At 47.7% G+C, this 54951-nt stretch carries 73 protein-coding genes (1 of these 73 only partly in view); 9 read left to right on the top strand and 64 right to left on the bottom strand.

Annotated elements, in window-relative coordinates; translation table 11 throughout:
• The 6 genes in view from G598_RS0105785 to G598_RS18520 are tightly spaced (at most 14 nt apart) and all read right to left on the bottom strand, a layout consistent with a single transcriptional unit that may run on beyond the window.
• Positions 1-138, bottom strand: partial view of a phage tail protein gene (locus G598_RS0105785; protein WP_080656957.1) — the 5' end (the start) only. The gene continues 354 nt to the left of window position 1, outside the view; only the first 138 of its 492 coding nucleotides appear in the window; its start codon is at positions 136-138; its stop codon lies beyond the left edge, outside the window.
• 6 nt (positions 139-144) lie between these two features.
• Positions 145-435 (bottom strand): PAAR domain-containing protein, encoded by a 291-nt coding sequence (locus tag G598_RS0105780; RefSeq protein ID WP_026766135.1) that lies wholly within the window; start codon positions 433-435, stop codon positions 145-147.
• Between the two features lie 14 nt (positions 436-449).
• Positions 450-851 (bottom strand): phage baseplate assembly protein V, encoded by a 402-nt coding sequence (locus G598_RS0105775; protein ID WP_037363344.1) that lies wholly within the window; start codon positions 849-851, stop codon positions 450-452.
• Positions 841-1851 carry a phage late control D family protein gene (locus G598_RS0105770; RefSeq protein WP_026766133.1) on the bottom strand — a complete coding sequence of 337 codons (1011 nt, stop codon included), beginning with the start codon at positions 1849-1851 and terminating at the stop codon, positions 841-843. Before G598_RS0105770 ends, G598_RS0105775 begins: the two co-directional genes overlap by 11 nt.
• A gap of 6 nt (positions 1852-1857) precedes the next feature.
• A complete protein-coding gene (locus G598_RS0105765; RefSeq protein WP_026766132.1) occupies positions 1858-2061 on the bottom strand; it encodes a tail protein X in 204 nt (67 codons plus the stop codon).
• Positions 2054-4246 (bottom strand): phage tail tape measure protein, encoded by a 2193-nt coding sequence (locus G598_RS18520; protein ID WP_051180002.1) that lies wholly within the window; start codon positions 4244-4246, stop codon positions 2054-2056. Before G598_RS18520 ends, G598_RS0105765 begins: the two co-directional genes overlap by 8 nt.
• 69 nt (positions 4247-4315) lie before the next feature.
• On the opposite strand from G598_RS18520, the gene G598_RS0105755 reads away from it, so the two are divergent.
• The gene (locus G598_RS0105755; RefSeq protein ID WP_026766131.1) at positions 4316-4591 is read left to right on the top strand and encodes a hypothetical protein; all 276 of its coding nucleotides are present in this window, start codon (positions 4316-4318) and stop codon (positions 4589-4591) included.
• 174 nt (positions 4592-4765) lie between these two features.
• On the opposite strand, the gene G598_RS0105750 is transcribed toward G598_RS0105755, so the two are convergent.
• From G598_RS0105750 to G598_RS0105535, 41 genes are all read right to left on the bottom strand, one after another.
• The gene (locus G598_RS0105750; protein ID WP_026766130.1) at positions 4766-5053 is read right to left on the bottom strand and encodes a phage tail assembly protein; all 288 of its coding nucleotides are present in this window, start codon (positions 5051-5053) and stop codon (positions 4766-4768) included.
• 11 nt (positions 5054-5064) lie between these two features.
• Positions 5065-5589 (bottom strand): phage major tail tube protein, encoded by a 525-nt coding sequence (locus G598_RS0105745; protein WP_026766129.1) that lies wholly within the window; start codon positions 5587-5589, stop codon positions 5065-5067.
• Between the two features lie 15 nt (positions 5590-5604).
• Positions 5605-7050 (bottom strand): phage tail sheath family protein, encoded by a 1446-nt coding sequence (locus tag G598_RS0105740; protein ID WP_026766128.1) that lies wholly within the window; start codon positions 7048-7050, stop codon positions 5605-5607.
• Complete coding sequence (locus tag G598_RS0105735; protein ID WP_157833282.1) at positions 7050-7301, bottom strand: hypothetical protein; 252 nt, start codon at positions 7299-7301, stop codon at positions 7050-7052. Before G598_RS0105735 ends, G598_RS0105740 begins: the two co-directional genes overlap by 1 nt.
• Positions 7302-7307: 6 nt before the next feature.
• The gene (locus G598_RS0105730; RefSeq protein ID WP_026766126.1) at positions 7308-7802 is read right to left on the bottom strand and encodes a hypothetical protein; all 495 of its coding nucleotides are present in this window, start codon (positions 7800-7802) and stop codon (positions 7308-7310) included.
• On the bottom strand, positions 7799-8335 hold the full coding sequence (locus G598_RS0105725) for a phage tail protein (protein WP_026766125.1): 537 nt from the start codon (positions 8333-8335) through the stop codon (positions 7799-7801). The genes G598_RS0105730 and G598_RS0105725 overlap by 4 nt, the downstream gene beginning before the upstream one ends.
• Positions 8332-8664 carry a hypothetical protein gene (locus tag G598_RS0105720; protein WP_026766124.1) on the bottom strand — a complete coding sequence of 111 codons (333 nt, stop codon included), beginning with the start codon at positions 8662-8664 and terminating at the stop codon, positions 8332-8334. The genes G598_RS0105725 and G598_RS0105720 overlap by 4 nt, the downstream gene beginning before the upstream one ends.
• On the bottom strand, positions 8661-8906 hold the full coding sequence (locus G598_RS0105715) for a hypothetical protein (protein WP_026766123.1): 246 nt from the start codon (positions 8904-8906) through the stop codon (positions 8661-8663). Before G598_RS0105715 ends, G598_RS0105720 begins: the two co-directional genes overlap by 4 nt.
• A gap of 5 nt (positions 8907-8911) precedes the next feature.
• The gene (locus G598_RS0105710) at positions 8912-9967 is read right to left on the bottom strand and encodes a major capsid protein (protein WP_026766122.1); all 1056 of its coding nucleotides are present in this window, start codon (positions 9965-9967) and stop codon (positions 8912-8914) included.
• Positions 9968-9985: 18 nt separating this feature from the next.
• Entirely contained in the window at positions 9986-10351 is a 366-nt protein-coding gene (locus G598_RS0105705; RefSeq protein WP_051180000.1) for a head decoration protein, read from the bottom strand.
• Positions 10352-10356: 5 nt separating this feature from the next.
• Positions 10357-10794 (bottom strand): hypothetical protein, encoded by a 438-nt coding sequence (locus G598_RS0105700; RefSeq protein ID WP_026766120.1) that lies wholly within the window; start codon positions 10792-10794, stop codon positions 10357-10359.
• A 129-nt stretch (positions 10795-10923) separates the two neighbouring features.
• Positions 10924-11715: a head maturation protease, ClpP-related gene (locus G598_RS17205; RefSeq protein ID WP_157833280.1), complete on the bottom strand. Its 792-nt coding sequence runs from the start codon at positions 11713-11715 to the stop codon at positions 10924-10926.
• Complete coding sequence (locus tag G598_RS17200) at positions 11669-13246, bottom strand: phage portal protein (protein WP_245582768.1); 1578 nt, start codon at positions 13244-13246, stop codon at positions 11669-11671. The genes G598_RS17205 and G598_RS17200 overlap by 47 nt, the downstream gene beginning before the upstream one ends.
• A 44-nt stretch (positions 13247-13290) precedes the next feature.
• Positions 13291-13518 carry a DUF6148 family protein gene (locus G598_RS0105685; protein ID WP_026766119.1) on the bottom strand — a complete coding sequence of 76 codons (228 nt, stop codon included), beginning with the start codon at positions 13516-13518 and terminating at the stop codon, positions 13291-13293.
• Positions 13519-13528: 10 nt separating this feature from the next.
• Complete coding sequence (locus G598_RS17195) at positions 13529-15445, bottom strand: phage terminase large subunit family protein (protein WP_037363341.1); 1917 nt, start codon at positions 15443-15445, stop codon at positions 13529-13531.
• Positions 15429-15971, bottom strand: a complete 543-nt coding sequence (locus tag G598_RS0105675; protein ID WP_026766118.1) for a hypothetical protein — start codon at positions 15969-15971, stop codon at positions 15429-15431. The genes G598_RS17195 and G598_RS0105675 overlap by 17 nt, the downstream gene beginning before the upstream one ends.
• Positions 15972-16171: 200 nt before the next feature.
• Complete coding sequence (locus tag G598_RS19715; protein WP_157833279.1) at positions 16172-16321, bottom strand: hypothetical protein; 150 nt, start codon at positions 16319-16321, stop codon at positions 16172-16174.
• 196 nt (positions 16322-16517) lie between these two features.
• A complete protein-coding gene (locus G598_RS0105670) occupies positions 16518-17039 on the bottom strand; it encodes a hypothetical protein (RefSeq protein WP_026766117.1) in 522 nt (173 codons plus the stop codon).
• A 141-nt stretch (positions 17040-17180) separates the two neighbouring features.
• Entirely contained in the window at positions 17181-17372 is a 192-nt protein-coding gene (locus G598_RS0105665) for a hypothetical protein (protein ID WP_026766116.1), read from the bottom strand.
• Complete coding sequence (locus G598_RS19710; RefSeq protein ID WP_157833278.1) at positions 17369-17533, bottom strand: hypothetical protein; 165 nt, start codon at positions 17531-17533, stop codon at positions 17369-17371. Before G598_RS19710 ends, G598_RS0105665 begins: the two co-directional genes overlap by 4 nt.
• Positions 17534-18062: 529 nt before the next feature.
• Positions 18063-18386, bottom strand: a complete 324-nt coding sequence (locus G598_RS0105645) for a hypothetical protein (RefSeq protein ID WP_026766115.1) — start codon at positions 18384-18386, stop codon at positions 18063-18065.
• A 134-nt stretch (positions 18387-18520) separates the two neighbouring features.
• Positions 18521-18736 carry a hypothetical protein gene (locus tag G598_RS0105635; RefSeq protein WP_026766114.1) on the bottom strand — a complete coding sequence of 72 codons (216 nt, stop codon included), beginning with the start codon at positions 18734-18736 and terminating at the stop codon, positions 18521-18523.
• Positions 18737-18900: 164 nt separating this feature from the next.
• Complete coding sequence (locus G598_RS19705; RefSeq protein ID WP_157833277.1) at positions 18901-19107, bottom strand: hypothetical protein; 207 nt, start codon at positions 19105-19107, stop codon at positions 18901-18903.
• A gap of 30 nt (positions 19108-19137) precedes the next feature.
• Positions 19138-20133, bottom strand: a complete 996-nt coding sequence (locus tag G598_RS0105630; RefSeq protein ID WP_051179994.1) for a tyrosine-type recombinase/integrase — start codon at positions 20131-20133, stop codon at positions 19138-19140.
• Positions 20123-20821, bottom strand: coding sequence for a DNA methyltransferase family protein (locus G598_RS17190; RefSeq protein ID WP_051179991.1), 699 nt, complete (start codon positions 20819-20821; stop codon positions 20123-20125). The genes G598_RS0105630 and G598_RS17190 overlap by 11 nt, the downstream gene beginning before the upstream one ends.
• Complete coding sequence (locus G598_RS0105620; RefSeq protein ID WP_026766112.1) at positions 20818-21012, bottom strand: hypothetical protein; 195 nt, start codon at positions 21010-21012, stop codon at positions 20818-20820. Before G598_RS0105620 ends, G598_RS17190 begins: the two co-directional genes overlap by 4 nt.
• A complete protein-coding gene (locus G598_RS17185) occupies positions 20996-21286 on the bottom strand; it encodes a dATP/dGTP diphosphohydrolase domain-containing protein (protein ID WP_051179989.1) in 291 nt (96 codons plus the stop codon). The genes G598_RS0105620 and G598_RS17185 overlap by 17 nt, the downstream gene beginning before the upstream one ends.
• A gap of 242 nt (positions 21287-21528) precedes the next feature.
• The gene (locus G598_RS0105610) at positions 21529-21873 is read right to left on the bottom strand and encodes a hypothetical protein (RefSeq protein WP_026766111.1); all 345 of its coding nucleotides are present in this window, start codon (positions 21871-21873) and stop codon (positions 21529-21531) included.
• 14 nt (positions 21874-21887) lie between these two features.
• The gene (locus tag G598_RS0105605) at positions 21888-22286 is read right to left on the bottom strand and encodes a single-stranded DNA-binding protein (RefSeq protein WP_026766110.1); all 399 of its coding nucleotides are present in this window, start codon (positions 22284-22286) and stop codon (positions 21888-21890) included.
• Positions 22287-22544: 258 nt separating this feature from the next.
• Positions 22545-22745, bottom strand: a complete 201-nt coding sequence (locus G598_RS0105595; RefSeq protein WP_026766108.1) for a hypothetical protein — start codon at positions 22743-22745, stop codon at positions 22545-22547.
• Between the two features lie 148 nt (positions 22746-22893).
• Positions 22894-23106 (bottom strand): hypothetical protein, encoded by a 213-nt coding sequence (locus G598_RS0105590; RefSeq protein ID WP_026766107.1) that lies wholly within the window; start codon positions 23104-23106, stop codon positions 22894-22896.
• Positions 23106-23597 (bottom strand): hypothetical protein, encoded by a 492-nt coding sequence (locus G598_RS0105585; protein WP_026766106.1) that lies wholly within the window; start codon positions 23595-23597, stop codon positions 23106-23108. Before G598_RS0105585 ends, G598_RS0105590 begins: the two co-directional genes overlap by 1 nt.
• The gene (locus G598_RS17180; RefSeq protein ID WP_157833276.1) at positions 23594-24436 is read right to left on the bottom strand and encodes an SANT/Myb-like DNA-binding domain-containing protein; all 843 of its coding nucleotides are present in this window, start codon (positions 24434-24436) and stop codon (positions 23594-23596) included. The genes G598_RS0105585 and G598_RS17180 overlap by 4 nt, the downstream gene beginning before the upstream one ends.
• A 456-nt stretch (positions 24437-24892) precedes the next feature.
• Positions 24893-25507 carry a DUF5651 domain-containing protein gene (locus tag G598_RS0105570; RefSeq protein WP_026766104.1) on the bottom strand — a complete coding sequence of 205 codons (615 nt, stop codon included), beginning with the start codon at positions 25505-25507 and terminating at the stop codon, positions 24893-24895.
• Between the two features lie 56 nt (positions 25508-25563).
• Positions 25564-27060 (bottom strand): ParB/RepB/Spo0J family partition protein, encoded by a 1497-nt coding sequence (locus G598_RS18515; RefSeq protein WP_051179985.1) that lies wholly within the window; start codon positions 27058-27060, stop codon positions 25564-25566.
• A gap of 3 nt (positions 27061-27063) precedes the next feature.
• The gene (locus G598_RS0105560; protein ID WP_026766103.1) at positions 27064-27831 is read right to left on the bottom strand and encodes a ParA family protein; all 768 of its coding nucleotides are present in this window, start codon (positions 27829-27831) and stop codon (positions 27064-27066) included.
• Positions 27832-27875: 44 nt separating this feature from the next.
• Positions 27876-28412, bottom strand: a complete 537-nt coding sequence (locus tag G598_RS0105555) for a Holliday junction resolvase RecU (RefSeq protein WP_026766102.1) — start codon at positions 28410-28412, stop codon at positions 27876-27878.
• A 132-nt stretch (positions 28413-28544) separates the two neighbouring features.
• Positions 28545-29351, bottom strand: a complete 807-nt coding sequence (locus G598_RS0105550) for a rolling circle replication-associated protein (protein WP_026766101.1) — start codon at positions 29349-29351, stop codon at positions 28545-28547.
• 300 nt (positions 29352-29651) lie between these two features.
• Positions 29652-29969 (bottom strand): MerR family transcriptional regulator, encoded by a 318-nt coding sequence (locus G598_RS0105545; protein WP_026766100.1) that lies wholly within the window; start codon positions 29967-29969, stop codon positions 29652-29654.
• A 183-nt stretch (positions 29970-30152) separates the two neighbouring features.
• On the bottom strand, positions 30153-30320 hold the full coding sequence (locus G598_RS18940) for a BRO-N domain-containing protein (RefSeq protein WP_080656953.1): 168 nt from the start codon (positions 30318-30320) through the stop codon (positions 30153-30155).
• Positions 30321-30411: 91 nt separating this feature from the next.
• On the bottom strand, positions 30412-30612 hold the full coding sequence (locus G598_RS0105535) for a helix-turn-helix transcriptional regulator (RefSeq protein WP_026766099.1): 201 nt from the start codon (positions 30610-30612) through the stop codon (positions 30412-30414).
• Positions 30613-30744: 132 nt separating this feature from the next.
• On the opposite strand from G598_RS0105535, the gene G598_RS0105530 reads away from it, so the two are divergent.
• The 7 genes from G598_RS0105530 (at position 30745) to G598_RS0105500 (ending at position 35852) form a co-directional block, all read left to right on the top strand.
• Complete coding sequence (locus G598_RS0105530) at positions 30745-31131, top strand: helix-turn-helix domain-containing protein (protein ID WP_026766098.1); 387 nt, start codon at positions 30745-30747, stop codon at positions 31129-31131.
• Positions 31128-31745 carry an ImmA/IrrE family metallo-endopeptidase gene (locus G598_RS18510; RefSeq protein WP_026766097.1) on the top strand — a complete coding sequence of 206 codons (618 nt, stop codon included), beginning with the start codon at positions 31128-31130 and terminating at the stop codon, positions 31743-31745. The genes G598_RS0105530 and G598_RS18510 overlap by 4 nt, the downstream gene beginning before the upstream one ends.
• Positions 31746-32152: 407 nt before the next feature.
• A complete protein-coding gene (locus tag G598_RS20240) occupies positions 32153-32641 on the top strand; it encodes a type II toxin-antitoxin system PemK/MazF family toxin (RefSeq protein ID WP_245582766.1) in 489 nt (162 codons plus the stop codon).
• The gene (locus G598_RS20235; RefSeq protein ID WP_245582765.1) at positions 32625-32933 is read left to right on the top strand and encodes a hypothetical protein; all 309 of its coding nucleotides are present in this window, start codon (positions 32625-32627) and stop codon (positions 32931-32933) included. The genes G598_RS20240 and G598_RS20235 overlap by 17 nt, the downstream gene beginning before the upstream one ends.
• Positions 32934-33279: 346 nt before the next feature.
• Positions 33280-33495: an Ada metal-binding domain-containing protein gene (locus tag G598_RS0105510; RefSeq protein WP_026766096.1), complete on the top strand. Its 216-nt coding sequence runs from the start codon at positions 33280-33282 to the stop codon at positions 33493-33495.
• A 20-nt stretch (positions 33496-33515) separates the two neighbouring features.
• Positions 33516-34436, top strand: coding sequence for an Abi family protein (locus tag G598_RS0105505; RefSeq protein ID WP_026766095.1), 921 nt, complete (start codon positions 33516-33518; stop codon positions 34434-34436).
• Between the two features lie 219 nt (positions 34437-34655).
• A complete protein-coding gene (locus G598_RS0105500; protein WP_026766094.1) occupies positions 34656-35852 on the top strand; it encodes a site-specific integrase in 1197 nt (398 codons plus the stop codon).
• 135 nt (positions 35853-35987) lie between these two features.
• Here the strand turns inward: G598_RS0105500 and htpG are convergent, their stop codons facing one another.
• The 6 genes from htpG to G598_RS0105470 form a co-directional block, all read right to left on the bottom strand.
• Positions 35988-37952, bottom strand: coding sequence for a molecular chaperone HtpG (gene htpG / locus G598_RS0105495; protein WP_026766093.1), 1965 nt, complete (start codon positions 37950-37952; stop codon positions 35988-35990).
• A 154-nt stretch (positions 37953-38106) separates the two neighbouring features.
• The gene (locus tag G598_RS18505; RefSeq protein ID WP_051179978.1) at positions 38107-38895 is read right to left on the bottom strand and encodes a response regulator; all 789 of its coding nucleotides are present in this window, start codon (positions 38893-38895) and stop codon (positions 38107-38109) included.
• A 43-nt stretch (positions 38896-38938) separates the two neighbouring features.
• Complete coding sequence (locus tag G598_RS17155) at positions 38939-41674, bottom strand: response regulator (protein ID WP_051179976.1); 2736 nt, start codon at positions 41672-41674, stop codon at positions 38939-38941.
• Complete coding sequence (locus G598_RS17150) at positions 41667-42770, bottom strand: BMP family ABC transporter substrate-binding protein (protein ID WP_051179974.1); 1104 nt, start codon at positions 42768-42770, stop codon at positions 41667-41669. The genes G598_RS17155 and G598_RS17150 overlap by 8 nt, the downstream gene beginning before the upstream one ends.
• A complete protein-coding gene (locus tag G598_RS17145; protein WP_051179972.1) occupies positions 42760-43851 on the bottom strand; it encodes a BMP family ABC transporter substrate-binding protein in 1092 nt (363 codons plus the stop codon). The genes G598_RS17150 and G598_RS17145 overlap by 11 nt, the downstream gene beginning before the upstream one ends.
• Before the next feature lie 181 nt (positions 43852-44032).
• The gene (locus G598_RS0105470) at positions 44033-44992 is read right to left on the bottom strand and encodes an L-lactate dehydrogenase (RefSeq protein ID WP_026766092.1); all 960 of its coding nucleotides are present in this window, start codon (positions 44990-44992) and stop codon (positions 44033-44035) included.
• A 241-nt stretch (positions 44993-45233) separates the two neighbouring features.
• Here G598_RS0105470 and G598_RS19700 point away from each other — a divergent pair, with 241 nt between their 5' ends.
• A complete protein-coding gene (locus G598_RS19700; RefSeq protein WP_157833274.1) occupies positions 45234-45398 on the top strand; it encodes a hypothetical protein in 165 nt (54 codons plus the stop codon).
• Positions 45399-45616: 218 nt separating this feature from the next.
• Here G598_RS19700 and G598_RS17140 read toward each other — a convergent pair whose 3' ends face one another.
• From G598_RS17140 to G598_RS0105405, 11 genes are all read right to left on the bottom strand, one after another.
• A complete protein-coding gene (locus tag G598_RS17140) occupies positions 45617-47035 on the bottom strand; it encodes an FAD-dependent oxidoreductase (RefSeq protein WP_051179970.1) in 1419 nt (472 codons plus the stop codon).
• Between the two features lie 283 nt (positions 47036-47318).
• Complete coding sequence (locus G598_RS0105450) at positions 47319-48419, bottom strand: alpha/beta hydrolase (protein WP_037363339.1); 1101 nt, start codon at positions 48417-48419, stop codon at positions 47319-47321.
• Positions 48420-48437: 18 nt separating this feature from the next.
• Entirely contained in the window at positions 48438-48968 is a 531-nt protein-coding gene (locus G598_RS0105445; protein WP_026766090.1) for a phenolic acid decarboxylase, read from the bottom strand.
• Positions 48969-49541: 573 nt separating this feature from the next.
• A complete protein-coding gene (locus G598_RS18935; RefSeq protein WP_080656950.1) occupies positions 49542-49694 on the bottom strand; it encodes a flavodoxin family protein in 153 nt (50 codons plus the stop codon).
• 119 nt (positions 49695-49813) lie between these two features.
• Positions 49814-50155: a hypothetical protein gene (locus tag G598_RS0105435; RefSeq protein ID WP_026766089.1), complete on the bottom strand. Its 342-nt coding sequence runs from the start codon at positions 50153-50155 to the stop codon at positions 49814-49816.
• Positions 50156-50169: 14 nt separating this feature from the next.
• Positions 50170-50715, bottom strand: coding sequence for a ferritin family protein (locus tag G598_RS0105430; protein ID WP_026766088.1), 546 nt, complete (start codon positions 50713-50715; stop codon positions 50170-50172).
• Between the two features lie 78 nt (positions 50716-50793).
• Positions 50794-51339: a glutathione peroxidase gene (locus tag G598_RS0105425; RefSeq protein ID WP_026766087.1), complete on the bottom strand. Its 546-nt coding sequence runs from the start codon at positions 51337-51339 to the stop codon at positions 50794-50796.
• Complete coding sequence (locus G598_RS17135) at positions 51326-51604, bottom strand: glutaredoxin family protein (RefSeq protein ID WP_051179969.1); 279 nt, start codon at positions 51602-51604, stop codon at positions 51326-51328. The genes G598_RS0105425 and G598_RS17135 overlap by 14 nt, the downstream gene beginning before the upstream one ends.
• A gap of 3 nt (positions 51605-51607) precedes the next feature.
• A complete protein-coding gene (locus G598_RS0105415; RefSeq protein WP_419185349.1) occupies positions 51608-52555 on the bottom strand; it encodes an NAD(P)/FAD-dependent oxidoreductase in 948 nt (315 codons plus the stop codon).
• A 106-nt stretch (positions 52556-52661) separates the two neighbouring features.
• Positions 52662-53735: a HAMP domain-containing sensor histidine kinase gene (locus G598_RS17130; protein ID WP_037363336.1), complete on the bottom strand. Its 1074-nt coding sequence runs from the start codon at positions 53733-53735 to the stop codon at positions 52662-52664.
• Positions 53732-54415, bottom strand: coding sequence for a response regulator transcription factor (locus G598_RS0105405; protein ID WP_026766085.1), 684 nt, complete (start codon positions 54413-54415; stop codon positions 53732-53734). Before G598_RS0105405 ends, G598_RS17130 begins: the two co-directional genes overlap by 4 nt.
• Positions 54416-54951: the final 536 nt, after the last annotated feature.

Here is a 54951-nt window from a genome sequence, read left to right as displayed (position 1 = left end):
GGCATTTCGTTGCAGGTCCTCGATGGTATGAATGTCATTCCAGGCAGAAACATGAAATGAGATATCTCCAAGAGCACCCAAACTGCCCATGCTGTTATATACGGCTAATGCCGACATCAATGAACTCCATATGCTCATGGCGTATCATCCTCCTACAAATACATTCTCGCTGCCAACAGCAACCGAACCGCCACAAGAAACTGCATCACCAATTCGTCCTGCAGCTCTTCCATTGATAAACACTGAAGAACTTCCTGAAGCAATCACACCGCTATGAGATGGATGCTCCGGGCAGGAATGAACGACATAGCTGTCCCCCACACGTCCTGCTCCTTTTCCATTGATAAAGACATTTTCGCTGGCGCTATTCAGAGTCGTTGGCGGACAGGCATCATGACCAGTATCTGCATCTCCCAAACGAGTCAATGCCGGCATCTTCATTCCTCCCCTCAGTTGATATTTACCGTAGAACCATTGATGACCACAGGGCCTTTGCATTGAATGGTCAGACCTCCTGTCCCACGATTAAATTCGATATATGAGCCATCACCAAAATCCAAACGGCGAAGCTCTGAATTCGATACAGCAGGCGGATTCTGATTGGAGTAATAAGAGCCAAGGCAAATGCCTGCATTGTGTCCGTTCGGGAGCATCAAGCAGACAACAGGTTCTCCGACATCCGGCAGCCAGAAGTGCTTGTTCTTACTGCTGCCTTGAACAAGAACCGGCAGCTTATCCGATACCAGGTCATCCTTATCTTCAAAAACGACCTTCACCGCCATCTCATTAGGAAATACTACGGACACGCGACCAACACGGATGAAATTCTTGATATGTGAATCAATAGCCATCCAGGCACCTCCTAAAATCTACGTTCATCGTATAGCCATTACCAATGCTGTGAGAGCATTTTGTGATGATGTACTTTCCATCGAAAGCATGGAATCCATGAAACATGACGGTGTTTCCCGCCAGCATCATGGATGAACCTACACATGACAATCCTATCGTCACTTCTTCGCAATTCTTTTCTCGGAGTTTCTTTTTAGCCAGCTTTTCCGCTGCCGCGATATTTTCCACCTGCTCATTTACTTCCAGGACTTTTCCTTTTTTCTTATCATCCGGAGTAAAGGTGTATTCGATGGTCTCACCGCTCTTTGTATTGGCATACTTCACGTGGCAGGACTTATACACATCTCTTGTCTTGGAACGGATATTATAGGACAGCAGGTCTGCTTCCTCTCGTTCCACTGTCCCCACTGGCTCACGGGCCTCATAAGTCACGACATCGAAGATAACCAATTTGTTATCTGTAACCTTCAAGGAAAAACCTGCATCTTTACAGATGCGCTGAAGGAAGGACAAGTCCGATTCTTCAGTCTGCTCAGCACGTTCCAACTCCGGATCATCCGATACATCGTAGAAAAGTTCCATGCCTGCATTGTCCGCGATATCTTTGGCAATAACCGACAGCTTGGTTTTCTCCCAGCTCCGATTCCGCTCAATGCCTCGAAGCGTATTGTTGTCGGGGACAGATACCGCTTTGATTTTGACCTCATGCGGAAGTCCGGTCAGCTCAATTTCATCCACTTCGAAAAGCCCGATATCCAGTTTTTCCCTGCCGTTTTTCTTCCAGTTATTCGTGATGATTCCCACGGTCAGGAGTGCTCCCTTTTCCGGCAGCCAATCTCCTTCCCAAAGTTCTGCCATATCTTCCAGCGTCAGACTGATGTCATCCGCTTCGCCATCCATCACATCATTGTAGTCGAAAGATTTCAGATACACTGCCAAATCTTCAGAGATATCCTTGTTGTCGTACTGGATACTGATTGATGCACTACGTGCCTGCATCTGACATCACCTCTTCCATGGCGGCAGATTTTCGGGTATTGGTGTCTTGATGGACGGCAGGGTAAGCTCAACACCCGCAGGGAAAATAACGATGCCCAGATACGCCGGATTAGCCTCCATCAGAAGGGCCGTATACCATTCTCCGCCCAGCTTTCGGTAAGCGATATCATCCCACTCATCTCCTGACACCGTGATATAGGTATTAGGCATAGCTTACACGTCCTCTCTGATGCTGAATACGGGACAAGGCCCGTTCAACCACCGCATCAATATTCTGCTGAATCTCCACCGCAGTAGAATGGTCAGCATTCCCCTGTATGGTAACAGGGATGGAAAGGGATACATTCAAGGATTCACCACCACCAGTCAACCCCATCATTTCACCTGTGCGCCGCCACAAGGACTCTGCACGACGTGACCCGTCAATCGGGATAGCCGCTTCAGGAGATGTCTCCGCAAATGTCGTGAGGAAAGCGCCTTGGCCATAGATACCACCAGTAGCGTTCGAATCAATGCCGGCATTGTCGTAGTCATCGCCACCGGCAGAAACACCTTGATTGATATGACGAACAATGACGTCTATCGGATGAGCAAGGAATTCCCGAAGGTTTTCCCATGCGGATTTGATGGTCTCAATCTTATCTGCTACATATTGCTCTGCCGCATTCATTGCACTGCTGATGGTATCATAAGCGGAATTGAATGCCCATACTGCAGTATTGTATACGGCTTCCCATGCAGCTATTACTGCGGCACGAAACCCTTCATTTGTATTCCAAAGATAGAAAAGCCCTGCTGCCAACGCAGCTACTGCCGCAATGACAAGACCAAGTGGATTGAGCATCATGACCGTATTCAGAAGTGCTTGCGCCGCAGCGGCAGAACGCAGGACAACGCTCAGCATACTGAACGCCTGGATAGCGGATTGCAGGATAATAAAGCCCTTATAGGCAACTACTGCCGCACCGACAATCCCTGCCACCGCCGCGATATTCTGAAGAAGTTCCTGATGAGTCTGAACAAACTGTGTTGCCTGGTCAATAGCATTAGCCATACCTTCTACCACGTTTTTCACAGCAGGAAGGAACAAACTGCCAAGATTGATGGCTGTCCTGCTGACTGCATTTTTTAGAAGATTCATGGAGTTCTCTGTCGTCTCGCATCGTGCATCAAATTCCGATTGCATGGAACCTGCATATTTGCTGGCGTCTGCTACCTTGTTGAAGTTATCCTGCAATGCATCTAAATTACTTAGTAATGGAGAAATAGCTCCAATAGACTCCTTGCCGAACAAATCCGCTAATACAGTAGCCTGCTGATATTTATCAAGCTTTTGGATTGCTTTGAACACATCTATAATGGCGCCCCTTGCATCTTTCTGCATTCTCTGGGCCATCGTTACAGCATTCAACCCCAATGACTTAAATGCTGCCGCCTGTGATTTTGTAGCACCTTCGCCAGCAACCATACCGAGTATTAAGTTTTTGATGCCTGTTGCTGCTACATCAGACTGAACACCAGTACCAACCATTGAAGCACCTAATGCTGCAATTTCGCCAGATGCTACACCACCAATTTCTCCTAACGGGCCAATACGGGTAACAACATCAGAAATCAAAGGTGCAGCTGCGGCGGTCGTGTTGCCAAGATAGTTAATCTTATCGGCCAAACTGATCACATCAGTCTGATTAAGCTTGAATGCGGTACGCCATTTTGCCATCATATCGCCAGCCTGCTCTGCCGTGATATCAAAGGCTACCCCCATCTTAGCGGCGGCTTCTGCAAAAGAAAGCAAATCTTTACGAGCAATGCCAGACTGACCACCTGCAGCCACAATCTTGGCAATATCTTCTGCTGTCATCGGCAGTGTCTTGGTCAGATTAAGGATATCATTCTGCATATCCTTGAACTGCTGAGGACTATCAAAGTCCACCACCTTCCGCACATCCGCCATGACGGATTCGAAGTGCATCGCCTGTTCTGTGGATTGCTTTAAGATATCATAGACAGGAGCCGCTACTGCAATCAGGCCTTTATACTTGCTGATGGCTCCTGCGATTCCGTCAAACATGCCACCGCCACCATCGTCAAGCTTTCCTTTTGCCTGTTTTGCCTGCTGCATGGATGCATCCCCCAGAGCTTTGTTGTACTCTTTAAGGTTTGCCTTCATTTCAGCCATTCGTTTCTTGTAAGTAGCTTCACTCATACCACCAGCTTTGAATGCCTGGTCCAACATCTTCTGCGCCCGTTCTGTTTCCTGAATGGCCGTCTTCAGCTTGGCTGCCTCCGACTTTATCTTGCCGAAACTCTGAGCCGCCGTCTTTGCCGAACTACCGAAACTGCTGTCCAGCACGCCTTTCAGCGCAAAGACCATGGCCATTTCTTTTGTTGCCATATTTCCTCCTCCTTTCTTCACAAATATTCAAACCATTATGCTATAATAAGAACAGGGAGGTGTTCTTATATGCTAGAAGGATTTCTCATTGCATTGGTACTCTGTGTGCTTTGGTCCATCCCATTCTTCAAATTCATCATCAAGTTTCTGCTGACCATTATGGTCGGCTTGGTTGCTTACTATATCATCGGAGATACATGGTCTTCCATGGGAACAGGTCTCTTTTTGTTCCTGCTTGCCCTCTGTATCCTCATCGCATCTACACTCGGTTATCTATATGCCCGCCTACAGCGCTGGTATTTTACCAAATACCCGGAACGCAAGCCATCAGGGCTTAATTGGTAAAAATACAAGACTCCAGTCAGAATTTCTGGCTGGAGTTTTGTATTTCAAGGACAGTCTCTACCCATGGGAATAGTTCCCGTACAGGCATGGCCATCCAATATGATATCGGCGTATAGGTCGCCCGCGATAATCCGATAGCCGTCTGCCGCAGAGTCCTGCTGATATCCTCCACATTCAGCCCTTGTCGGATAAAAAATCCTGCGCCGCCTTCGTGATTTTCATGAAGTCTTTCGCAGGCAAGGCCTTGATGACATTGATGCTCACCTTAGCAGCCTCCGCCGAGACATTCGCCTGGAAGTCCATAGAAAGCGCCGGCAGGAGGTTATCCATATAAGCAGCATTATCAGACAGGCCAGCTCTGGCCTTCAGTAGGTCAGCACCAGTAAGCCCATCGAAATCAAAATCCAGTTCCTGATATTCCTGCCCATCTACCGTGATGGGCTTTTTCAGCTTCAGTTTCATTACATCCTCCATTACAAGCCAAGAGCCTGACGAATCTCAGCCATGTAATCCGTGCCATTGACATAGAATACACGGGCAAGCTTGTCAATCTCAATCTTGGTCTTTCCGTCATACGATACCTTGATGTATACACATTCCATCGAGTTCTTGGACTCGGTGGTGGAACTGGTCTCGAATTTACCAAGTTCCATGGTCTTCGGAAGTGCGCGAACCTTGATAATGACAGGAATCTGATGAATGCGGCCCGTAGCACTGTCATAATGTGCCTGAGCGCCGCGCATCTCAAGGTCATGCGCCTTTGGCGCAGAAAGCTCCGTCAGGTCAGCGTTGATGGTTCTCCAGTTGATTTCCAGTCCCATGGAACTTGTCATACCCATGGTCGGCATATCTACCTCACCGGCAATTCCTGGTCCTTTGATGGTATCCGACAGATACTCAATATTCGGCAGTGTAATATCTGCTGTACCAAGAAGCTGGTCGCCGTCCTTGAACACGGTATAGTCGGTCAGTTTATCTCGTACTGCATTATATGGCATAGCTTATCCCTCCCTTCATTCCTCAAACAGTGTCTTCACATAGTTCGTATCGTATTCCTGTACAAATTCGATATCGCGTGCAGGAGACGGCGGCGTATAGTAAACATGAAAACGGATGATGCCATCCATCAGCTCCGTGACGGTATTCTCATCCTCACGGAATTCCACACGCCCACCAAGCAGGTAACCTCGTGCCACCAAGCCGTTCAGCCAGATATTGGCCGAATCCACGATAGTAGCAATCAGGCGCTTGTTCGTCGGCTCATCGATTTTCGACCAAAAGGTCGTAATCAGCGTATTGTTTACCCAGCAGAACATACGACGAAGAGCGATAAATGCATCTTTCACATCCGTATTGCCCGGGTAACAGCTCGTGCGATTGCCCCATGCTACCCATCCACCTTCATTGATGGCCGTGACAATCCCCTGACCATTGAGATACGCTCCCGTCTCGACATCCAGCACAATTTCCGTGCCGTCATCCAACACCGTAGAATCACATTTCAGCGACTCATTGGACGGGGACTTGAATGGAATGTCGTTGTTATTTCCATCCGTTACACCGATGACACCTGCCAGCTGAGTGGACAGATGGTATTTCCTGCCACTGAGGGACACCTTGGGCCAGCAGGCAACCAGCTGCAGATCTACGAAATTATTCTGATTCTTCCATGCAGGGGCGTCGGTATATTTCGTAACTTCCGTAGCAGAAATATCCGCGAGTGCCACTGCTTCAAAACGGGCATTGATTTTCGTGGACTTCGCCACCATGACCGCGGCGACTTCACTGTTATGGGACCAGCCGGGTGCAAGGATAAGCCCCGGAATAAGGCCGAACTTCGGATAGACCTGAGCTACACACTCAAGCCCCATGTAAGCTCCCGTAGAGGTATCAACACCACCTACAATATCGGAGGACTCTACCTTTGATGCATCTACGGCATCATACGTGACATGGATGCTCGTTGCACTTTCCAGGCTGCCGCCATCCAGTGCCGTGATGACAAGCTCACCATCTGAATCATAGCCTGCTGTATAATCTACGTTCAGCGTCTTCGCATCACCGTCTGCCGTTGCCTTGACCTGTAATGTGCTCAGAATAACGGGTGCATTTACCTTACCGATCTTATCCGTCATCGTAACCGTAGCATCCGTTACCGTCTCTTTATGGATTGACGGGTCGAGAACGTTGATGAATACGACCGGAGCCACATTGAAGAGCGAGAAATGGGACTTCATAAATTCACAGAGCGTGTACTTTCCCCATTCCTCCGAATAGCCAAAGGCTTCTACAGCCTCATCGTACTTATAGCAAAGTACCGGAGTATTCGGTTTGGCAGCAGATTCAGCCAAATGAACCGGTGCCGTACCTACAACTACAGGAAGTCCTGCATTGACCTGTGTCATCGGAATGAGCGATGTTGGAACCTCACTGCCGTAAATACCATGTTTATATGCCATTATGCTTCACCTCCTAAAATCTGCTGACACGCCAGATACTGCGGCGTGCCCGGCGTTTCCATCTTCGCCTTTGCCGTGGCAATATCCGACAACGGGACAACCAGCTGACGGATTAAGGGATACGTCTTGGAAAGCTCTCCGAAAACAGAGCTGATATCCCCACGATAGACACGATACTGAACCAATCCATGCTTGCGGACATTCGGCCCGATATACATCGACTGGGTCACAGTATTCGTTCGTTTCGCCATTTTCATTCACCTCGTTTTGTAATATACATCGTTAATCAGCGCACGGTTGATGCTCATTCCAGGCAGTCCGACCGTATAGGTAAGCTCCATATAAGCCCACCATTCCGGCCAAGGCTGGTCTTCGGGAATAATGGTCTTGACCGGCATCTGCAGCATAAATAATTCGGCAATGATTGGATTCTGCTCCAACACTTGCCGAACATATTCCATAATGTGATAAAGCTCCAAATGACCATTTTCCATGTCGCTGTTATAAGTGACTGCCAAAAGCTGCAACTTTACCTGTGAATCCTCATGCGTGTCGGTAATCTCCACAGGACGGATGACGATACATGGGTCTTGTTTGGCTTTTTCCTGAGCGGTTAATTTCTTCGGCAGGAATCCATCACGGATGGTAATACCATTGCCAGCAGTCTTTTCATCCGTTGGCGTGAAATCACTGGAATCAAACTTCTCCTGAAGAAATTCAGACAATGCCTTTGCACAAGCAATTGGTGTCATATCAATCGCTCCAATCTTACAGAAATCTCATGAGAAAGCCTTGTCTCCATGACCTCCTTCATACGGTCGGATACGGATTCGGACACATGCCTCTCTCCTGCCATCTGCGGGACAGATGGACCAAATTCCCTCTGAATCGGCAGCCTTGATTCTGACGCTCGATGATAGATGCCTGCACGACCTGTTCCAACAAAGAAGGAATGTGGCAGGCTCCCGCCGCCTCCCCGTTTTACCTGGGCAAAGACACCATGTTTGGAAATTCTTGTTCGGAATTTCATCAGGTCAATCGGTGAACCTTTCACAGTAAGAGATGCTTGAAGCAATCCACCTCTCGCCTTCTTCATCGTCATCTTCCCCTTAACCGTTGAGGCAGGGATGATATACTGCTCACGGATTCCTTTGGACAGTGCGGTCCTTCCTCCGAGGATTGCTCGATTCATTGCGGCAGCCTGCGCCAGTTCTAACTGCAAAGGACAAAGTCCCAGCAATCGTTTTGCCTTTTCGATATCCTTCAAATCCACCTCAAGACTCATAGTGCATCCACCTCCAGCGTGAGTGTTGTAATGCCCATGTCCTCCACCACATCAGCCACGCGGTACATCTCTCCGTCCACCTGAATGACATTGCCATGCACGACCTGTACAGGCATATCCTTTGTTTTGATATGCAGGATAACTGTGTGGCCATGCATGCTGTCAAACTCCGGCGTATTTCTGGGATTTAGCAGAAGCTCCTTAGTGGTCAGTCCTTGAAATACAGCATTTACCATAATGCCATTGATTTCATGTGCGGAAGAAAACTCCTCTGCATTGATGAAAATATCCAGGTCATCCCCTTCCGCAAGCTCCTTGAATGTGCTCATTTTTTCTTGCCTTTCTTAACGCTGGCAACAGGGTCAGCAACAGGAAGAACAGCATCTTCTATTGCCGTATTGACCTGCTCCTGTTTTGGAGCAGCAGCTTCGACAACTTTTTCTTCCACTGCTTCAACGACACCTTCAACAATGAGACGCTTTGCATCCTGCTCCTGAAGGTCGATTACATCACCTACAGAGTAAAGATTCGTCTTATGCGATACATAGCCGCGAATAATCCTTACATTCATACGGGTCACGCTTTCGCTTTGATGTATACCCAGTCATCCATGAACTCAGGAGCCAGCAGAAAACGGCTGTATACCGTGAGGCTCATCGTGTTAGAGTTTTTGGATGCGGCGTATTTCGGAACATACAAACCGGAGTAGGTTTCAAAGCCGGTTTCCTCATCGTTGATAAGGTTTACGGCACCATGGAGCTGACGGCCACGACCCGGTACACCGACGATAACATCATTATCGCCCAGGAACGGAACCACGTTGCCGCTGTCATCCAGATAAGTTTCCATATAGGCGAACACTTCCAGATTGAGGCTTGCGATGAAACCGATACGCATAACCTGGGGAGAAGTGATGCGCGGCTGAATGCTCATCAGAGCCAGATTGTTATTGTTCGGAACAGACAACCACTTCATGATTTCCGTGTTACCAAGCAAATACGCGCCGATGTTCTTACCAACCAAGGCAACTGTCGGAACCATGCCCGCATTTTCCTGCACCATTTCGGATGCATTCTTAATATCGGCATAGATGGTAGCACCTGCCTGATCCCATTCGGTCGTCGGGGTAATGATCTGAACAGTACCGAATGAGATGGTAGCTACCTTAGCGGTTACCCCGTCATCAGCATAGCCGTTAATGGTGTAAGCGCCGGTTTTCAGCACTTCTGCAGCCATCTGATTTTTACGATTCAGAATCATGGCCTGCAGTTCTGCAAGGTCACGAGCCTGAATTTCAGTAGCACGCTGGGCGGCAGTCTTTGCGGAATAGATGCTTTCACCAAAGCCACGCTGTTCGATGTCTTCCGGGGATACCGTGCGACGGGGAGCAACCATGGGCGGCTCGTAAATGTTCACGTTGGAACCTTCGCGGGAAACGTTAAGGCCCTTAGCGCCTTCAACAACAAACGGGGCCAGACGGCGATTACCTTTGCGGTATTCGACCATAATCTTACTGGTCACAGCCGGAGTCGGGATATTCGGGAAAAACGTATCAACAAGCGTCGTAGCAGGAGCTTTGATTCGCTCCATTGCCTGCATCAAGGATACAGTATCTTTAAGTTCAATAGCCATTAGTGTAGCCTCCTTTGCTTACTTTTCGGAAGAAAGATAAATGCCAACGGAACGCAGTTCTTCTTCATGCGCACCAACCGTATCGCCAGTAACAGCGATAAGGGCCTCACGGTTAAAGTAACCAGAAGTAAATACGGTACCAACCTTATCGGCCGTAGCTGCGTTAATATCTTCGGCAGCTACAAATACTGCAACGCCAGCCGGGTCATCACCGGAAGCAGCCGGAGTAGCAATAACTTTGCCATTAGCGTCAAAGCTCAACAGAGCGCCGCGCTTTACGTTCTCGCCGGATTTAACGGTTACATTCTTCGTGAATACTTCTTTTTCGGGGCCCGCGAAAAGACCATCAAAGGTTACGCCGGCCATTGTTTCCATACCTGCCATATTTCTCAACCTCTTTTCTGATTCGCCAGATTAACAACTTCATCGATGGCGGCCTGCTTTTTATCGGCGGACGTAGCCTTTGGGGCGGACGGGCTGACCTGCTGCGCACCGGATTCCATTTCATCTTTAATCAGATTTTTAATAGCATCCAGAACTTTGGTCTGTTCATCCTGCTGTGCTCCATCCTCGCGAAGAGCATCGATAAACGGCTTAACCTGTTCAACAGTAGAGCCATTTGTTTTTGCGGCGTTTACCATCTTCGTGACAACGCCATTTTTGTGGTCATCGAGAGCGTCAAGCGCCAGCAGGCGTTCACGTTCTGCCACAACAGGGTCCTTGGCTTCATCCTGCACACCACCGAGAGCCTGCGGCTCTGCCGGTGCCTGTTCAGATTCCATGCCAAGGAGGTTCTTGATTTTTTCAAGCAAATCCTTATTTTCCATAGGATTTTCCTCACTTTCTTTACCACCTAAAATCCCGCTCAAAATTTAACCTACAATTCTTAAACCTAGTATTTATAAGGGGTTACAGTATTTCAAGTACGATTTTAGGGCTTTGTAGGTTAAGTTTTATTACCCTACAGAAAAACGCCGTGAAGCCTTGGTATTATTGAGTTCTTGGCGTAGGGTAAAAAATCTCCGGGATTTTAGGTTACCATTTTCGGCACTTTGAGGGCTTTTTTTGCCCTTATGACCAGAAATTCTGTTCATAATTGCCGCTACTTCTTTCCCCCGTTTGAATCGGGACAAATCGCAGGATACTGAGTTCATAATCAGCATGCCATCTTTCAGGCTGTTTACGATTTCGGTATCCGAATCAAGCTGGTCAACAAAACCATAATCGAGGGCTTCCTGAGCCGTCATCCACGTTTCATCGTCCATCTTATGCTTGATTTGCGTGTCGGACAGATTCGCGCAACGCTTTTTATAGACGTTGACGATAGTCTGTCGTACCGTGTCGAGCTGTTTCGCATAATCGCTTAGGTCTTTGGCACCGTAGTAACCACACATCGCCCCTTTTGGATTGTGAATCATAAAAAGGGCATTGTCAGGCATTATGACCGTATCACCTGCACAAGTGATAATGGTGGCAGCACTGGCCGCCAGGCCATCAATACGCATCGTGACATGTCCAGCGTAAGACTTTAACTGATTATAGATAGCTTGCGCGGCGAATACATCCCCGCCCGGGCTATTAACTCGTACAGTAAGGTCCTTACCATTCAAGGCTTTCAGGTCATCGGCGAACTGCTTGGGAGTGACTTCATCGCCCCACCAAGTCGTATCCGCGATTTCCCCATAGATAAACATTTCTGCATTATCCGCTTCGGCCTCGTTCTTTATTTGCCAGAACTTCTTCATCATTATCACCTCCTTCCGTAGGTATCGCTGACGCGGCGCCATTATCAGTTATCCCCGCGGCAGACATAAGCGACTGCTCGTAAGCTAACTGTTCTATGTTCTCCTCATAATCGGAGCCGGTCATTTCGGCCGCCTCACGTTCACGAGTAGACAACCCATACTGTACTCTCAAATGGGAACCTTTTACATCCTTCACCGGGTCAAGGATACTCATGGTCGGGCCGAACCATTCCGCATTGCACCATGCTTTTCGGATAACAGGGTCATCAAAGAATCCGGGAGCGTCAATTCGCCCCAGCGCTACTGCTTCCGCGAGCCATACTTCGTATACCGGCTGGCAGAAATCTCGGGCGAACCATATCCGCCGTTGCTTGTACTCATCCCAAGCCTGCAGCAGGGCCGCCCGCGATGCACTGTAGGAACTGGTGAACGATTTCATCAACACTTCATAGGGCTGACCTAATGCCGCGCCCACCTGTTTCAGCAGGGCCTCCATGAAAATCCCAAAGGTTGACTGCGCGTTGCTGGCATCCACACTTTTCACGTCCACACCACTAGGCAAGGCATTCAATGTGCCGGGACCCAGCGCATAATCGCCAACATCCACCACAGGAGCGCCGGGGGCATTCTCAAACGAATTTCCCAGCACATCATTCAACGTACTGCCAGAGGGCGTCTCGGTAAAGAACAACGAAAAGAATGACTTCACGATAGCGCTAGCCAGTTCTGCCGTTGTATAGCGTGAAGTTTGTTTCAGTGTCTCAATTACCGGCGCAAGGTAAGGTACGCCGCGATATTGATCGGCGCGGGTGTCATGGCAAATCTGCAGAATGTTAGGCATCCCTGTAATCTCACCGGACGCTTTGACCTTAATCCACTGCGTTACACCGTCGATATCGTTGTAATCATACGGCACCTTATTTGACACCCAGTAGCCGTCTATGGTACCATCTGCGTCAACTTCAACGCCGGATATAATTCGATGGCCCGGCGTTGGCGCATTCATTTCGACGCTGGTGTAATTCGTCAGCCCCGAGTCAAGCGGGTTACTCACCCGATTCGCCTCTAATAACTGCAGCCGCAAAGAATACGGTGCCATCTGCGTAGGCATCTTACGGCGAAATAACGCGAAGGCATCGCCATCTGTCAGATAGGACAGATACGCGATATGCTGAAGGTCGTAAAAGTTGTTGCGGCGATATATGTCGCAATCCTTCGACCCCGCCCATAATTGGAATTCCGCCCGCGCTTTGCGGGTCCACTCCTTCGCCTTCTCGGGAGACAGCCCCAGCAGTTTAGCATTCGGCCGTGGGAACAACGTCAACCCTGTTCCCACGGCATGCGTAGCACTTGAATAGATGGCCGCTGCGCCTATTGGCGTATTGATGGCCTCATCGGCCGCCCGGTTCCGCAAAGTTTTCAGGTTCCAATCAATATCACTTTTACTGGATAACTTCATGGGATTCCAGGCTTTCAATATATTGCTTGTCTGGGACGCACCGCCTTCGGAATATCCGCTATTACGGATGCGCATTTTCTGTTTTGCGGTTATTTTTTTTCGTCGTCGTGCCAACCATCTCACTTCCCATCTATAAACAACACTCGCTTACTTCTGCCGGTATTACTTACTTCCACACCATCAATAGTAGCGCCGCCATCAATCAACGCATCTATCGCTTTACGGATTTCAGCGAGACTGGCACGGGTCAGCGTGCGATTGCCAATCGTATAGGACTGACCGGATAGAACAGCTCTCTCAGCTTCCAGATACATCTCTAGCCGTCGATTCTGTATTACATTTGCCATTTATCTCACCTCACCATATATTTGTTCGCTTTGTCGTCCGTCTTGGTCGCTGATTCCTTGCAGGCTCACTTGTCGATTGTCGGGCGGTTTTTTTCTCCGTCACTTTTCCTTTAACTGCCATCTGCAGTCGCTCCCAGTCAGGACGACAGGATTGCATGGCTGCTAGATTATACACGCGAAGGTCAAGCGGCTCATTACGGACACCCGCCGTTGTCTCCCAAACGGTATGCAGTACGCCGTTTTTCTTGACTTGTCGTTTATGCTCTGAAATAATGCCCTTGAAATACAGCTGGTCGTACCCTCTGTATTCAAGCCCGGCATCACCATCAAGCGGAAAATGGAAGTACGACGGCCCTGGAGCTTCGATGGCCAGCCGATTCATGACCTGCTGTTTGCCATCGTCAACGCCAAGAATCATAAGCGCCACGGGGGAATTGTTCGCCTTGGTCACTTTATAGACAAGCGGAAGCCCCGGGCCACCCTGACCTTTGATAGGTACGCGCTGCTTGCTCCAATTCTTCTGACAGTATCGATAGACATTGCCCGTATAGTGACCGCCGGAATCAATGAATGTACGCGTGATATTCAATCCCATGCCGTTCTTGAAGTAATAGGTACGATCAAGGACTTCATCAAGTGCATCCCAAGTTTCCTGTTTATCCGGAGTGCCAAGAATAATGCCGCGGGCAATTCCCCATGATTCCTCTCCTGCCCCCCATCCGCAGATTTCATACTCAAGGCGATTGTCCTGCGTATCCACGGAGGCGGTCAGCATCAGAACACCATCGGGAAGTTCTGCACCATATTGTTCGCGTCTGCGAACAAATACCTCCTCATCCGCAAAAGCACCAGCTTGCCGATAAGGTTCACCAAAACGGGTATTTACCACTACCTGCTCTCTTGTTGGGTCTCCTTTGGCCTCCAGCCATTCCCGCATGATTTCTGCCCAGGGAATCCATGGAGAAGAAAACGCATTGACGAAAAAAGAGCGAATTCCGTTCTTTATTGCCACAGGATTCTGTGCAACATACTTCTGCGAAGACGACTTCAGCTCGTTCTCGTCAAATAAAAAACCGCAATCCGGGCAACTCCATTTCACGGAATCGATGGTTACGGTTGTTCTTCCCTGTGCATCCTTATGCTCAGAGTATTCGGTTTTGATATCGATATAGCGTATGGTATGCCATTCGCCACAGTTGGGACACTGATACTGCCATTCCTCCTGTGTACCAGCAAGATATTCGGAGGCGATGCGACTGCTGTCCTCATTCGTTGGAGTCGAGAACAGGCCCATGACTCTGTTCCAAAACGTAGTCATACGCTTGGATGCAAGGTCTACCGGGTCACCTTCAGTACCAGCAGAATCAGGGAAACGGTCAACCTCATCACAAAGCAGGATTCGTACTGGCCGGGATGCAAGCCCTGCCGGAGAATTGGCCCCGCACATGATAAGACGGCCGCCGGGGAACAGCTTTGACAGGATGGTATTGTTACCGTCCCTTGTCTTGGCACCCTGTTTCACAGCATCCTCTTTCACATTGTAAAAGAGATGGGACAAAACCTTTGTATCCCTCAGCATAGGAGAGATACGAGTTTTCGAATAATCCTGCGCCATATCAATCGTCGGCTGCACCATCATAATGGCACACGGGTCAAGATGAGCAAATCTGCCGATAACATTGTTCATAATATCCGACTTGCCTATCTGTGACGATGACATGACCACTACTCGGTGAATGCCGGGCTGAGTAAAGGCATCCATGATGTCCTTTTGGTACGGAGCCCGACTGGTTTTCCATCGTCCCGGTTCTGCAGCCCCCTGTGACAAAATTCGATAACTATCCGCCCATGTACTGACTTCCGTCTTAGGCAGAGGTTTCAGGCCCTTCTGACTTACATACCGCCATAACTCATTCGCGGTCTTCATCGGAATCACCCTCCTCGACCTCAGATACAAACAGCTCCGGGGAATACTCAGCGAGCTCTGCCAACTGGGCCTCTATTTCTTTTGTCATGAGCGTATATATGTCTTCCTTCGTTCGTCCTTCCAGCTGTGGGGCCAGCTTAGCAGGCAACCCCAATAGCTGCGTGCGAAGGTTGGAATACATTTCAGTCATTACCAGTTCTACAGTCTTGGCGTCATAGACGGAGCGTTCCATCTTCTGAAGTTTGATTTCAGCGATTTCGCGCTTTGTACGTTCATGCAATGCCTTTTCTGCCATATAGTCAGGCCCGTCTTCCCCATCAGAACTGCCAGACGAAGAACCATTCTTCATACGAACATAATTCTTCACACTCTGAACGAGGAAAACACCGCCCCGCGTATCGTCATCATCACGAATCACAACGCCTTCCTTAATGAGTCCATAGATACGGCCTGCAGTCACGCCGATAGCCTTGGCCATATTCGCCTGACTGACTGTAATTTTCCGTGGGTCTTCCGAGACTTTCATGGGATTTTCCTCCTTTCACAAGTGATTTCACTTATATATTTGATTTTCCGCGTTAAATGATATGTTTCCATACATTTAAGCTATAAATACATCGCTAGCTATAAAAAAAATACATATCTAAACAATTATCGGGCCGCGAGCGAGCGCCCGACCGCCCCCAGGCTGAAAGAACCTAAAAATTTCACTGGTCTGTCATGTCTTTACTCTGCAGAACGCATGAGCGCCGCCGCCCGCTTGACTGACAACTTACGGAATGACCGACACTGTCGCCGCACATAGTATAATTCGTGCTTCACACACAGCTGACTCTCGTTGTACTCACAGTCCTCATTGCCACAGTAGACCTTCAACCACCACTCACCACCTTGCTTTTACGCATACGAAAAGAGAGAACCAGCCTCAGCTAATGCTCTCTTGCCGAACTTCTATTTCTTTCAGGGATGAAATCCATGCCGCCAAATGGCTACACTTTTTCCATGTGACTATTATATCACAGTTTTTTTGCAGTAATGTTGCATCTTTATTTCACAGATATATCGCACCGCTTTAGATTGCATCTGCTCCATAAAGCACTATGCTCATCTTCGCAATCAATGCCTTGCGGTTTCTCCAGATGGTTGTCCTATCACAATGCATCTGCTGTTCTATCTCCCGCTGACTCTTGCCCTCGAAATAAATCATGGGGATTATTTTATAATATTCCTGGTCTTTGACATAATCCAAGGCTACCTCGATTTCCTGTACTTCCTTGGTGTCTCGATACAGGCACTCGGTCAGCCTAAATATTTTTTCCTGTCGCAATTCTTCCAAATCCCTCTCTGGAGCTTTCCCACTATGACTCTGAAATATCACGATGTCGGCTGACCTTCCTAAATCCTCATGGGCAATATCTTTGATGTCCGCCTCATACCGCTTGATATTCGCTTTTAATTCCGGGTAAGCACGCAAGCGCCGTTCTGTCGCCTGATAAAAACTCTTAGTCTGTTTCTTCCCCTCGTTGATGACTTCTCTCGAAGCCGTTTTGATAAGCTGTAAAATCTGCTGTAAGTCTTCTTTCGATAATGCCATTTTGTTTTCTCCTCCGATGTCCCTGAAATATTGGCTTTTTCTCCATGGCTACATCATTTATATAATATTTTATCATTTATAGCGAATACTGTCCTACATTCAAGCATAAAAAGGCGGCATTTTCAGCCGCCCACTCGTGTTTTATTCTGTTTTCAGCATGCGGTCCGCCCGTGCTGGGTCAGATTTCAAAATCTTGGCGAATAGTCGGATTTTCTCCCACTCGCTGTCCGATGCTCGCAGCTGGTGCTGTTTGCGAGGAATGCCCTCCGGCGCTGTAGCCTTACGACCTGCTCCTTCACGGACGCCGCCCCAGCTATTTTTATTTTCGCTCATGCCTTATTCCTCCATTTCGCATACGCCAACACCGCCCACATGAATGAGCATGCCCCCAGTACGCCCCAATCCAACAGGTCAAAATCTACAATAGATTTCCCTGCCAATGTTGCTACGCTGGCAATCGTACAAAAAGCTACTCCAATATCTGCTTTTCTCATAGCTCCCCGATGTGATATAATAGATTTGACCGACAGAGGGCTTTCGCCCCCTGCCTGTACTCTAGGTTGTGTTACTTATCCCATTTGTGTATTACGTTTGCGACCGTTGCTACACTTGCGATAATCAGCACAACCTTTTGTATTAGGTCTAGGTAATCTATTATCTCCATCGGCTTCACCTCCTCTCTTTCTATGATTTAATTATATCACCTTAACTTGTTTTTGTCAACACTTTTTCAAATGAATTTATAAATACTTTCGCCCGCAGGCCCTTATTTTTCAAGACTTGCGGGCTTTTTCATTTTCCCTTCTGTTTTTGAATTTTCTTCCGTCTTCTCCGTTTGAAGATATGTTTCCATGGCTGGATGCGGAACAATACACGTTTCAGCATCTAATCGCCACCTTTTCCGACTGCCACAATGCTTTAGCATATTGTTTGCGGCGCCTACCCCTGGCATCGCCTTGGTATTCTCTGAAATAGTCGCAATGCATTCTATTCCAAAAAACAGCCGCTTTGTTGTGGTATCTCCTAATCATTTATAGCCATCGCCTCGCCCGTCAACAAATCTTCCAAAAACATTCGCCCCAGTTCATCTGCAAAAAAATCGTCATAATCTAAAACATCTAAACCTCCAGGCGTAAACATGACTTCGCGGTTTCTATCCGAGCATTGAAGCATGAATCGCTCATTCAGTTTCTTGCCGAACAGCGCCGCGATTACTTCCATCTTGTTCGACTTATCCTTATAGTGCCACCGAATGATTTCAAGCGCACCATCCAGCACCTGTTTTTGCCGTTCCTGCAAAAGTTCGCCATTTTTGCCAAGCAGCTTATCAAAATTATTCTCTGACATCTTTCGCCCTCTCTACTATATCTCATCATATATTAGTACAAGCAAAGCCGCTATAAATCCCCGGCAGAATTGCTCACTGTCGCCTGCGAGTGTTCCTACTACTGCCGCTATCGCCAGCACTATTATTGGCCTTTTCATTCATCATCAACTTCTTTCCGTCCTGTTATTAAATCAGCCAACACACTATCCATAATTATTAGGCTGTTACCATTCTTGCCTGATTGCCACCATACTACACCGCACGATTCAAATGAGTAGATATTGTTATTCACATCATCTTTGATTTTGAAATATTCGCCCAGTTTTTTGCCAAACCTTTGGGCGATTTCTCCCATTTTATTTTCCTTCATTGTCAGCTCTCCAATGCTCACACCCAAAAGCTACGGGTGATAAATGTTTTCGTAGCCCCATTCCAATTAAAATGCCATGAAATCTGCAAGCACCTGCAGACTTCTTATCAGCTATCTGTCCTTCAGTCTCTACACAGCGAAAATTTCTGCAATAATAACAGCATTTATTCATTACTCTTCCGCTCCTCATGCTCCATTCTCAGCCACCCCAACCGCCCACGCAGGCAATCATAGCCATTACCTGGGATATCACAGCATTTACCATTGAAGTGGCTACATGCTGCGCATGATTCTATGTGTCTATCCAGCCAGCAGGCCAGTTCTTCATCGGTCATACTTTCCAGCCATTGACAATTATTTCTTATGTCCATTTTTTCTCCTGTGCAAAATCTCTTATCCCTCTACCCGCAATATTTTTCATGAGCCGCCTTTACGTCTTCCTGGGCAACAGCTGTGTAAATCATCGTCGTGTTTATGCTTGTATGCCCCAGCATTTTTTGAATGAGTTCTACCTTCATCCCTTTGCGTGATGCCCAAGATGCGGTTGTTCTCCTAAATCTATGCGGATGGACATTCATTACTCCAGCCTCCCGGCCTAATTCCCTGATTTTCACTTCAATGCGGCTTATCCCTAGCCGGTTATGCGGTTTTTGGGAATCCACGAACAATGCAGGATTGTCATCGTCGCGCGTTTCAAGATATTTTTTCATATACAGGCGTGCTACTTCGTTAAGATAACATACTCTTTCTTTGCTACCTTTACCGAATACAATAACCTCACCTTTGTCAAAATCAATCTGACTGCGGTTTAGCTGACTCATTTCTGTGACTCGACAACCTGTGCTTAATAAAAACTCCAGCATCGCCCTTGTTCTTATGTCGCTTGCTTTATATCGTAACTGCTCTATTTCGCCAGTACTGAACGGTAATTTTATCTTTTTGTCGCTCTTTATTTTCTTGCAACGTCTCGTTGGATTTTTGATGATAATTTCGTTATCCGTCATCCAACCAAAAAAGCTGCTCATCACCCTGCGACAATTATCTGCATTCCCTTTGCTTGAAGTCTGTATCAACATAGCCAAAAAGCACTGAATATCAACCGTCGTTATTTGTGTAACCGGCTTTTTGATGAATTTATCCATGCGGAGTAGTACCGATTTGTAAAATTTCAGGCTCCTAACCGCCAGCCCTTCGACGCTTTTTGCTACGATGAAATTTTTTATAAGGTTTACGTTCGTCTGCTCAACCGGCACGATATTGGCTTCTGCCAATTTTATTTCTAACGGCATGACGCGGGTATACAATACTTGTTTTAACAGCCCCATCTGCTCATCAGACAGTTCCCCATGCATATCGTTCACGATATCGACTACCAACCTCTCCTTCTCAGACAGCAATGTTGTCCCTCCTATCTCTAAAACACCATAAATCCAGTACATACACCGGCGTATACCATTGTTCCCATGCTTTCATTGCCAAAGCATCACCCAGCTTTACTACCGCCGGAAGACCATACAGTGAAAAGTGCAGGTAGCTCATGCAGGCACATCGCCTATCAATATCCCCAGCATGAATCAGCAACTGCCTTGACGGGTCAAATCCTGCCGCCCGCATCGCTTCCGCAAAGCCCAACACCATAACACCACCACCCACGGCAGGCTCATTTAGCGTAATATGTCCGTCGCGTTCTATGATTTTCTTAGCCTCAGCCTCGTCAAATGCCATTTTCGCGCTAAGTGCCGCTACACTTCCAGGTGTAAAGAACTGCCCCGTCTGTTTGCTATGTATTTCCAATTCCATGAACACTCTTGCCAGAATATCCACATACCTACCCTGCTTATGATATTTTTCCATTACTACAATCAGCATTCCTAACATACGCCCTAGCCGTTCAATTTCCTTCGGCTTATATTTCTTTTGGACGGTATTGATTTTTTCAGCCAATTCTTTTTGCCTGGTTATCTCAAAAGCATGCATGGTAGATAATGCTGCCAGCTCTACAAAATCAGAAAACACCTCATAGCTGTTCAAGCCCACAAAAGACTGTATAGCCTTAATGAATTCGGCTATATCCTTGGCTATCATCCAACCACCTTCTCATCATTTTTCCTGTACAGACAATGCCAAAATATCGGCTCAAAATATTTGCATTCCGGACAATGGGTCATGTGAACCGCGCCGCCCGTCCAGAGACAGGCAACTGCGGTAAATACCAACTGGCCACAAAAGCCGCAACGCTCAATTTCCGGCGTTGTATTTTTAATCTCCCTCTCCATATTCGTTCCTGCTTGTACAGAACGCCATCATCAGCCGCATACTGGCGTTGATTAAGTGTGGCTCGCTCCTATCGCCTTTACGATAAAGATTGATGTGCCGCATTGCCCTGGCCAGATGTTCGTCCGTGGGGATTGTTCGCCATGTCTCCCCTGGATGCTTCACTGCGCCAGCTGTCAGTCCCACGGCGATTTCATCCAGCCACATTGCAGAAATATAGCGGTATTCATTGTTTTCGCTATCCTGTGGGAACTCCTGATTTTTCTTTTCGTCCATTATTTACGTCCGCCCTTCTCTTTCCACACTCGGTAAAAGCATATAATCGTTGCCGGCAGGCAAAACAAAAAGCCTGCCAGCGCCGCCCACAAATTACTCTCCGTCATACAATTCCCCTGTCAACCTCGCAGAATCGTCCGAATACCTCTCAAACGATTTCACCCGCATAAATACTGGCTTCGCGGCGTTTCTCTAACGATTTCGAACGATTCTCGAACGATTGACCTCTCAAAAAACACCGATTACTTCACGATCCCTGCCCTGGCCATTTCGTCTGCACTACTAAATCCATGACTATGAGCATGCTCCTGTGTTATCATTTCGCACCACTCGCCACAGATGGAGCAAATGCCCGGCGTCCATCTTGTATAATTCTTGGTTTTCCTTGTGATGGATGCCAAAGCTTCAGGCTCTTTAGGTCTGCCCTCTATCTTGTTGCAGCTCACTTCATGGCATCGGCGTATGCCTTTTGCCAGCGTATACGGAATGCTCATGTGTCTCGGCTGTTTATACCCCATCTGACACCCAGCCTTTCTGACAGTCATTCGCTCAATCGCTTCCAGCAGGTCTTTTTCCGTTTTCCCCATGGTTATGCCCTCCGTCAGAATGGTATTTCTTCATCATCAGCCAGCTGACCGAATCCGCTCGCTGCTGTGCCAGCTTTTGCCGGTGCTGGCGCGTCTGATTTCTTTCCGCAGAATTCGAAATAAGTCACTACGACTTCTGTCACATAACGCTTACTGCCGTCCTGTGCATCATAGCTTCTTGTCTGCAAATGCCCTCTGACCAAAATTTCTCTGCCCTTGGTCAGATTGTTGCCGATTGTCTCTGCCAGCGTTTCCCAGGCTATGCAGTTGTGAAAATCCGCCTTGGGGCCTTGGCTGTTCTGTGCCACACGCTTATCCGTGGCGATACTGAACGATGCCACCGCTTTTCCTGACTGCGTATATCGGATTTCCGGGTCTTTGGTTAATCTGCCCTTCAAAATTACTAAATTCATTGATATCCTCCTAAACTTGTGCGAACTTCTCGATGCACCGAATTGCGCATCTGACACTTACATTCATGTTTTCCATCATCATCTGCTGCAGATACATCAGCCCGCCCCGCACTTTTCTCCAGAACGTGACTATACAGGTTCCGCCATCCCGCTTTTGGCTCATGTCCATGTAATAGATACTGTCACCGTGCTGGAAAGCAACACGTAATGAACGTCTCCCACTCCGGTTTTGAGCGTTGAATACTCTTAACAACTCCATCAATAACGGCTCCTCTCTGTCATGGCACGCCGTTCCGGTGTGTTCTTCCAGTTTTCAATCCGCAGGCGGTCTTCATTCTGTTCCTCCAGTCGAGAACACCGCGCCGACATATTGCACAGGCTCATCATTACCAAGGTGATTAGCAGGCTCCCTGCGCCGATGCAGAACCACACAAATGCTTTCAGGTCAAATTCAAACATTTTGTTCCTCCCTTGTCCCTTCCAGTACGCCGTCCAACCGTAAGGGCTTTCGCCCTTTTCAGCTGGATACTGCGGTCAAAATAACTATATTCCTCGTCCCATTCCTGGGACGTTCTGTTGTGCTTATGGATGTTGTTATGGTTTTCAGTCATTTGTGCTCCTTTATTTTGAATGTCTCATAGAACTTCTGAATCGTAAGGCTTATAGATTCCCTGCAATCCCGACAAGCTATCAAGCGGTCTTTATGGTCTTCATCCTGTTGGAATGTCCATTCTTCCCCTGGCTTGAAACGGATTGCAATGGCTCCATAGTCCCCAGTCACGAATATTCCTTCGGTTATCGGTTCACAAATTCCGCTCATTATTCTTCATCCTCCGTTTCTTGTTTGGTAAATGCTAGTTTGGTCTGTGCCCTTTCTCCATCTATGTATTTCCAGCACTCCTGCATGAGTTTCTGCATAGCGCCCTTGATAGTGTTGTTAAAGTCTCCCTTGGTATTTGAATACCATACCCGCCAGTTCGGTGTCTCGTATTTGAAAGTATAACCCCACGGGATTTGTACGCTTGCTTTTATCTGCAGCTTGTAATAATCCGCATCAACAGGATATTCCATTTTCAGCCCGTAAAAGCAGCCGCCGTCCATAACGTCTTTTTCCGTCAAGGACAGGCTAACCATTTTCGCAGAAATCAGGGCGATGTTATCTGCCGCTGTTAAAAGCTCTGGCCTTGGTGGTTCAATGCCTTTGTATGTGTAGCTTTCCATAGCCCCGGCATCGTTCTTGTTGACCCATTCAAAAATATAGCTGTCTACGGCTCCGCTGCGATTAATGCGGAATCCTGTCAACTGTCTCATACCATGTCCCTTTCCTTTCTGACGATAGCCCTGATTTTGTCTTGGTTCTCGGTCTTGTATAACCGATACATCAGCCCTCTGATGGCTTTCTCCGATATATTCAACTCTTTGGATATCAGTGGATAGGGAACAGCCTGCAGGACCCCCTGCACGGCTATTTCCATCTCCTCCACATTCCAATTATGACTATGCGGCCCATTCCGTTTCGGATTGGCCAGCCCTAAATCTTTGCATCGTCTAGCTACAGCACCCTCTGTACGCCCCAGGAGCGACGCAATCTCTTTTCCGGTCTTTTGCCCTTCTTTGATGTAGGCCGTGAGCCTTGCATCCTCCATTTTTGTCCATGGAGTCATTCGTTTAATCGTATTTGTTTTTGCATCCGCCCGCCTCGCCGTCTTCACCCAGTCCGGTTCAATCCCTAAGATGTTTTCTTCCATCTTCGAGAAATCCAAGAACGCCCTGTTTGCTTCCGCCCACTTCCAAAAATCGGTCAGCCGTACTACTCTGAATGAACACTTCCCCACTTTTTTCTCCATGACAGGCAGTCCACGATTTCTCACCCAGCTTGTCATGATGTAACCGCCCCCTCCGTTACTGCCAGTCACCGCTTTATGGAGCTGATTAAGAGTTATATAGTCCCCGTTTTCCAGGAACGCGCCTAACTTCAATCTTTCCCGCTTATTTAGTATCGCCCACACTGTCCTACCCAGCTTTTTAGCGATGAAGTCCAGCGGTCTTGAGCCGTAGAGCCTTGCCAGCAATTCTTCTTCCTCTTTTGTCCAGCTTCTATTACTCCCCATGGTTTTCTGCCCTCGCCCTACACGCTGCCACTGTGGCATACATTTTTTCTTTCCACTCCTGCCACGCAGGATTAATGCCCTCAGTTCGATTTCGCGGCGTTATCTTGTACCCTGCAGCTTTCATTGAAACATACTGTCCATAAGATAATCCGTACTCTTTTGCTTCTCTGACCAATGTGTCCAAATTGGACACGCGCCTTTTTCGCGGTTCAAATAATTGCTGATGGCGAAAGCCTTCCTGCTTATTCCCTTTCCGTATGACAACGGCACATTCCGGGCACCGTTTGGTGCGACTCAGATTATTGCGGACTACGAATCCACGTCCGCACAACTCGCAGGTTATTACACGTTCAGATACTAACTCCGATATTTTCATGATCCAATCTCCTTATTTTCGCTCTGATTGCCTTTAGCTGGCGTTTGAGGTATCGTGGGCGGTGCTGGCTATCGATGCCGTCCATCATCGCCAGCAGTTCTCTTTCTCTTGCCAGCAGGTCAGCTGACGTTTTCCTTTTCCGGCTCTTCGACATTCTCATGCACCTCCCCGTCCGATTTCCAAAGATTCTCCTTGTCGAACTTCAGGCCGTTTTCTTCCGCCCACGCTTTTGCCCAAGCTTCAAGGTCTATGCCTGCTTCCAGGTAGCTATATGGGCAGTTCTTAGCGTTGACGTTCACCGGCTCAACGCCGTACTTGCGGAAAATCTCGCGGATAAGGCACTCTTTCCATGCTTTCTTGTGACATTTGCCGCATGTTTTCGGAATAAAGCCGCTGTATAGCTTTTCGAAATCCTCCATAGGAAGAACCAGGCTCCCTGACATGTCTTTTACTAGGTTGTGGTACTTCACAGCTTTATCACTCGGTACAAATACGACATCCATGTGTTTTACATGCCGCGTAAAATCAATAGTCGCGTCCTTTTCCAAAAAATCATACCTGCGCTTGATTGCTTTGTAGCCCCAGGTCTTGCATGAGCGAAGGTCTTTCATAAACTCTGGGTCTACGTCCTTCATTTTTTCTTCGTAGTCTTTTATTGCGTACTCAAGTTCATTAAACACCAGCATAAGCCGTGTCAAATTCGCCTTTTCGGCTCTGGATAAGTATCTATTCATTTGGCTGTTTCTCCCCTCAGCCGCCCGCCCGGACGGCTTATACATTCTGATTCGGATTAGTTGAACTTTCTGCCCTTTCGCCAGTCGATTTCATCGTCATAGCGTTTGATTTCTTTCTGCAGGCGCTCACGCGTGGTCATGTCGTCCGATTTGATGACGCCCAGATGTTCTTCGAGCACATTCCGGATATAGCGAGCCGCAATTATCTGCCGTTCGTTTTCTTCCTGGCAGGCGGCTCTGTCTATGGCTTCCTGCTCCTCTGCCTTGGCTCTTGCTGCCTTATCGGCTTCAATGGCTTCCAGCGGGATTTCGTCAATGTAACCGTTGTCCTTCAATACGGACGCCTTGGCCGTGCCAGTTTTGGCCACTTCCATAGCCGCCGCCCGCAGGGCATCTTCTTTTGTGTCATAGGTATCTTTGAGGAATACCCAATCTGCTTCATCGCCATGCTCTACTACTGTGTAGGTCAGGCAATAGCGGCCGCTTTCGGTCTTGTCTGCCACAGCCTTGATGGTGAAGTTTATCCAGCTTTTGTAACCGCCTTTGCCAGTCTGATACGTTTCCTGCCCGTATTCATCGACCTCTGCGACTTCCCATTTCCCTGCATTGAGCTTTATTTTGCGGCCGCATATCTGGGCCATTCCGCATGCTTCATTGACTTCTCTGCACGATTCACAGCATTTCATGCACTGCGTTGACAGGTGGCAGGCTTCGCAGGGTTCTAAACTGTCATGGCCATACTTTTCGGCCTTTGCCTTGATGGCGTTCAGTTGGTCTTGCTTGCGGTGTTCTTCAATCTTGGCCATGCGTTCCGACCAGCCAGGCTCATCCTCTCTTTCCTCATGTTTGACGATGGTCACATGGTTAAGAGAGACAGTGCCTTCCTCCTGAAGCTTATTCGCCACTTTCTGCTGGCCTTCCTCAGATAGCTGACTTGCTTCATAGGCGGCGCTGACTTTCAGCCGCCCGTCCTGAAACGCCTGCTTCAAATCCTCATTCTGCAAATTCTTGGCTATAGCGTGATATCTTGCAAGCTGACCGGATGACATCTGCAGCATCTTCCCCACGATGTCACGGACACGCCCTTCCAGCCCATTCTGCTCTTTCATGCGATTGAGAATATCCGTCATGCGTTCAGCCTGCCGCATTTTTTCAGCGTCGGTCAGCTGGCGGGCCGTGCTGTTGGTCAACATCAACATTAAGTCCAGCAGATCTTCATCATGTTCATTCTCAATAAGGCAGTTGACCTCTGCGAACTGCTGCATGCGTTTTTCATTCACTAGCAGTTGGCAAGCCGTCCAGCGGCGCTCACCGCTGATAATCATGTATTTTCCTGTTACATCAGCCGCCCGCACCACGAGATTGTGGAGCACTCCCCCCGCAATCTCGATGGCATCTGCCAGTTCTTCAATGTTCTCTATGCTGTATACCGTCTTATTTTGCGGGTCAGGGTATAACTCGTTGATGTTCAGCCGTTTCAGCTCATATTTTGGTGCTCCTGCCTCTGTTTTGCTTGCCTGATTCATGAGCCCCATCAGATTAAATCCTGCCATCTCTTAGCCCTCCACCATTCTCAGCAGTTCTTCTACAAACGCTTTGTAATCTTTAGCAGCTCCACAGCGCGGCGAATGTACCATTACTGGTTCTGCCGTGAAGGTGGATTCGTCCATCTTGTCCGTCCAGCGGATATGACTATCAAAAGCCTTGTATTTTTCTGCCTGTTTCAGCCATTCAGCACCCTGCTGATTGGTGTCGTTGCGGCGATAGCTCGTGATGAGCGTCCCCAGCAGCTCGATTTGCGGGTTAAAATACTCTTTGACTGTTTTCAGCTGATTCAGCAAGCAAGCAATGCCATCAAAGGTAAATTTGTCAATCTTGGCAGGGATAATCAGATAATCACTGGTGGCAAGTGAATTGATTACGCACATACCCAGGCTGGGAGCATTGTCAATCAGCACGTAATCATATTCGTCCTTGACCTGTCGCAGGATTTCTCTGAGCCGTACCTGCTGCGGTGTGACACTATCCATCAGCACGGCCTTTTCTGCTTCAGCCAAGGAAAGATTTGCAGGGATGATATCCAACCCTGCATATTCGGTGTGCTGGATGACCTGTTCTGCCGTCACATTCCTTTTCATCACATCCGTCATACTGGGCTTGTCGTAGCCGTATACGCCGAAGAACTGCGAGCAGTTGCCCTGCTGGTCATTATCTACCAACAGGACGTTCTTGCCGTACCCTGTAGCCAGCAGATAGCTTGCATTGATGGTGGTGACGGTCTTGCCTACGCCGCCTTTGAGATTTGCAATGGTTAATACTTTCATCGTCTTATTCCTCCTCAGATTGTTGGTGTTACGAGTTTATATGGTCAGCACGCAGAAAGGATTGTTTTCGAGTTCTTGTATTCCAGGAACCGGACTACTGTGTCAGCTTTGATTTCATACGAGGCCAAATCATCAGCACTGGCGTATTTATGGCCATAGTTTTCTTTCATGTCCCACCATACTTTCCATGGCACCATGAAATAACTCAAATCCCAACCAGTGCCGACACCACAGCAGACAAATGCCGCCGCTCCCGCTTCATGATATTTATCCAGCATTGCGGCCTGCGTAGGGGTCACTGCCGCCTGCTTGATGGCGTCCTTTTGGGTGTACTTGGCTTCGAACGCTATCAGCCGCCCGCCTTTTAGGCAGCCAATGAAATCCGGCTGTGCCTTGGCGGTAAACTGCACCTCTGCCCTTCCTCTTGCCCGGTCTAAATTCTTCGTAACACGGAACGGTTCGCTTTCCTTGTGGAGCACCAGCTTGCCTTCCTGTTCGTACTGCCGCGCCGCCCCCATTATCATGTCTTCCAGTATGCGGCCCTGGCTGTTGTTCACCCTGCTTGTATAGCTTCGGTTCATACCGAATTGCATCAAATCACTTCTTCCCTTCCAGCCGTCTACGTTTGCACTTTCTGACAGGGAAATTCCGCATTTCCTCGGCAATGTATCTACTCACAGATTCGACCTCCCTTGTGGATTATGTGGATAACGCTATTCATCATCACGCTCAAAGACGGCGTGTTGATAATCAAAATTATCTTTCGTGTTGCCGTTATAGCTGAACACGATATGGTAGCCTTTAGGGGCTTTGACCTCTTTCCGAAACGTCCCTCTGGGCACCAACCTCTTTACCGGCTTTGTTCGGATGAGATTCTTACTCGTGCAGACACGACTGCGCTGAGCCTTGATGTCTGCATCCAGTCCCTTGGCATCACCACCTTCTTTTGTGATGCGCATTTTCTCGTTCAGCTTGGTTGTGATGGTGTCTTCCTTGGTCATGTACGCCGCCACTCTTCTGGCGTCCATTGTGCCACCCTCATATGGCTTGAAGTAGGTGTTGCCCAACTTCCATGCCGCATTCATCGCCTGTTTCATCTGGACGAATGATACACCCGGAAGTGCCGGCAATAAGATATGGCCATGGAGCCGCCCACGCCCCGTCAGATTCTCCTGGACTGCTATATACTTCAAATCCGCCCCGTGCTTTTGATAGAAGGTTCTCAGACTACGAATCATCTTCTCATACTCTGACTTGAACTTATCCACTGATACTTTTTCTGCCAGTGTGAAGGACACCCACCAGTCTCCAGCTTTGAAGTTATCCATGATGAGTCTGCAAAGCTTATCTGTTCTGTGTCTCAGATTTATCTTCTCCTGCTGTTCTGTGGTCTGTCCCTTCCGTGGACTTCTTCTCTCCCTTGCCAACTGATTCTTGGGCATAGCTCTCAATGAATGATACTTGTCTACTATGATGAAACGTTTGTCGTGAGATACCCATTTTTTCTCCATGTAAGCCATAACTGATTCTCCATCTTTTATTACTATTGGAAATCCTTATTTTATGCATATCCATGCACTCTTTTTGTCGGTTTATTAATTCCTTAATCAAGGGTGTCAAGCGGTGTTTCGCCGCCTCACTTTTTTTGACAATATTCATTTGATTGATAGATAATCGACATGGCCTGTGGTATAATAAAAATATGGTTAATACCCATTAGCCCATAATTTAGAGCCCGCTGCCTACGGGCTCTTTTTTACTGCCTTCTTTCATATCATCCCGCTCTGATTCCACTTCTGAACATCGATATGTTGAGTTAATCACCTTCTTTGCGGTATTGCGAGCACATCGCTCAGCTTGAACTTCATGCGGCTGGCGTCCCCTACGTAATAAGCAGTGAGCCGTCCTGCCTTTTCCAACCGGTAAACGGCCCCCTTGTCTATGCAGAGGATTTTCGCCACCTCCCCGGCGTGTATATAACGTTCGGCTGGTGGGATAATGACTGGGTTCTGCAAAGTGGTCTTTGCCGCCAGTCGCAGAAATTCCAACACTTCCGGGCTTTCTTTAAGGAATTGCTTTAACTCCTGCCCCTTGGCCAGCAGCTTCTCAATATCGGCCATGGTTACATCATCCGTCATAATGCCCCTCCTTCCATATCTTTCCTATCCTGCGGCTTGCCTGCAAAAAGCCTTACTTACTTCATTTCCTCCTCAGTTCACATCTCATCTGCTACGCCATATCGGATGTCCATGTCCTTGACGACGATGGTATAACCCTCAATAAGCCGCGGGTCCTGTCCGATAACATCAAGATAGTTGCGCTTATTCGTTGATGATGGTCATCTCTCTGTTTTGACCTGACCCGTCAAAACGACGGGTCAGCTTATCATCGTCATCAACATGCTTTCTAATAGCCTGATTGGTATCTGCATAGCCTAAGATTTCTGCCACTTCCTTACCTACAAACCAAGGTTCGTTGTCAATGACCACTGCGCTAAACTTGCCAAAACTTTGGATTGTTGAAGATTTGAATTTCTTTAACCAACGTTTCTTCCTCCCCTTTTTGTTTAATGTATTAAACTTACTTTGTAAAAAAAATTTTTGGCACCGAAGCGTTTAGTGCACTGGACAATTTGAGTATGGTATCAGTTGTGACTGTATCAATAGCGCCACTTTCAATACCTGCAATAGTTGCCCGCGATACATTGGACTTCTCGGCAAGTTCAGATTGCGTCAATCCTCGCTTCTTACGCCACTCCTTGAGCTTATTTGTAAAACCCACTAAGCATATCTCCTTTCCTTGTTGCTGACTAAAGTTTAGCATGCTAAACAAGCATTGTCAAGTGTAATAAACAAAAATATTGAAAAAATGTTTATTATACTATACAATGTAATAAGAAAAGAGGTGTTACTAATGACATTAGGCGAAGTTGTAAAAGCCTATCGTGTTGAGCGTAAACTAAGTATGGATAACTTTGCAAAGCTGAGCGGATTAAGCAAAGGTTATATATCTATGCTTGAAAAGAATCGCAACCCTAGAACTGGAAAACCTATCGTTCCTTCAATAGATACTTATACAGGAGTAGCCAAAGCTATGAATATGTCTATTGAAGATTTGATGCGTCTAGTTGGTAGCGAACAGCTCGTATCGATAGCTCCCACCGCCAAGGATGACGTCGATGATATATTCGATGAAGATATCCGCATGCTGGCGCGCAACAAGATGAAGGACGCATCCCCAGAGGAGCGTGAGAAAAAGAAGAAACAGTTAAGGACTATAATCGAGGCGATGTTTGAATGAATCCGATTCCAGAGTTTCCCCGTTATAACTGCGCTAAAAACGCTGCAGACCGGTTGCTTCTTTGTATCGAAACAGATAAGCTCCCCCTTGACCCGTTGGAAGTTCTTTTGTACGGCGGCTGCAAAGTCCGTACCTATCAGGAAATTGCGACATCACGGAATTTGTCTGTGGACGAAATATGCAGTGCCCTTGGCTCCAAGGATGGTATCACCATATATAGTGCCAAACGTGATACCTATGCCGTAGCCTACAATACAAACCGTTTCCGGGAAGAACGGATACGCTGGACACTCGCCCATGAGCTTGGGCATATCGCACTGAATCATTTTACCGATTTCATTCAGAGTCGGCTCATCGGTGGAACGCTGACCGACACGGAATTATCCATACTGGACAAGGAAGCCGATGCTTTTGCCAGCGAACTCCTTGCCCCGAACATTATCCTTTACTCCCGCCAATGCTTTGACATCAACGCCATCCATGATACCTGCCGCATATCCTACCAGGCCGCCGGCATAAAATCGAATTACCTCAGCCGCATCGAGCGCTACTACCTCCACGACATCGACTACCGCTTGATGGAGCAGTTCCATATAGAGTTGATACGGGCATAACAAAAAGACCGCCCATGTGGACGGCTATAGGCAGCTATTGATATTTACAAATTCGTATGCTATACTAAGGGTAATGAGAAGAGTGATTGTTATCTGACATACTTTCACCGACAAAATAACCCCTTAGCATACGATTCGTGGTCGTTGCTAAGGGGCTTTTGTTTTGCCTTCCAGCGTTTCGTGGACACTTTCAGGCTACTGCCGTGTCTTGAAGTAACGGTCGTAAATATAGGCGGCTATTACGCCACAAACTACATTTACTGCAAATGAGAAGAATAATTCTGACATACGCGCACCTCCCTTCTCCGAGGTGTCTGCACAGCAGCATGAGTAGTATATCATAAGCTGTATAAGTTCCGCAAATAAAAAAGAGCCGCCCCGAAGGGCAATGAGAAAGGAATGATAAGATGGATTTTAGTAAGAACCATTTGCGCGACAAAGCAAATAGCGCAGATTTCAGGCACTTTCGTCGGTCTGTATTTCGCGAATACGCCAGTTTCATAAAAGAAAAAGTAAGGCAGAATTATGATTGGTCAGTAAAGTTTGTTATGTGGTTGCGGCAGTATATCCGCTATGTGAAGAATGAGAAAACCTTCCATCCCTCATACTTGCCTAATTACAAGCGCGGGCAGATTGTCTTTGTAAATCTCGGTTTCCGTATAGGGCACGAACTCGGTGGCCCGCACTATGGCATAGTATTGGACAACGACAACCGCAAAAAAGATGGGCTTATAACCATCATCCCGATGGTTTCCAAAAAGCCTAAGCACGCTGAGCGAGGTCTGCGTCCTGGGGAATATGAGTTGCCTATCCCTATTTTCCCAGCTTATTATCGAAAAAGCCTCTGTCCAGCTGGCAAAAGCGCCATATCAAGATGCTATGGACTCCATCGATGAATTACGAAAGCTCGATAAAGATGAGCAAATGGCACAACTCCCCATATACTTGCAGGAGTTTGAGCGTAAGCTGCAACAACGAATTATGCCTTTGATATCCTTATCGCAAAAGATGAATAAAGGCTCTATTGTTGACACACGCCAAATAACCACCGTTAGCAAGCAAAGAATCATCACACCAGTAAAACAGTCTGATGAACTGTATGGCGTATGCGTGCCAGAGTTTATATTGACTGAAATATGTACCTTGATAAAAGAAAAATATTTTCAAGCGGGAAGCCTTGACGATTAACCACAAAAAATGTACAATGAATGTACAGATTGGGCTTTGACTCCCAAATAATACAAGGCATGGCGTGGATGCGCCATAAAGAGGCTCCTGCTTAGGCAGGGGCCTTTTTGTATATCCTAAAAGGAGGTGAAACACCATGCTAAATGCCGTAATATACGCCCGCTATTCATCCGACAATCAGTGGGAGGAATCCATCGATGCCCAGCTGCGTATTTGCCGGAGGCATTCTAACCATGACAACGCGCCTCCTCTTATGTTCATTATAGTTAATGTCAAAAAGAAAATTTAGTAGCTTGCAATAAAAAAAGCCGCCCCAAAGGACGGCTATACGAAAGGAAGGATTCCCATGTTCAAGAAAATAGCTTTGGCCACGCTGGCCGCTGTCTGTGTATCAATAGCTACGCCAGCCCTGGCATCAGACTACCTTGGCAACCCGAAGTCGATGAAGTTCCACTACTCCAGCTGCTCCACAATAAAGCATCCGGAAAGGTTCGTTGAGTTCAGCACTCGTGACGATGCCATTGCCGCAGGGTATGAGCCGTGCAAACGGTGCAATCCGTAAATAAAAAAGGACGTGATTATATGTCAGGTGGAAGACTACTGACGCTCGATGAACAAATAGAACATCTGAAAGCAAAAGGGATAACTTTCCAATCCTATACGGAAGAAGCGGCAAAGCACTTCCTGTCAGAGCATAACTATCTCACAAAAGTTTCTGCATACAGAAAAAACTATACCCAGCACCCAGCAGGGCCAAACCAAGGGAAATATGTTCGTTTGGATTTTGCCCACTTGGTTGACCTATCAACAATCGACATGCATCTTCGTTACTTGATTCTTGACTTGTGCCTTGACATCGAGCATTCCATAAAAACATTCTTGATTAACGATGCCTTGGCAAATCCAGATGAAGATGGTTACCGTATTGTGGATAAATTTTTGCAATACCATCCAGATTTTTTGGACGAGGCAGACCGTAAGATGCAGGACAGCTACTGCCACGATTTCTATTTCAATAATAGAGACCATCTCCCCCTCTGGGTGCTTATGGAGGTAATCTCCTTTGGAGAACTCATCAGCTTATACAAGTTGTACTACTCTATATACCCAGACAGACCTGCTCCGTTTTCAGGAAAATTGTTGGACAACGTCCGTAATTTGAGAAATGCCTCTGCACATAGCAATTGCTTAATTTGCCACTTAAACCGCGAAGGCAAAGTCAACAAAGTGGCCTTAACAAAGGCATCTATTGCTTTTCCGTGGATGACCACCTCTTACCGACGCCGCTACATTAAAAAGCAATTTACACAAGATTTTACAGTCTTATTAATGGCTCATAAGTCGCTGGTAACCAGTGAAGGACTCCACGCCAAGGCCAGAGAAAAGTTGCGTAACCTATTTTTCAAAAGAATGCGGCGTCATTCAAACTATTACTCACGCAACCCTTCAATTACGGAGGCTTATAATTATTGTCGGAAAATTATTTTATTGTATTTCAACTGAACAATATTGACAACAGCCCCAAGATGAGATATTATATAGCTACAACGAAAACCGAATGGTTTTAGACGGCGCGTATTCTCATCCGAGGATATGTGCCTTATTTTTTTTACATCTAATATAAAAATAAGCCGCCCCTGCGCCAACAGGAACGGCTTCCATCATGCCATATTTTTCATATCCTGCGGCTTGCCTGCAAAACAATCACAGGAGGAAAATATTATGGCAAAGAAAAAATTACCAACTATTCGTACCCGCCAGCGCGGGAAGACCTGGTCTTATATGTTTGAGGCAGGCCGCCACCCGAACGGCAAGAGAAGGACTATAGAGAAGGGAGGTTTTGCCACCCAGAAGGACGCACTCGAAGCAGGGATGGAGGCCTACACCAACCTGCGGTATGGGGACATCGGTATTACCAGCGAAAAAATCCTGCTATCCGATTACCTGATTTCATGGATTGACAATATCGCAGTGTGCAATGTCCGTCCGTCCACCATCAACAATTACCATACAGCCCGGCGCCTTTGGATTGACCCATATTTTACCGGGAAAAACGTGCAGGACATCCGCCCCGTGGATATTGACTGCTGGATGCGTACACTCCTGAAGAAAGGCTTTTCCCGCAGCACTCTGGATAATGCCCGGACCGTACTGCGGCAGGCCCTTGATTATGCCGTATATCCGGCCGAGCTTATCCGTTCCAATCCCTCGGCCAGTATCAAGGTTCCCCGGCTCGCTCCTACGGGCATTATCAAACGGACTGTAATCCCTGTCGAGAAGTTCCGTCAGCTCCTGCAGGATAATCCCTTCGGCACCTGCTTCTATATGCCCATAATGGTACTCTATTACACAGGAATGCGCATAAGCGAAGTGCTGGGGCTTGCCTGGGAGGATATAGACCTTGAGCAGGGAACCATATCCCTCTCCCGCCAGCTCCTTGCCTCAAATACCTTTTCCCAACTCAAGACGGCGGCCTCCGCCCGCACCATCATCATCGACAAAAAGCTCTGTGAAGAATTACGGCGCTGGAAAAGCAAGCAGGCCTCCAATGAGCTGTTTTATGGTGGTTCCTATATCTATACATACAGAGCCAATAACGATGCCCTTATCCAGCAATCCAAGGGCGTTCCCTTAGACAATCCTGCCGCCCGCATATCTCTCGTATGCACACAGGAAAATGGGCGGGTTCTCTGCCGGGTGCTTTTGAATCGATATCTAAAAGCCCAGGGCTTGAATTGCCATTCCTTCCGTCATACTCATGCTACCATGCTTATCGAGAACGGAGCAACCCCCAAAGGCGTTGCGGGAAGGCTGGGACATTCCAAGACATCCATCACGCAAGATTTGTATGCCAACAACACACAGAAGCTCCAGCAGGAAACCGCCAATATCTTTTCCCGCGCAATGCAGACAAAGTAGCTTTTGCAGACAAGTTGCAGACAAAGATTCCGAAAAGCCTTGATTTGCAAGGGATAGCGGGATTTGTTTTCTTGAAAATCCAATGAAAAAATGACCGGTCATGTAAATGACCAGTCATTTTTAAGTGCTATATCATTATTTTGCCATCAGTTTAGCAACTTTATTGGCAAATTCCACCGGATTTTCCGGCAGGATGCCTTCGATAAGGAGTGCCTGCGTATAAAGAAGATCGCAGTAATCCTTGAAGTCAGCGCTGTCCTTGCCGGCATCATGGAGCCCCTGCAGACGCGTGAAGAGTTCATGATGCGGGTTGATTTCAAGGATACGCTTAGCCTTGAACATCGGATTGTTCATTTCGGCAAAGGTCTGTTCCATGGAAAGGGATGGGCCAGCTTCGTCCGCTACGAGGCAGACGGCACTGGATTTCAGTCGGGCTGAAACCTTAACGTCAGCAACCTTTTCGCCCAAAGCTTCCTTGATGTCCTTCAAGAGGTCATCATTCTTCTTCTGGATGTCTTCCGTTTCTTTCTTGACTTCCTGGCTTTCAGCATCGTCGAGGTCGAGGTCACCGCGACTGATAGAGTGGAAGCTCTTGCCCTCATATTCGCGCAGGGTTTCGATGCAGAATTCATCAACCGGGTCCAAGAGGTAAAGCACTTCGAGGCCCTTGTCGCGCAGAGTTTCCATCTGCGGCAGGTGCTCGATGGTTTCCTTATCCTTGGCCGTAGCATAGTAGATTTTCTTCTGGCTTTCCGGCATACGCTCTACATATTCCTTCAGCGTAACCAGCTTGCCTTCTTTAGAGCTCATGAACAGGAGCAGATCTTTGAGTTTGTCAATGGTGTCGCTGCCAGCATACATGCTGTTGTAAACGCCAATCTTGAGGGATTTGCCGAACTCGTTCCAGAACTTTTCATAGTCTTCGCGCTTGTTCTTGAGCTTACGCGCCAAAGCCTTGAGGATGTTCTTTTCCAAAGCCTTGCCGATAACCTTGAGTTCGCGGCTCTGCTGCAAAAGTTCACGGGAGATATTCAGGGACAGGTCAGGAGAATCCACAAGGCCCTTCATGAAGCGCAAGTAATCCGGCAGCAGGTCCTTGCACTTGTCCATGATGAATACATGACGGGAATAGAGCTGTACGCCCGGTTCATAGTCCGTATGATAGAGGTTGAACGGTGCACGGGACGGAATGGCAAGCAGGGCCGTGTATTCCACAGAGCCTTCAGCCTTGGTATGGAATACTTCCATCGGCTTTTCCCATTCATGGAACTGATTCTTGAAGAACTCGTCGTATTCTTCCTCTTTGATATCGGACTTGTTCTTCGTCCAGAGCGGCTGCATGGAGTTCAGCGTGCGGCATTCGATGGTCTTAACCTTCTCAGCGCCTTCGATTTCCTTGCCTTCATCATCCTTCGGCGTTTCTTCATGCTCGAAGTTCATCTTGATGGGGTAACGCACATAGTCGCTGTACTTCTTGACCAGACGTTCGAGCGTGTAGTTTTCCGTGAAGTCATTTTCGGCGTCATCACCGAAGAATTCCTTGCCCAGAGTAATCGTGATGCTCGTACCGCGCTTGTCACAGTTGCATTCTTCAATGCTATAAGAACCGTCACCCGTGGATTCCCAGCGCGTACCTTCCGTTTCACCAGCCTTGCGGGTTTCAATAACCACCTTTTCAGCTACCATGAACGCAGAGTAGAAACCTACACCGAACTGACCAATAAGTTCCTTGTCGGTATTGCCCTCAGCCCCCTCGCTGGCTTCCTTGGCCTTCTTGAGCTGTTCCATAAATGCCTTGGTGCCGGATTTGGCGATGGTACCGATATTTTCAATCACTTCCTGACGGCTCATGCCGATACCATTATCGCGAATGGTCAGGGTATGGTTTTCCTTATCCGGTTCGAGGAAGATTTCGTAGCTGTCATCCCCTTCGAGGATGTCGCGATTGGTCAGGCTGGCAAAATGCACCTTGTCAATCGCATCGGATGCGTTAGAGATAAGCTCCCGCAGGAAAATCTCGTGATTCGTGTAAATGGAATGAATCATGAGGTCTAACAGTTGTTTGGTTTCCGCTTGAAATTCATGGGTTTCTTTAGCCATGTGTTTACGCCTCTCTTTATGAAAAAAATTTATATACCAGTTAATTAGCACTCGTTCATGGTGAGTGCTAACGTACATTGACTAGTATACGGCATAAACAGCAAAAAGTCAAACATCAAAACAAAACTTGCTTTCCTGGCTAAAAGACGGCGCTTTATTTCACATGTGTATGCAAATAGTCCAGCAGTTTTTCTTTCGTAGTCGATTTTAAAATGTATCCTGTCGGCCTTAACCGCAGCACACGTTCCACCTGCTCCTTATCCCCAACGCCGGTCAGGAATATCACAGGAATATTCTGCGTAGACGGCTCCTGCCGCAGCATTTGCAATACCTGCGCTCCATCAACTACAGGCATTTCATAATCGAGAAGAATCATATCCACGGGATTTTTCGCCAGAAAGGTAATCGCCTGAATCCCTGCAGTGACAATACTGACCTGATAATGGTCTTTTATCCACTCGCGTACCATTTTGGCATAGGACGGATCATCATCGACAATCAGAATGTGCTTTTTGCTTTTATGCACGCCCTCCGGCAAATGACCTCCGGTAATCAGCAGTTCCAGTTCCTCCATTTTCAGCGGACGATCTAGCCACTTAATGCTGGTCATATCAAAGAAACTGCCTGCCAAATCCTCGCGGTCCCATTGGTCCCCGATGACGATTACCTCAGATTTCATTTTATCTATCGTAGTATAAATGTTTTCCAGCCAATTGTATTGAATCATATCCTCCATAATCTTATTGGGCAGATACAAGATAAACAATCTTTCTTCTTTTTCGGTATCATACTTGGGAATCTTCTCATTTTCCTGCGTCACTATCGACACCTTACAGCCCATTTCCGTCAGCTTGCGTTCAATTCCCTTAACCACCACGCTGTACTTGCACATAACAATGACAACGTTCTTGCGCTTCTCTACCTTTTTCTTTTCTTCAATCATTATGTTCACCCCATATGGTATTTATATCGTAAGACATTCCGATCTATTTCGTCAGCAGCTGTATAATTGTATCATAAGCAAATTGCCCGGCTGCGGATTTAAGCTGTTTCCATTTTTCCTTCTCCTGTGCTGGCATACTGTATTCTTCCATCTCTGCAAATATATCCTCCAGACGGTCGCAGTCCATCTCCTCTGCCGCCACCCGAATTTCCTCATAAACGGCTGCCAGCAGATCCGCATCTGCCTCCGGCTTGTCTTCCTCCTGCACAGCGGTGAAAACTTCCGCCAACGGAGCCTTAAAGCTGCGGCATTTTGCCATAAAACCTGCATGATGCTCATGGATATAGGCCAAATCCCCGCTCTTGCCCGCATTTTCCAGCAGTTGCGCTTCTTCACCAAAGGACACCGCGCCGATAATGCGCGCCGAACTCTTGAGGGCATGAACCTTGATGGTATAATCCTGCCAGTTTTCTGCCGCATAAAAGCCTTCAATTTCATCGCTTTTTTCATCAAGCGATTCATAAAAGATTTTCAACAGCGGCAAATAGGCGTCGGCTGAACCGCTGTTCTTAATCCCGGCAGGCAAATCCAGCCAATCTGCATGCTTTAACGGCGCAAGCGCCTCAGGCACCTCCGGCGCGGCTATTTCCGGCACATCTTCTACACTGGCCTTCTTAATCTTTTCCGGGGGCAGATAAGCCAGCAGCACGCCCTCTAGTTTTTCCGGCTCAATCGGTTTCGTCAGATAATCGTCAAAACCTGCCTCGATATACTGCGCACGCGCATTGGCAATGGCATTCGCCGTAAGGCAGATGGCTTTCGTATCGGCATTCGGATTATCCGGTTGTGCACGAAGTTCCTGCAGCGTCTCAATGCCATCTTTATGCGGCATCATATGGTCAAGGAAAATCACATCGTATTTCCGCTGCTGGGTAAGTTTCAGACATTGCATACCGCTTTCTGCCGTGTCGATTTGTACCTGTGTCTGCTTCAGGAGGTTTTTGAATACCACCAGATTCATGTGGTTGTCATCCACTACCAGGACATGGGCGTCAGGCGCAATAAATTGTTCATGATAACCGCTTCGATTGTTGATGCTGCTGCGGCAGGCTTCCTCATAATTGCCCATCGGCTCCCAGCTGACCACTTTTTGTTTGAGGACAAAACAGAACGTAGAGCCATAACCATAGGTGCTGTCCACCTGTATGGTGCTGCCCATCATATGCAGCAAATTCTGGGTTATCGCCATCCCCAGCCCTGTTCCTTCAATGTTGCGGTTGCGTTTTTCCTCAATGCGCTCAAATTCCGTAAAGAGTTTTGCCATATCCTCTTCTTTGATGCCAATGCCCGTATCCTGAACCGCTACGCGCAGGTATACACTATCCGGGTCATCGCTGGCAGTTTCACAGCCCACAAAGAACGTCACCGTTCCGCGTTCCGTATACTTCACCGCATTGGTCAGGATATTGGTGATAATCTGCTTGATGCGGACTTCATCACCATAAAGCTTGCTGGGCATTTCTTCATCAAAGCCCAGCTCAAGCGTCAACCCTTTGTCCTTCGCTCGCGGCTGGAGCATATTCACCAAATCATTTAACAGCGAAGCCACCGAATATTCTACAGGAATGATTTCAATTTTTCCTGCCTCAATCTTGGAAAAGTCCAAAATTTGATTAACCAGCTCCAACAAGGTTTGACCAGCATTTTTGATATTCCCGGCATAATATAAAATATTTTTTTCCCGGCACTCCCGCAGAATCATTTCATTCATGCCGATAAGTGCATTGATTGGCGTGCGAATTTCATGGGACATATTGGCCAGGAAATCACTTTTCGCCCGCGATGCCTGCTCTGCCATCGCCTTTGCCTCCATGAGTTCCTCACTCTCACGGATTTGCCATTGCGAACGCAGCAGGAACACCACACCAATGACGACGAGTATCAACAGCAGGCCAAACACATAGATAACCAGCAGCGTAATGCGTTCAATGCCCTCTGATGCCTTGGCTTTGGGCACAAAACCGGATACCAGATAATCGGTCCCCGGGATTTCCGCCTCAAACATAATCATATCCCCATGACTTGAATCAAAGCTGCGGGCAGACGCCACGGAAACTTCTATTTCCCAGCGCATTTTCTGATAAAACTTTCGCACCTCATTGCTTTGCATAAATTCGATATCTTCCGGGTCGCACTGGTCGAAAGGAATGATAATATCCCCCTCACGGGTTGTAACCATCACTTTGCCTATACCATCATAACACCGAATGGAAAATTCTTCCATCAAACTTTTGATAGGATACAGGCGATAAAGAACGTACTTGACGTTTTCACCATGAAATACCGGACAGGTAAATAAAAGCCCCTCGCCATGTACAAAAGTAATCCCCTTGAAGCCACGAAACGAAGCCTGTATGCCGTCAAATTGGCGGACAGACAGACTATCCCCATAGACCGCCCGCCCATTAAGGGTCAAGAGTCCCTGCTTCACCCCGGATGATTCATTGTACAGCAAGGGCATCAAACGGGCGATTTCGTCTGGTGACGCTTCAATTTTAGAAGCGATATACGCAAGGTTTTTCAGCTCCACACTTAAATTCTCTGCAGCCTGTCCGGCCAGCGTTTCCGCCTGCCGTCTGGTCTGTCTTTCGGTATAAAAGATAAGCAGGTCATTCATCCTGTCCTTGAACATCACACCGACAAACAGCAGTACAAAAGCAAAAACGACCAGCGTGATGATCGCAGTTCCTTTCCCTTTTAAGGAAGAAATATCAATCATGTATCTCTACCCCCTCAACAAACCAGTCCATGCCGTAAAAAAGCTCATGGTCACTGATTTGTTCCCCATCCTCACAGCGAATCTTTCCCGCGTTATCCCGAATCAAGCCGGTAAACACATCCTGTTTGCGCATACGCTGCTGTTCCAGCTCAACTAAATCGCGCGTTTTGGGTGCTACCAGCGAAGACATATTATCCAGCCGGACGCCGCCTTCTTCCAGCCCCAGCCAATATTCTCTGCTTGGCCGCATGCGTCCGCTCATATAATCCCCCAGCACCTTCTTATAAACAACATCCCAGTCATATAACGCTGCGGTCAGATAACGCGGGGAATACTTTTCCTTCGTTGAACCATAGCCTATCGTATAAAGCCCCATAGCTTCCGCCATCTGTATAGCATGCGGCCTGTCCTCATGATAGGTAATGACATCTGCGCCCGCCGCTGCCAGCCGGCTGACGCTGTCCCGCTGTGCTTTTTCATCATCCCAGCTGCCCGTAAAGCAAACCACCAGTCTTGCCTGAGGGTTTGCCTTGCGCATCCCCATTGCATAGGCATTTATCCCACGATTCGTCTGGGCATTCGGCATAGCTGCCACATAGCCGAGAACCCCCGTCTTAGTGGCAGCACCAGCAACTATGCCCGCGAGATAACGTACCTGATAAAGGCGGGCAAAATACGAGGTGCTGTTTTTCGCTTTCCCATGACCGGAAATGCAGAAAAACGCCACATCCGGATACCTGGCAGACAGTTTATCTACATAGGTTCCATAGCCAAAGCTGGTCAAAAAAATCACGTTTGCACCTTCGTCCACCAGTTCCTCGACTGCTTCGTAAAAAACACTTTCGCCGGCGCTTTCCTGTATGTCTTCGCGGATTTTCAGTTCACATCCTTGTTCCCTGCAGGCATTTGCCAGCCCATTGAAATGAATTTCATTCCAGCCTTTGTCCTCCTTAGGACCAATCAAAACAGCCCCCACGGTAACCTGCCGTGCCTCGTAGGGAATGCGAAAGCTTTGAATCACGAAAAAAATTACGCCCACAATGAAAATCACCAACAATATGGGAATATTACGCTGCTTCCATTTTTCACTGTTCAACGCTCACACCCTCCACATACCAGTCAAATTTAGTAAGCAGTGCCTGGTCCGACATGGCTTCGCCGGCTTCCACACGCATATTGCCCTGATTATCCTTTATCGGTCCATAAAACACATCCTGTTCACGGCTCACCAACCGGTAATTTGCCGCCTCAACCGCAGTCTTTGTCTCTTTCCTGACCAGATTGGAAAATGCGCTCAACTTCACAATTCCATCCTCCATACCCACCCAGGTATGCTTGCCATGGAATTTTCCCCGCAGGCAGTCCCATATCTGCCGGCGGTAATAGACCTGCCAGTTCCATTCACCAGCAGTCAGATAGGTACTCGTAAACAAATCATGATTATCCTTATTGTAGCCAATGGACTTTACCCCCCTGCTTTCTGCAATTTTATGCGGCATTAGGGAATCCGTATGCATAGTGATGATATCTATCGGATGTGCATCGAGAAGTTTTACACAGGCATCTGCCGCAGGTTCATCCGCTGTCCACGAATGACAATAGCGCACATAGACTTTGGCATCCGGACGGACGCTGCGTGCACCTAAGGCAAAGGCATTGATTCCACGGATTACCTCGGGAATTGGAAAAGCTGCCACATAGCCTAGCTCGCCATTGGTCGTTTCCATCCCCGCTACGATGCCAGCCAAATACCTTGCCTGATACATTCGCCCAAAGAACGAGGATAGATTCGCTGACTCCCCCATTCCTGCAGCATGGAGAAAATAAATATTGGGGTATTCTGCCGCAGCTTTTTTCATATCCTCGCCAAACGCCAAGGAACTCGCCACAATAATGTCACATTTTTCCCCCTGAATCAATTCTTCAATCACGTCATAACATTCATCAGGAACCTTCTCCCGATAAATGACTTTTAAGTTCAGTTCCTGCTGTAAAGACTGCAATGCTTCAAAATGCGTCTGGTTATAATTCCGGTCCTCATGGCTCCCATTCAGAATAAGCCCCACTCGTGTTGTTTTTGCGGTGATATCCTCTTCCGCCTGCTGGTCCTGTATCATGAGAATCCCTGCGACCGCTGCGGCGAAAATCAGGCTCACCAGTATGAGTATCTTCCTCAACCAGCTTCCCTCCCGCCATCTCAAAATCCCATTTGACCCAAAGCTTCCCTTTGTTACACCTATTCGCCGAATTTTTTTGAAGTCCTGCCATTTTTTGCCTATCTCTGCTGCCTGTTGTTAAAAACAATAAAAAATATCCTCTCTAATGCCTAAAGAGGATATTTTTTACTCACTATTGTATTTACGCGATGACCCCGTTGCCCCGCAAAACTGCCTGAATGCTCTCCGCACTCTTTTGCATAAGTTCTTCTTCATCTTTTGCCAACGGCAGCGGTATGCGCTTTTCCACACCATGACGGCCAATAATGCTCGGCATGGATAGTGCCACATGATGCAGGCCATATTCCCCGTTCAAGGGCATGGATACCGGCATAACGCAGCGTTCATCAAAGAGCACCGCCTTGGCCAGGCGGCAGGCGCCCATCGCAATGCCCGTATTCGTCCAGCCCTTGGACATGACCACATCATAGGCGGTATTGACCACTTCCTGCGCAATTTTTTCCCGATTCAGGTCTTCCTCATGGTCAAAGAATTCATCGAGCTTAGAAAGCGTTACGCCGCCAATGCTGACCGTACTCCATGCAGGGAAAGCCGAATTGCCGTGTTCGCCTAACATATAGCCCTGCACATCGCTGGCATCCACATGGAAGTGCTTGCCCAAAATGCTTTTAAAGCGCATGGTTTCCAGGATTGTCCCTGTACCAAACAGACGCCCTGCCGGATAATCAAACTCCGTTGCCGCCACATAAGTCGTGATGTCCAAAGGATTGGTAATCATGATGAATACGGCCTCACGGGTATAAGCCGTTACCTTTTTCATCACATCGCGGATAACCGCGATATTTTCCTTGGCCAGTAGCAGACGATCCATCTTCTGCCCCGGCACAATACTCGGGCCGGCATCACAGATAATCACATCGGCATCACGGCATTCTTCAAAGCCGCCGGAATAGACATGAATCCCCGGCACATAGGAGCAAGATAGCGAATGCACTGCATCCAACGCTTCACCATGTGCGACTTCCGGCTTGATGTCAATACAAACGATTTCCGCTGCAAGCTGACAGGCAATCGCTCTGGCTAACACCGCCGAACCGACATGCCCCAAACCGATAATTGCTAACTTATGTGGCTTAAACACTTTTACATATCCCCTTTACCTGTTGTAGATATACCGTGTACATTAACACCTATACAGTATATAACTTTTCAGTAAAGTTTACAAATAGCCATTACGATTTATTAAGTCTGCCCCCTGAACGATATCTATAGTTTTTGCTTATGGCTATAAATTTTATTATAAAAAATATTGACAGTGGCTCAAATCTGAGCTATAGTATCAATCTGTTAATGGGATATTGAAAGAAAAGATGGAGGAACAAATGTTAGAAAGAGAATTGATTATCAAGGCACTGGTCTGGAAGTATATGATTAACGAAAACACCGCCAGACGTATGTACGATGAAACAGTCGGCAGCAACAGAGACAATCTGCGCAAATTAGCTGAGAACTACAAAGCATCTGCCAGAATGTCGTTCTTCTGCTAAAACAGCAAAAACATTTACTTTATATAAAAGAGGCTGTGAAAAACGCCCCAAAAGCGTTGTTACAGCAACATAACAAAAAGCGTTCAAATCGTCAAAGTCCTTAATTTATAGGGTTTTGACGATTTGAACGCTTTTGTTTTTTAGAAGCTGTATCGACTTTCCCCCCCCCTTCTGCCTTTGCAAGGCAAGAATCCCATCATAAAACTCATCATGAATGACTATCGTATATCACATTGACCTGCAGAAACATAACTCCGCTTATCTGCGGGTAACTCCTCCCACCTCAGCACATTGGCAGCAATATTATGCGAAATTCCCCATGCCGCCGCAATCCCTGCGGCCTCGCCAATACTCATGCAGGTAGGCTGAATACGCATTGAGGCCTGCAGGATAAAGCTGGCACTAATGCAGCGTCCGGTCACGATAAGGTTTTCAATCTGCTCCGTCACCAAGGCACCATAAGGGATTTCATAGAAGCCCCCTGGGGGCAGTTTTTCCGAAACTTTCTCCCCATGCGCGTCAATAAACCACGCCGTACGACATACTGCATCAGAAAAACGGCTCTGTTTATGATAGTCGTCCTCTACCAGATACTTCCTGCCACGAATCCTCCAGGATTCACGCGCCCCCAACATCGCCGCTTCCCGGCTGATAAACGCCTGTTCAAAGCCCGGCAAATGGCCAATCAGATAATCGGCAATATGATGCATCATCTTCCGGCCATAAGCCACCGCTTTACTATAGGAAACTGGATCAGACGCAGAAAATTTCACAGGGATTTCCGGGCAGTTCATACTCATCACGCCGTTCTTGCCCATAATGGTATAGGCCTGCATATATTCTGCCTCTTCCTGCGTGATTTCCCCATGTTCTACCCCTTTGGCCATCAGGTCTTCCAGCTTATAGCGCTGCTTGCGATGCATGGCTTCAGCAATTTCAAAATAGGGCGGCTTAGACTTGCACCAGTCCTCCTGCAAATCTACGACCACATACTGATAAAGCCGTTCTACATCAATCCCGCCCATCTCAAAACGGAAGGACAGCGGTTGATTGTTTCCGGTCTTTTCATAACCATGCTCACAAGGAATGCCCGCCGCACGGGCAAGATAGGCATCACCCGTGCTGTCAATAAAGGTTCTGGCCCGAATCGCAGCCAGCCCCGCAATAGTCTGAACGATACAGGCCTCAATGACCGAATCGTTTTGTAATGTATCGACCAGTACGGTCTGATACATTACATCCACATCAGCTTCTGCACACATTTCATCATAAATGAGTGCCAACGTCTCCGGATTATGCCAGGTCTGCTGGGTCACGCCATCAAAAGGTTCAACGCCATGTCTACGCAGGCGTTCCTTTACTTCCACTACGTAGGGCGTATCACTATCCGGTGCATGCGTATCCATAAAAGGATAGACACAACCCAGTACCGCCAGCCCCCCCAATGCCACGCCGCGTTCTATGAGCACAGTTTTTGCACCATTCCGTGCTGCCATAATCGCGGCAGCCGTCCCGGAAGGGCCGCCGCCGGCTACACACACATCGGTAGAAAACAGCACCGGTATTTCCTTACCGGCATAACACATGGTATCGTCATTTCGTTCTTTAGCGCCAGCCATTTCAGCCATTTTTCTCATTGCATTCACTCCTGCATCGACACGATTTCACGTTCTATCTAATTCGCGGTTTTCGCTAATCGTTCCTGCCGATTAGTATTTTTGACATATATCAAAAATGTGCCATACTTTCATCAAGACATATGTCAAAAACATTTTAGGAGGTTTTGAATGAGCAGGCCTTTAAAGAAGTGGCGTACTTCAGTGTCTGTTGCACGAATTGCAGTTTTAACAAAACGAATTTCAACTATCTTTAATATCCTCTTTAAGCTCCGCTGGCCAAAAGCTGCGGAGCTATTTTGATTTAATATTCTACGCCTAACTGGCGGCAGAGCCAGCGCATCATGGCTTTATTAGTATCTTCTCCCTGATAGCCATGCGGTGCCTTGGAATTGCATATAAAGAGATTTTCCACACCGACATCGGTCAATGCCTTTTGCAGGCTGATGCTCTGCTGAATGGGCACGAGCGAATCATGGCCGCCATGCGCAATGAAGAAGGGCGGTGCATCTTTCGTCACCTGATAAACCGGGCTGGCCAATTTAGCCAGTTCCACCATTTTCCAATACGGTGAATTCTTATCCTGTGCTTCCGCAACCTTGCGCAAGGTGCCTACGCCTTGCCCTTCGCCCACAAAGCCCAAGAGAATAGACTCATTGGCACGAATGGAATCATGGGTTTCCGCCGCCTGCGCAGGGTCTTGCAGCTTGGTACTCATTTCCGGTGCCATAGTCAAAAGATTGGTGGGGCCATAGTAATCGACACAGGCTTTTACACTACTGCTATAGTCAAGGTTGCCGCCCTCGTTGCCTTCCAGTTCCTTATTCCCGCTGGTCACAGCCAGTTCTGCAGCCAAATGCGCACCGGCAGAGGTACCGGCTATGGCAATCCGTTCGGCATCCAGTCCATATTCATCAGCATGGGCGCGCACAAAACGAACCGCCGCTTTCACATCGTAAATCTGTGCTGGAAAGGCCGCTTCACTGTTCAACCGGTAATCCACGGAAACAAAGGCAATTCCATGATTCAATACATCTTTGAAGATTTTATACGATGAGGTGTTGTCCTTGTCCATCAGGGCATTATTGCCGCTCTGTACAGTATTGACCGCTTTCTGTTTAGCATCATCACCTTCATAAGTGCCTTTAGCCCAACCGCCACCATGCACGAACACCAGCACGGGGACTTTTTCAGCTTTCGCTTTCGGCGGCACAAAGACATTCATGCGCAGCTGACGCGGCGCGCCATTGTCATTTTGCACATTGGCCACTACAACATCCCGGTAGGTAGGCTGCATATTGACCAGATTTTCGGCGGCTGCACAGCTGCCACCAGTCATGGGCACCGCTAAAGCCAGCGACAATAACGCCGCCAAAGAAAGTTTACGCCATTTACCTGCTTTCATCACTACGACCTCCTGCTTTTATTTTTTCAGGCGCTTATAATTTGCATCGAAGTATTTACCGGCACGGATTTCGTCCGTCATGCCCACATAGGGTGCTTCGGCAATAACATCTTCGTTATTCAGACCAGCCTTGCCCATATAGGTAATCTTGGCAAATTCCGGCACCAAATATTTCGGATAGGTTTCGTATTTTTCACGGGATTCTTCCATCAGGTCAATATGCTCATTCTGGAAGCAGACCGTAATGGACGGATGATCCTGCACCCATTTGGGAAAGAAAATCACACCATGCATGATGTTTTCATTGGGCATGAAGTCTAGTGCCACGTCGGTGCCCGTGGGTTCCGTCCAGGTTACCTTGAACACGCCGTCCGTGAGCTTTACGATATTGGCTTCCTGATCCTTCACCCAGCGGCCAGCAACCATGCCGCCATGAATACGGTAATCTACCGTGTGGTCATTCTTAGCATACCACTCGTACTCCCAACCATTATCGTAAGTATAAATAAAATGCGTGCCTAAAAAATCATCGAGTTCCTTAAATTTCATCTTAGATTGTCCTCCTAATCATGTATTTAATTACATATCAACTGACAGTATTTAGCATACAACGCTTCCCCCTATTTGTCAATATCATGTAATAAAATACATAATAAAAAGATTCTACATCTTCCTTAAAGATGCAGAATCTTTTTAACTACCGTTATTCACTTAACAAGCTCTTGCCCAACTCTTGACACTCCCCATGGATAAATCCAGGGGATTCTTAATTCAACGACCGTAGCGAATCGACCTAAGCCAATTCGTCTTACACAATCTCCAAAAGCGTAAATTTCCGTGTGTCCCACGGTATTTGTGTATGCGAATGCTTGTTATCTTTACAGCGGTGAGGTCTTTAAATCACCGCAGGTTGATACACGCAACCTCAACCCGCTAAGAACTGGTTGCCTATAGGCCTTGGTTTTCGATTCGTCCAGTCTCTATTTTTGCAGGGCTTCTCCTTTCTTTCGTATTCTTTAGGTTAAGTCTATTATACCACGAAAGTTAGCAGTTGTCCTGCTTCAATTACTTACGTAAATTCGCAGGACGCGGCTTATATCCCCAGAGCTAAAGCTCGGGGTTTTACGCCGCATTTGTTGACACTCCCCATGGGTAAAGATTTATAAGTTCCGTTTCCGCACCGGCCTCCTGCGCGCCCTTCAAGGCCTGCTGCAAAAGTTCTGCCGTGTTGCCGTTGCGCCGTGGGCTGCCATTGATGGCAATTACTTTTTTCATCGTAAAATCCTCCCATCAACCAATACACAAATACTTGATTCCTTTTTCGACACGAGCCAAAGATTTCCTTCTCCGCCAAAAATAGCCTGACAAAACCATACGCTCTGTCAGGCTATTTTTTAACGTTTGATTTCCTGATATTCTGCCACCCGGCCTACGCTGAAATGGAGAATCCATTCCGGACGTTCCGTAATCGGCGTCCAAAAGCCATAAGCCTTGCCCTGCGGGCCTTCATAAGCCACATGCACGGACTTGTTTTCATCAATCGCCTTGTTGCACAGGCAGCCTTTATGATCTTCGGGCTTGCCGATGGAGGAACACTTTATCCCCGCCGTTAAGCCCAGCTCTGCTGCTTTCTTGTTTACGGCGATAATCTCCCGGCTCCGCTGGGTGATGGTCACCGGTTCGGGAAAATTATCCCACATAATATGAAACGCCTGAATTACTTCCTGGTCTGTCATGTTCAAAAGTCCCCTCAATCCTTCAGTTTGAATACTTTCTTCGGCTGGCCGCAGAGCGGGCAGGCAAAGTCATCCGGTTCTGCATCAAGGTCACCGACATGCTCATAACCGCAGACCGAGCAGACATAGATTTTCTTGCCGGCAGCTTCCAACATCCCCGGGCAGTGCTTTTCCAGAATTTTCGCCAAGACGACGCCATGATGTCCTTCCTGCTTGGCAAAGATTTCCATTTCATCAGCAGCTTCTACAAAGCCTGCCTCGCGGAATTTATCAGCCATAGCCTTGACCTTCTTTTCACCGCTGGTTTCTGCACTCATCAGACCGCGCACGAGCTGCCAGAAATCCTTGGGAAGCATGCCGTTTACCGTTACATAGAAACCGGCATGGACAGCTTCCTGATTAGCCGCTTCAATAAACTGTTCAGCCACGTCATCAAGGCCCTGCTCTTTGGCAAGTCTAGCCAGCGTATAATACATCATCGTGCCTTTGGCTTCACCCAAAGCCATCATTTCTGCCATTTTCTCAAGCGGGGTTCCCTTCGTAATACCATGTAAGCTCATGACTATCTCTCCTTTATCTACACATAATACACATTAGACACTTTTTATAACGCCGTTGTTCCAGTTTTTACTTCCAAGTTATAACAGCTTTTCGATTGCTGCCGTCATTGCAGACGGGCTCGTGGTCGGTTCAAAACGCTCTACCACATTGCCGTCTCTATCGATGAGGAACTTGGTGAAGTTCCACTTGATACCATCATCTTCGAGATATTCCGGATAGTTTTTCTTAAGTGCATCCATGAGGATAGCCGACAGTTCATGGTCCTTGTCAAAGCCCTTGAAGCCCTTTTCTGCGGTCAAATACTTAAAAAGCGGCTGGGCGGTTTCGCCACGCACATCACCCTTCTCGAAAATCTGGAAGCTTACGCCGTAGTTGCGGCGGCAGAACTGCTGTACTTCGCTATTGCTGCCCGGTTCCTGTGCACCGAACTGATTGCAGGGGAAGCCCAGGATTTCCAGACCTTTATCTTTATAATTATCATAAAGTTCCTGCAATTCCTTGTACTGCGGAGTGAATCCGCACTTGCTGGCGGTATTGACAATAATCAGCACCTTGCCTGCATAATCCTTAAGGGATTTTACCTCACCGCTGTTCGTCTTAGCCGAAAATTCATAAACACCCATTATAGTTCTCCTCTCCTGTTACGAAATCCTTATAGCAAAGCCCCAACAAGGCATCAATCTTGCCCTTGTCAAAGCCCAGTACATACTCTTTGCCATCGGCAGTAATCACGGGGACGACCTCATCATTGGTCAATGCCTTGCATTCTGCCAAGGCTGCTTCATCCATTTCGATATTGCATTCCACGTATTCCACCTGCCGTGATTGCAGATACTTTTTGGCCTTGTCACACCAGGGACAGTTGTTAATCGAATAAACCTTAACCATAATTCATTTCCCCTTTCTGATTTGCGCTAAATATTTCTCCGCTAAAATTGCGGCTGTCGTACCATCTGCGGCGGCTGTTGTCAGCTGCCGTACTTCTTTGTGCCGGACATCACCGGCGGCAAAAACACCTGGGATATTGGTGCGGCAATCTTCTCCTGCCGCAATGCGGCCATCTTCGGCCAGCTCAATATCCGTCTGGAACAGCGCCGTATTGGGCGTAACGCCGATATTGACGAAAATGCCATCTATGGCTAATTCTTTCTTTTCACCAGTCGCTTTGTCCAAAACTTCAACACTTTCTAAACGCTTTTCGCCCTTCAATGCTGTCACATCGGTTTCGAGCAGGATTTCTACTTTTTCATTGCTACGCAGTTTTTCCTGCGCGGATTCATCGGCACGCAACTGGGAACGGTGCAGCAGATACAGCTTTTTTGCGTACTTGGTCAGGAAGTTAGCTGCATCCACGGCAGCATTGCCGCCGCCCATAACGGCGATTACTTTATCCTGATACAAGTGACCGTCACAAAGCTCACAATAGTGCACACCCTTGCCGGCGTATTTGCGTTCTTCGGGCAGCGGCAGCTTGCGCCGTTCCATCCCCGAGGCGATAATGACGCTGCCGGCTTCGTAAATGCAGGACTCAGTTTCCACGATTTTTCGTTCTTCCTGCAAGCTGACTTTTTCAATCATGTCAAATTCATCAACCACAGCGCCAAAGCTCTCCGCCTGCTGCTGTACGGTTGCGATTAAATCCTTACCTGCCACATTGGGCAGTCCCGGATAATTTTCAATTCCAGTAGCATTGGCAATCTGACCGCCTACCAGTGCGTTTTCCAACACCAGTACCGACAGATTCATGCGCCCTGCATAAAGAGCGGCGGTAAGCCCAGCCATACCGGCACCGATGATGACGATATCCTTTTGTATGCGTTTCTTTTCCGTTGGCATCATTATCTCCTTTCTGTACCTCATCTCTACTACGCTTATGATTATAGCGGCCAATTGTGACCTCTATGTGACTTTTATTTAGTTTTTTGCAATCTTTTTGTGAAAAATTTTATTTCGCGGATATTGGGAGCAAACAGCTTCTGCCACTGTCCAGCGGCAGGGCCACAATCATTTCCGTTCCCTGACCAGACTGGCTTTGGCAGGCAATCTGACCGCCCAACAATTCCAAAATACGCTTGACGATGGAAAGCCCCAGACCATGGCCCTTTTCCTGATGGGATTCGTCACATTGATAAAACCGTTCAAAGATATGCTCCTGCTTATCCGCAGGAATGCCGATGCCTTCATCCTTGATATGCACGCAGATGGAACCGGGCGCAGACTCGCCCGTAATCTGAATCGTGCTGCCCTTTGCCGAATACTTGACGGCATTGTCGATAAGGTTCAACCATACCTGCTTGGTCATATCCGGGTCGCTTTCAATCATCAGTGCAGGCAAATCCAGCGAAAACGAAATATCCTTCGCTTCCCAGCGCTCCGCCAACAGGATAACACACTGCCGTATCTGTTCATCCACAGCAATATTTTCATGGCGCATGACAATGGCCTGTGCATCAAGCCGCGATAAACGCAAAAGATTTTCCGCCAGCCGCGAAAGCCTTAGGGCCTCCTCATGGACAAGCCCCGTATACTCCCGCCGTTCTTCCTCACTTAATCCGCCTTCGAGCAAGATTTCCGAAAAGCCGACAATGGAAGAAAGCGGCGTCTTGAATTCATGGGATACACTGCCGGTAAAGCCCTTTTGCATATGGTCAATGCTTTGCAGTTCCTTGGCCATGCGGTTGAAATTCTCAATCAGCTGCACGCCTTCCTCCGTACTGACCAGATTTTCCGGCTGGGGCACACGTACGGCAAAATCCCCCTTGGCGATGCGTCCCGTGGCCTCTACCACAGACTGTGCCGGACGGATGTAAAAACCAGCTTCCCAGGCCAATAGCAACGCCCCGGAAACAATCGTGAGCAGACTGCAAATAATCAACGCAACAGGCAGTTCCAACGACAATCCGGCAAGGCTGTCCAGTAAGTAGACCAGCAGACTGGACGCACAGCAGCAAAAAGCCAACGTCAATAATGTCGTCAGACTATGATAGAGCCGCAAAGGCAAAACAAATTGTTTCTTCATGACGGTTCATCCTTAAACACGGCCTTATACCCCAACCCCCGCACGGTTTCAATGGCGAAGTCGGGATTGTCGGCAAAGCGGTGACGCAGTTTCTTGATATGGGCATCCACATTGCGACTGTCCGTATCCTTATCCACGCCCCAAATCTCGTCTAAAAGCTCCTGCCGGGTAAAAATCTTGCCCGGTTGATTGAGCAGCTTGAACAGCAGATAAAACTCCTTGGGCGGCAAAGTATCGGTCTGCTCGCCTGTCTGTACCGTCAACGACGCATAATCAAGTACCGTTTCCCGAATCGTCAGCCGTTTTTCACTCATCAGCTGCGCCCGCCGCAACAGCGCCCCGACCCGCAGCATGAGTTCCCGCAGCTGGATGGGCTTTACCATATAGTCATCCGTCCCCGCGCGGAAGCCCCGCTCCATATCCTCCATCTGCCCCTTGGCAGTAATGATTAAGATAGGCAAATCCATCTTCGCCCCACGCAGGGCACGCGTCAGCTCCAAGCCGTCCATGCGGGGCATCATCACATCGCTGATGACAAGGTCGATATGCTCCCGCTCCATAATATCCAACGCCGCCTGCCCATCAAAAGCCGGAAAGACATGATACTGCTCCTGTTTGAGCTTCGCACAAATCATGCGGTTGAGATTGCGGTCATCCTCCGCTACCAATATTGAAAACATAGGCCGCCCCCTTCACATAGAAAATCACGTATTCGCTTCAATTTTATTCTCCCTATGTGACTTGTATATGACTTTATTTCGCCCTACCAATATAAAATCCTGTTTGCGTCATAAAGATAAATTGCAGTTTGCCAGTACGTGCTGAAATTTTTTTGTTACAGCTCAGTTTGGGCAGAGGTGGTAATACTTTTCGCCGTTGCACGAAATGACCCACAAGCAAAGGAATGCACTTTTTAGTTACCTGCGCCGGGCAAGACCGGCGGCGCGTATGTTCAGCTCAATTTCTAGAAATTGTCGTTTGTGGGCCAGTCCTCACTGCGTTCGGACAGTCGTTCCACAGCGAAAAGCATCACCACCTCCGCCCTCAGCGATTTCCGTATAAGACGGCATTTTCGCAGTGATAAGCAGCAAGTACATCGATGTTCTTGTGACGGGAGCAACGAGTTCGTGGCAATAGGCTAATCCGTAACTTGGGGCGAACGGGGAGTGCTTTTTCTGTTAGGAGCGACTGCCTGAACGCAGTGAAGGCCGGCCCC

This window comes from Selenomonas ruminantium subsp. ruminantium ATCC 12561, assembly GCF_000424065.1.
GTDB classification, from domain to species: domain Bacteria; phylum Bacillota; class Negativicutes; order Selenomonadales; family Selenomonadaceae; genus Selenomonas_A; species Selenomonas_A ruminantium.
This window is presented reverse-complemented; position numbering and strand designations above follow the sequence as displayed.

Excerpts from the sequence above, each read along its gene's own strand:
- G598_RS0105555 (WP_026766102.1), bottom strand. The coding sequence starts at position 28,412 with ATGAACCGAAGCTATACAAGCAGGGTGAACAACAGCCAGGGCCGCATA.
- G598_RS18515 (WP_051179985.1), bottom strand. The coding sequence starts at position 27,060 with ATGGCAGGATTTAATCTGATGGGGCTCATGAATCAGGCAAGCAAAACA.
- G598_RS0105780 (WP_026766135.1), bottom strand. The coding sequence starts at position 435 with ATGCCGGCATTGACTCGTTTGGGAGATGCAGATACTGGTCATGATGCC.
- G598_RS0105590 (WP_026766107.1), bottom strand. The coding sequence starts at position 23,106 with ATGAGCGGAATTTGTGAACCGATAACCGAAGGAATATTCGTGACTGGG.
- G598_RS0105620 (WP_026766112.1), bottom strand. The coding sequence starts at position 21,012 with ATGGAGAGGGAGATTAAAAATACAACGCCGGAAATTGAGCGTTGCGGC.
- G598_RS0105685 (WP_026766119.1), bottom strand. The coding sequence starts at position 13,518 with ATGGCAAATGTAATACAGAATCGACGGCTAGAGATGTATCTGGAAGCT.
- G598_RS19705 (WP_157833277.1), bottom strand. The coding sequence starts at position 19,107 with ATGGACATAAGAAATAATTGTCAATGGCTGGAAAGTATGACCGATGAA.
- G598_RS17195 (WP_037363341.1), bottom strand. The coding sequence starts at position 15,445 with ATGAAGACCGCGAATGAGTTATGGCGGTATGTAAGTCAGAAGGGCCTG.
- G598_RS19700 (WP_157833274.1), top strand. The coding sequence starts at position 45,234 with ATGTTAGAAAGAGAATTGATTATCAAGGCACTGGTCTGGAAGTATATG.
- G598_RS0105605 (WP_026766110.1), bottom strand. The coding sequence starts at position 22,286 with ATGAATTTAGTAATTTTGAAGGGCAGATTAACCAAAGACCCGGAAATC.
- G598_RS0105735 (WP_157833282.1), bottom strand. The coding sequence starts at position 7,301 with ATGGCGAAACGAACGAATACTGTGACCCAGTCGATGTATATCGGGCCG.
- G598_RS0105775 (WP_037363344.1), bottom strand. The coding sequence starts at position 851 with ATGGCTATTGATTCACATATCAAGAATTTCATCCGTGTTGGTCGCGTG.
- G598_RS0105700 (WP_026766120.1), bottom strand. The coding sequence starts at position 10,794 with ATGGAAAATAAGGATTTGCTTGAAAAAATCAAGAACCTCCTTGGCATG.
- G598_RS0105770 (WP_026766133.1), bottom strand. The coding sequence starts at position 1,851 with ATGCAGGCACGTAGTGCATCAATCAGTATCCAGTACGACAACAAGGAT.
- G598_RS0105755 (WP_026766131.1), top strand. The coding sequence starts at position 4,316 with ATGCTAGAAGGATTTCTCATTGCATTGGTACTCTGTGTGCTTTGGTCC.
- G598_RS18935 (WP_080656950.1), bottom strand. The coding sequence starts at position 49,694 with ATGAAAAAAGTAATTGCCATCAATGGCAGCCCACGGCGCAACGGCAAC.
- G598_RS0105645 (WP_026766115.1), bottom strand. The coding sequence starts at position 18,386 with ATGTCAGAGAATAATTTTGATAAGCTGCTTGGCAAAAATGGCGAACTT.
- G598_RS0105675 (WP_026766118.1), bottom strand. The coding sequence starts at position 15,971 with ATGAAAGTCTCGGAAGACCCACGGAAAATTACAGTCAGTCAGGCGAAT.
- G598_RS17135 (WP_051179969.1), bottom strand. The coding sequence starts at position 51,604 with ATGGTTAAGGTTTATTCGATTAACAACTGTCCCTGGTGTGACAAGGCC.
- G598_RS17140 (WP_051179970.1), bottom strand. The coding sequence starts at position 47,035 with ATGAGAAAAATGGCTGAAATGGCTGGCGCTAAAGAACGAAATGACGAT.
- G598_RS0105710 (WP_026766122.1), bottom strand. The coding sequence starts at position 9,967 with ATGGCTATTGAACTTAAAGATACTGTATCCTTGATGCAGGCAATGGAG.
- G598_RS0105435 (WP_026766089.1), bottom strand. The coding sequence starts at position 50,155 with ATGACAGACCAGGAAGTAATTCAGGCGTTTCATATTATGTGGGATAAT.
- G598_RS0105745 (WP_026766129.1), bottom strand. The coding sequence starts at position 5,589 with ATGCCATATAATGCAGTACGAGATAAACTGACCGACTATACCGTGTTC.
- G598_RS0105505 (WP_026766095.1), top strand. The coding sequence starts at position 33,516 with ATGTCAGGTGGAAGACTACTGACGCTCGATGAACAAATAGAACATCTG.
- G598_RS0105405 (WP_026766085.1), bottom strand. The coding sequence starts at position 54,415 with ATGTTTTCAATATTGGTAGCGGAGGATGACCGCAATCTCAACCGCATG.
- G598_RS0105705 (WP_051180000.1), bottom strand. The coding sequence starts at position 10,351 with ATGGCAGGTATGGAAACAATGGCCGGCGTAACCTTTGATGGTCTTTTC.
- G598_RS17190 (WP_051179991.1), bottom strand. The coding sequence starts at position 20,821 with ATGATAGCCAAGGATATAGCCGAATTCATTAAGGCTATACAGTCTTTT.
- G598_RS20235 (WP_245582765.1), top strand. The coding sequence starts at position 32,625 with ATGGACTCCATCGATGAATTACGAAAGCTCGATAAAGATGAGCAAATG.
- G598_RS0105715 (WP_026766123.1), bottom strand. The coding sequence starts at position 8,906 with ATGAATGTAAGGATTATTCGCGGCTATGTATCGCATAAGACGAATCTT.
- G598_RS0105500 (WP_026766094.1), top strand. The coding sequence starts at position 34,656 with ATGGCAAAGAAAAAATTACCAACTATTCGTACCCGCCAGCGCGGGAAG.
- G598_RS18520 (WP_051180002.1), bottom strand. The coding sequence starts at position 4,246 with ATGGCAACAAAAGAAATGGCCATGGTCTTTGCGCTGAAAGGCGTGCTG.
- G598_RS0105585 (WP_026766106.1), bottom strand. The coding sequence starts at position 23,597 with ATGAGACAGTTGACAGGATTCCGCATTAATCGCAGCGGAGCCGTAGAC.
- G598_RS17155 (WP_051179976.1), bottom strand. The coding sequence starts at position 41,674 with ATGATTGATATTTCTTCCTTAAAAGGGAAAGGAACTGCGATCATCACG.
- G598_RS0105560 (WP_026766103.1), bottom strand. The coding sequence starts at position 27,831 with ATGAAAGTATTAACCATTGCAAATCTCAAAGGCGGCGTAGGCAAGACC.
- G598_RS0105765 (WP_026766132.1), bottom strand. The coding sequence starts at position 2,061 with ATGCCTAATACCTATATCACGGTGTCAGGAGATGAGTGGGATGATATC.
- G598_RS18505 (WP_051179978.1), bottom strand. The coding sequence starts at position 38,895 with ATGATTGAAGAAAAGAAAAAGGTAGAGAAGCGCAAGAACGTTGTCATT.
- G598_RS0105430 (WP_026766088.1), bottom strand. The coding sequence starts at position 50,715 with ATGAGCTTACATGGTATTACGAAGGGAACCCCGCTTGAGAAAATGGCA.
- G598_RS0105545 (WP_026766100.1), bottom strand. The coding sequence starts at position 29,969 with ATGACGGATGATGTAACCATGGCCGATATTGAGAAGCTGCTGGCCAAG.
- G598_RS0105670 (WP_026766117.1), bottom strand. The coding sequence starts at position 17,039 with ATGGCATTATCGAAAGAAGACTTACAGCAGATTTTACAGCTTATCAAA.
- G598_RS0105510 (WP_026766096.1), top strand. The coding sequence starts at position 33,280 with ATGTTCAAGAAAATAGCTTTGGCCACGCTGGCCGCTGTCTGTGTATCA.
- G598_RS20240 (WP_245582766.1), top strand. The coding sequence starts at position 32,153 with ATGGATTTTAGTAAGAACCATTTGCGCGACAAAGCAAATAGCGCAGAT.
- G598_RS0105750 (WP_026766130.1), bottom strand. The coding sequence starts at position 5,053 with ATGAAACTGAAGCTGAAAAAGCCCATCACGGTAGATGGGCAGGAATAT.
- G598_RS0105570 (WP_026766104.1), bottom strand. The coding sequence starts at position 25,507 with ATGAATAGATACTTATCCAGAGCCGAAAAGGCGAATTTGACACGGCTT.
- G598_RS17185 (WP_051179989.1), bottom strand. The coding sequence starts at position 21,286 with ATGGACGAAAAGAAAAATCAGGAGTTCCCACAGGATAGCGAAAACAAT.
- G598_RS0105730 (WP_026766126.1), bottom strand. The coding sequence starts at position 7,802 with ATGACACCAATTGCTTGTGCAAAGGCATTGTCTGAATTTCTTCAGGAG.
- G598_RS17205 (WP_157833280.1), bottom strand. The coding sequence starts at position 11,715 with ATGATGAAGAAGTTCTGGCAAATAAAGAACGAGGCCGAAGCGGATAAT.
- G598_RS19710 (WP_157833278.1), bottom strand. The coding sequence starts at position 17,533 with ATGAGAAAAGCAGATATTGGAGTAGCTTTTTGTACGATTGCCAGCGTA.
- G598_RS18510 (WP_026766097.1), top strand. The coding sequence starts at position 31,128 with ATGAATCCGATTCCAGAGTTTCCCCGTTATAACTGCGCTAAAAACGCT.
- G598_RS0105425 (WP_026766087.1), bottom strand. The coding sequence starts at position 51,339 with ATGGGTGTTTATGAATTTTCGGCTAAGACGAACAGCGGTGAGGTAAAA.
- G598_RS0105725 (WP_026766125.1), bottom strand. The coding sequence starts at position 8,335 with ATGAGTCTTGAGGTGGATTTGAAGGATATCGAAAAGGCAAAACGATTG.
- G598_RS0105445 (WP_026766090.1), bottom strand. The coding sequence starts at position 48,968 with ATGAAATTTAAGGAACTCGATGATTTTTTAGGCACGCATTTTATTTAT.
- htpG (WP_026766093.1), bottom strand. The coding sequence starts at position 37,952 with ATGGCTAAAGAAACCCATGAATTTCAAGCGGAAACCAAACAACTGTTA.
- G598_RS0105635 (WP_026766114.1), bottom strand. The coding sequence starts at position 18,736 with ATGAAGGAAAATAAAATGGGAGAAATCGCCCAAAGGTTTGGCAAAAAA.
- G598_RS0105550 (WP_026766101.1), bottom strand. The coding sequence starts at position 29,351 with ATGGCTTACATGGAGAAAAAATGGGTATCTCACGACAAACGTTTCATC.
- G598_RS0105665 (WP_026766116.1), bottom strand. The coding sequence starts at position 17,372 with ATGAGCGAAAATAAAAATAGCTGGGGCGGCGTCCGTGAAGGAGCAGGT.
- G598_RS0105610 (WP_026766111.1), bottom strand. The coding sequence starts at position 21,873 with ATGGGGAAAACGGAAAAAGACCTGCTGGAAGCGATTGAGCGAATGACT.
- G598_RS17200 (WP_245582768.1), bottom strand. The coding sequence starts at position 13,246 with ATGCGCATCCGTAATAGCGGATATTCCGAAGGCGGTGCGTCCCAGACA.
- G598_RS0105595 (WP_026766108.1), bottom strand. The coding sequence starts at position 22,745 with ATGTTTGAATTTGACCTGAAAGCATTTGTGTGGTTCTGCATCGGCGCA.
- G598_RS0105720 (WP_026766124.1), bottom strand. The coding sequence starts at position 8,664 with ATGAGCACATTCAAGGAGCTTGCGGAAGGGGATGACCTGGATATTTTC.
- G598_RS0105740 (WP_026766128.1), bottom strand. The coding sequence starts at position 7,050 with ATGGCATATAAACATGGTATTTACGGCAGTGAGGTTCCAACATCGCTC.
- G598_RS0105415 (WP_419185349.1), bottom strand. The coding sequence starts at position 52,555 with ATGATGCCAACGGAAAAGAAACGCATACAAAAGGATATCGTCATCATC.
- G598_RS17130 (WP_037363336.1), bottom strand. The coding sequence starts at position 53,735 with ATGAAGAAACAATTTGTTTTGCCTTTGCGGCTCTATCATAGTCTGACG.
- G598_RS17180 (WP_157833276.1), bottom strand. The coding sequence starts at position 24,436 with ATGCCACAGTGGCAGCGTGTAGGGCGAGGGCAGAAAACCATGGGGAGT.
- G598_RS0105530 (WP_026766098.1), top strand. The coding sequence starts at position 30,745 with ATGACATTAGGCGAAGTTGTAAAAGCCTATCGTGTTGAGCGTAAACTA.
- G598_RS0105450 (WP_037363339.1), bottom strand. The coding sequence starts at position 48,419 with ATGAAAGCAGGTAAATGGCGTAAACTTTCTTTGGCGGCGTTATTGTCG.